Genomic DNA, 57,671 nt, shown 5'->3' on the forward strand with positions numbered 1-57,671 from the left:
CGCTCCAGATCCTCCAGCATCGCCGTTTCGGTAATTTCAATAATAAGTGATTCACCAAACCCCTGCTGTTGCTCGCAGAGTTTTTGCAATTCCAATAAAAAAGAGGGGTGTAAAAAATGACGCGGGGAAATATTGATGTGGATATCGGGGGTGAGGGAATTTTTATTCCACAACTGCATCTGTCGCGCCGCCTCGCGCAAAACCCAATTGCCCAAACGGAATTCCAGATCGCCGCGCGCAGATTCAAATGCCTGAATGATGGGGCCTGCGCTGATCACCTCGCCGTCTGGTTTGCACCAGCGCAACAGCGCTTCAAAGCCGACGACAGATAAATCGCCCAGTTCGCAAATCGGTTGATACCACAGTTGTAATTCATTGCGCTCCAGCGCGCCTTCCACATCGACAATTGAAATGGTTGTCTGCGGCAACTCGGCGTTGACGGACGCGCGCTGAACGCGGTCGCCGCCCTGACTTTTGGCAACATACATCGCGGCATCGGCTTTGCGCAGCAAATTAATTTCGTCTACGCCGTCTTGTGGTGCCAACACCACGCCAATGCTGCCACTTAACCGGCCGCGTTTGCGCCCGCGCCCATAGGGTACGCGCAATGCCTGCAAAAAACGTTTCGCAAGCGTGTCGATATGCGAATCATTGCATTCAGCGATAATTAAAAATTCATCGCCACCTAAACGGCCAATCTGGTCACCTTTGCGCATGACATCGGCCAGGCGCTGTGCAACATCGCGCAATAAAAGATCGCCGGTTTCGTGCCCCCAGTGATCGTTGGCCGATTTCAAACCATCTACATCAATAAAAAATAATGCAAAGCTGCGGTTGTAGCGATGCAGTTTTTCCAGACTGTTATCAAGGCAGTCCAGAATGCCGCGCCGGTTTAATAATTTGGTGAGTGGATCAATCGTGACCAGTGCGCGCAATTGCGCTTCTAATTGTTCGCGATGGCACGCGACTGCAATTTGGCTTGCAATGCGCTCGGCCAATGTCAGTAATTGTGGGGAAATATCCGCAACCGATTCCGTATGGGTAAACCAGGACGATGCCAGCACGCCCAATACTTTATCGGATGAAATCAACGGAATCACCAGATTGGATTGCAAGCCCGCATCGACCAACTGTGGCATGGCATCGGGAGCGGTAGGGTAATTGCGTGTAAAAATACTGGTTTTGCTGGTCAGTGCGCGGCCGGAGATTCCTGTCGCCGCAGAAAAACGGAAACCTTTAAACGCATTCAGCAAATGTTGCTGCTCGCCTTCAAATAATTTGTATTCAAAGGTGTGGGTTTCTTCATCTAATAAAATCAGCGCTGTACCATCGGCACCCAATAACTGGCGCACAGCCGCCGCTGCTTTTTTAAAAAAAACCTGAAAATCCGGCTCCAGTGTCAATGCATCCATGGCGGCCAATAACGATGGCACCGCAGTATGTAGCAATAAAGAATGGTTCATGGATAGCTGCTCACAAGTACATCAATAGCCCTGAATAAAACCAAGGCTTGTGTGAATTGCAATTAGCTTGCCAGTGGGATTTCCCTAATCATTTTTTTACATAGATATCGCAAAATGCAGAGTGTCTCGCGTAAACCGCATGTCTGGCTTCCCGATAAAGGAAAGTTTTTTTTGGGCTTACACCAAAACAAAGCAGAAATAATCTGTGCTGTATTTATTTGGTGCACATTTCATAAGTCCATCAGGTAAAAATGCATTGACTTGGCTTTTTGGATTCAAGGAACATGCACGGCAATGACCATCATCTTGTCCGGATTAAAATGCCCATGCAGATTGATATTGAAACTATTGTTATCGCCGTATTGCTGCTGCTGGCGGCATTGTTGTACTCATCGGTTGGTCATGGTGGTGCATCCGGTTATATCGCGGCCATGGGGCTGTTGGGGGTTTCCCCTGCGGTAATGAAACCGACGGCGCTCGCATTAAATTTGGTGGTAGCCTCGGTTGCGATCTTCAAGTTCTATCGCGTAGGTGCATTTTCCTGGCAATTATTTATTCCGCTGGCAATCACCGCCATACCCATGGCGTATCTTGGCGGTAGCATCACTCTCCCTGTGCATTGGTATAAGCCCCTTGTAGGTTTGGTGCTGGTGTATGCCGCGTGGCGATCTTTTTATACGGCGCAAAAGGCATCCGTCTATGAAGTGCAGGCTGTGTCGCCTTGGCTTCTGGCATTGGCAGGGGCGATATTGGGTTTGTTATCCGGATTAACCGGTGTTGGCGGAGGGATTTTTTTAAGCCCATTATTATTGTTTTTTCGCTGGGCACCGGTAAAAGTCATTTCCGGTGTGGCCGCGGCATTTATTCTGGTGAATTCGGCAGCGGGAATATTAGGTGTTATGTCCACAGGAACCCAATTCCATCCCGGTTTGCCCTTGTGGGCTCTGGTGGTGTTGGTGGGCGGATTAATTGGTGCTGAGTATGGCAGCCGCCGCTTGGCGAATCCGGTTATCCAGCGGCTGCTTGCATTAGTGCTCTTGGTTGCCGGAGTAAAAATGCTCCTGACGTTTTAACGGCTTGGTTTTTTAATTGATTCGTTTTTTAATGAATGAGTTTTAAATAGATTTTTTTTAATAAATCAGTTTTTTTCGATACGCAATTGCGCCACAAAATTGCAGGGTTTATTGCGTGCATCCAACTGGTCTTTGATAATTTTTTCCCAGGCGGTGTTGCAGGCACCGGTGGAACCAGGCAGGCAAAAAATCAGGGTGCGATTGGCCATGCCTGCCGTTGCGCGCGATTGTATGGTTGAGGTGCCGATTTCCTCGTAAGACACCTGCCGGAATAATTCACCAAAACCGACCACGGTTTTATCAAACAGCGGCGTCATGGCTTCAACGGTTGAATCGCGCCCGGCAAAACCGGTGCCGCCGGTAATTAATACCACTTGCGCTTGTGGATCGACAATCCAATTGGAGACTACCGCGCGGATTTGATAAATATCATCGGTCACTAATGCGCGGTCATGTAATTGGTGGCCATCGGCGATTAATAAATCCTGCAGTTTTTGGCCTGATGTATCGGTTTCAAGATTGCGCGTATCCGATACCGTAAGTACGCAAATATTGAGTGGTTCGAATTCTTTTGTTGCAGTCATAAATCCCCTCTCGGTCGGAGGCTACCCTCCGGTCATATTCATAAACCGCACAATTTGCGGTTCATTGTGTAAATCAAAATAATGTCTTTCCGGCTTGTGTTGCATGGCATTGATAATGCGCTCACGCAGTGCCGTTTCTGAATAGTGTTCACTGCGCAATTGTTCGCGCAAATCTACGCTGTGTTCGTTACCAAGGCAGAGCAGCAAGCGACCGGTGGCGGTTACGCGCACGCGGTTGCAGCTGCCGCAAAAATTGTGTGAATGGGGCGAAATAAAACCGATGCGCGTATTACATCCATCCACTTGCCAGTAGCGCGATGGGCCTGCATCGGCATGGGAATTTTCTTGCGCGAGCAAGCGGTAGTCGCGGCTGAGTTGGCTGCGCAATTCATCGCTGCTGACATATTCAGCTGCGCGCCCGTGCTCGCTAATTTTGCCGAGCGGCATTTCCTCGATAAAGCTGATGTCCAGGCCTTCATCCAACGCAAATTGCACCAGCTGCGGTACTTCATCGGCGTTGTAATGTTTGAGTGCAACGCAGTTGAGTTTGATTTTCAGCCCCGCCTGTTGCGCGGCTTTGATGCCCGCGAATACCTGATCCAGATCGCCAAAGCGGGTGAGCTGGCGGAAGCGTTCCGGGTTGAGGCTATCCAGACTGATATTGATGCGTTTGACTCCGGCATCGCGGATGGCGTTGGCGTATTGCGGCAGGTGGGTGCCATTGGTGGTCAGGCAGAGTTCTTTCAGCGCAGATAATTGCCCGAGGTTTTGCAGCAGCTCGATAGTGCCGCGCCTGACCAGCGGCTCGCCGCCGGTGATGCGCAGCTTGGTTACACCCAGATCGACAAAGGCGCGGCCAAGGCTGGTGAACTCCTCGATACTTAATACCTCATTGCGCGGCAGAAACGTCATCTCCTCCGCCATGCAGTAAACACAGCGCAGGTCGCAGCGGTCAGTGACTGACAGGCGTACATAATTGACGGTGCGGCCGAAGCTATCGATCAGTTGCATAAAAAGATACGGGTTCCTGTGTGTCTGCACTCTAACCCCGCCTCGGGGTTGGCTCAAGGTGTTTCCCTCTATGGCTTGCTGTGAAAGCGGGCAATCTAAAGTCAGCAGCTCAGCAGTGGCAAGTCAGGTTAGCAAAGTGGCTGCCAAGTTGGCTTGATGAATATCAATAAGCCGCGCAAGGCCTGTTCCAAAATGGTGATTATTTGGATTTTAGCCCTTTGTCAGGCATCTGTGCTCCGGTTTTTGAGTAAGGATTTGTTGTTGGGCATGTGGCTCTGTGCAGTGTTTTGGCCTTAAAACAGCAAAATGTTTTTTTATGGTGCGCAGTGCACCATCACTGTGTTTTTTAATGGTGCATTTTTGTGAAATTAAAAAATCTATTTTTGCAATCAATTGGTGCGCTCTTGCACCAACAAAAAACACAAAATGAATTATTGATACGCGTTATTGATTGCTCAAGGGATCGATTTATGTCTGATGGATTTTTATAAGTGCCTGATCTGCATTAAGAAAAATTTATTTTTTGATGAAATATTGGTTATGGCATTTGCCTTGCAATTACCCCTGTGTAATCAAAATGCAGGTGTTGCCATGAACAATTTCCTTAAAGCGAATGTAGAAATCCTTCCTTCTGCGATGTTGAAAGCGCGCACAGGTGGCGACGGGCAAGCTAAAAAAGGCGATGACTACAACAAAAAAAATCGCACCGGAAAAGTGTGGTTAGTCGGTGCAGGCCCGGGCGATGCCGAACTGCTCACGGTGAAAGCATTGCGTGCAATCAACACGGCGGATGTGATTTTTTATGACTATCTGGTGAGCGCCGATATTCGCTCACTCTTCCCTAAAAACATTCCTGCTTTTTATGTTGGCAAAGCCAAAAACAAACACAGTATTGCGCAGAACGATTTAAACCAACTGTTGGTAAATCAGGCGAAGCTGGGTTTAACCGTGTGCCGTATTAAAGGCGGAGATCCTTTTGTATTTGGTCGCGGCGGCGAAGAATTATTGGAGCTGCGCAGCGCCGGTATTGAAGCAGAGGTTATTCCTGGCATCACCTCTGCCTCTGGCTGCAGTACCTATGCCGATATTCCTTTGACCCACCGCGGTTTGTCCCAAGGCTGTACCTTTGTTACCGGTCACGCCGAAAAAAGCTTGGATGTGAATTGGCATGCGCTCGCACAGTTAAAACACACGCTGGTGTTTTATATGGGGCTGACGCGCGCGGATGAAATATCAGCAAATTTATTAGCAGGTGGTCTTGCTGCAGATACACCGGTGGCAATTATCGAGAACGGCTGCCGCAAAGACCAGCGCAATATTATTTCTACACTCAGTGAATTTCCGGCGGATGTGCTGCGTGAAAACGTGCAGTCACCTGCGTTAATTATCGTGGGTGAAGTGGTGCGCTTGCGTGAAGAATTACAGAGCACTGTGATGGCACATGCCGCTGAACCGCAATACCTGTTGGCTTAATCAATTGAATGAGTGAAAACAAAAAATTTTACGACCGTGAGGCAGATATGAAGAAGCGCATTATTGTTGTTGGCAACGGAATGGTAGGGCATAAATTTATCGATAATCTGGTGAATCATGCAGATGCTGATCAATATCAGGTGATCACTTTTTCGGAAGAGCCGCGCCTTGCGTATGACCGCGTGCAGCTCTCCAAATATTTTTCCGGTTCGACTGCCGAAGACCTGATGCTGACCAGCACTGATTATTACGACGCAAAAGGTGTGCAATATATCCTGAGCGATAAAGTGATTGATCTGGATTTTGACAACAAAGAAGTGATCACCACATCTGGCCGCCGCGAAGCCTATGACAAATTAATTCTCGCCACGGGTTCTTATCCCTTTGTGCCGCCGATTCCCGGCAACAATGGCGAGCACTGTTTGGTGTATCGCACCATCGAAGATCTGGAGCGTATTACGGCATCTGCACAGCAAAGCAAAATTGGTGTGGTAGTCGGTGGTGGTTTGCTCGGGCTTGAAGCAGCCGCAGCGTTAAAAGCGGCGGGCCTTGAAACCCACGTAGTGGAATTTGCACCGCGCTTAATGGCAGTGCAGCTCGATGAAGGTGGCGGTAAATTATTGCGCCGCAAAATTGAATCCATTGGTGTAAAAGTTCACACGCAAAAAGCCACCAATGAAATTGTTGCGGGTACTGAAGCGCGCTATCGCATGAATTTTGCGGATGGCAGCCATCTGGAAACCGATATGATTTTATTTTCTGCCGGTATTCGCCCGCAGGATGAGCTCGCGCGCAAATGCGGTATTGGTTTAGGTGAGCGCGGCGGTATTGTGGTGGACAACAATTGCCAAACTACCATCAGCGATGTTTACGCCATTGGTGAATGTGCGCTGTGGAATAACCGCATTTATGGTTTGGTTGCGCCCGGTTACCAAATGGCGAAAGTGGCAGTGTCGCATATCACCGGTGGCAGTGACCAATTTATGGGTGCCGACATGAGCACCAAATTAAAATTGCTCGGTGTGGATGTAGCCTCGGTTGGTGATGCACATGGCACTACGCCCGGTTCACTCAGCTACACCTACAGCAACGATGTAGAAGAAGTTTACAAGCGCATTATTGTGTCGGCAGACAACAAAAAATTATTGGGCGCAGTATTGGTGGGCGATGTGGAAGCCTACGGCACTTTGCAATCCATGTGCGTCAACGGTATGGATTTGCCGCAAGATCCAAACTGTTTGATTCTGCCTAATGTTGAAGGTGGCGGAGCCGCCATTGGTGTTGATGCGTTGCCGGAATCCGCCTGTGTGTGCTCTTGTTACGATGTCAGCAAAGGTGCTATTTGCTGCGCTGTGCAAGACGGTGCGCGCACCATGGGTGATATTAAAGCAATTACCAAAGCCTCCACCGGTTGCGGTGGTTGTTCGGCGCTGGCCAAACAAGTGATGGATTCTGAATTGCTCAAATTGGGTGTGGAAGTCAGCAACCATATTTGCGAACACTTTCCACATTCGCGTCAGGAATTGGCTGACATTGTGCGCATTAAACAAATCAAAACCTTTGATGAATTGTTGGATCAACATGGTCATGGTTTGGGCTGCGATATTTGTAAGCCTGCGGTGGGCTCTATTCTCGCCGGTTTCTGGAATGAATTTGTGTTGGATAAAAAACACATCGGCCTGCAAGACACTAACGATATTTTCCTCGGCAATATGCAAAAAGATGGAACCTATTCCATTGTTCCGCGTGTAGCAGGTGGCGAGATCACGCCGGAAAAATTAATTGTGTTGGGTGAAGTGGCAAAAGAGTACAAGCTCTACACCAAAATCACCGGCGGCCAGCGTATCGATTTATTCGGTGCACAACTGCATCAATTACCTGCGATCTGGAAAAAATTGGTCGATGCCGGTTTTGAAACGGGTCACGCCTACGGTAAATCATTGCGCACGGTGAAATCCTGTGTGGGTTCAACCTGGTGTCGCTACGGTGTATTGGATTCAGTCGGCATGGCGATTGAATTGGAAAATCGCTACAAAGGTGTGCGCTCGCCACACAAAATGAAATTCGGCGTGTCTGGCTGTACGCGTGAATGTGCCGAGGCGCAGTCAAAAGATTTTGGCATTATCGCCACCGAAACCGGTTGGAGTTTGTATGTGTGCGGCAACGGCGGTATGCGCCCGCGTCACGCCGATTTATTTGCAACAGGTTTGGATGATGTCACGCTGATTAAATATATCGACCGCGTCATGATGTTCTACATCCGCACCGCAGATCGCCTGCAGCGCACGTCGGTGTGGCTGGAAAATATGGAAGGTGGTTTGGATTATCTGAAGAAAGTGGTGATTGATGATGTATTGGGTTTGTGCGACGAACTTGAAGCACAAATGAATTACAACATCAGCCAATACCAGTGCGAGTGGAAAACCACCGTTGAGAATGAAGAGTTGCAAAAACGCTTCAAACATTTCATCAACAGCAACGCAACCGATGACAATCTGGCCTATGTGGTAGAGCGCGAACAAATTCGCCCTGCAACCGCAGAAGAGCGCAACAGCAGTAGCATTCAGTTTGTGGAATTGGTGGATTAATCCCTCCCGGCCTCCCTTTTAAAAAGGGAGGTGTTGGTTCCCCCTTTGAAAAAGGGGGTTAGGGGGATTGTGTTTTTAAATTCTTCCGAGCCTCCCGTTTGCAAAGGAAGGGGGTTATAGAATTACAAATTTATATTTTCAGTGAGAAACATCATGAGCGAAAAACTCTGGATTAGTGTGTGTGAAATTGATGATCTTCTGCCCGACACCGGTGTCTGTGCGTTAGTCAATAATCAACAGGTGGCAATTTTCCGCTCGCGTCGCCTGAATGAAATTTTCGCAGTCTCTAATTACGATCCGGTCGGTGAAGCCAATGTGTTGTCGCGCGGCATTATTGGTTCGATCGGCGATGAAGTGGTTGTGGCATCGCCACTGTATAAAGAACATTACAATCTGCGCACGGGTGAGTGTTTGGAAAAACCGGAATACAACGTCAGTGTATTTCCTGTGCGTGTGGATGATGGTTTGGTTCAGGTGTTGGCCTGATGGTTTTAGTGTGAGCTTCCCTTCTTCTTCGGCTGCTTCATGAGTCGGCTTAATGGGCAACCCTTTGGGTTGCCCTTTTTTATGAAAGATATTTGTATGAAAAAATATTTTTTTGAATGGATATTGTTGATGCGAACGGATTAGCGCGCTGAAAGGCTGACCGGTTTTTGATGTTTTTGGTGATACATACGCTGGTCGGCAATTTGTGTTAGCTCATGCGCATCCTGACTGTCTTGCGGATAAAACGCAGTGCCAATACAGCAGCCAATCTGGATTTTTTTATCTTCAATCACAAACAGTTCGTTGAGTACTGACTGGATTTTTTCGCTGACGATTTTCGCTTGGGCGATGTCATCAATCTGGTGCAGGAGAATAACAAATTCATCGCCGCCGATACGCGCCACAGTGTCGGAGTGGCGCACGGTGGTGAGTAAGCGCCGCGCCACTTGTTTTAATAGTTCATCGCCCAGCGCGTGGCCGTATTGGTCGTTGACCGGTTTGAATTTATCGAGGTCGAGCAACATAACGGCCAGCGCCCGCTGGTGGCGTTTACTGTAGCTCAGTGCCTGTTGGAGCCGGTCGGAAAAGAGTGCGCGGTTGGGCAGCCCGGTCAGGCTGTCGTGTTGCGCCATAATGCGGTGCCGCTCTTCACTTTCGCGCAGGGCTTCAATGGCCTGTTTGCGGCCGATTGCAATCTCGGCCAGATACGCCGACTCCTCAATCAGTTTGATGTCTTCTGCGCTGGGTTCTGCAACCTGCGCCTGATAAATTGCAAAGGTACCCAACACTTCGCCACGGTGATTGATGATGGGCTCTGACCAGCAAGAGGCCAGTCCCGCCTTGGCGGCCAGTTCACGGGCGCTGGCCCAGGCAGGATCATTCTGGATGTCTTTGGTAATTACCCGCTGGCCGGTAATGACGGCTGTGCCGCATGAGCCAATCGCGCGCGCGATGTGCAGGCCATCGACCGCTTCATTATAAAAATCGGGCAAGTGCGGGGCGGCGGCCAGCCTGAGTGTATTGGTGGCGCGTTCAACCAGCAGGATGCTGCAGAGCATGTCCGGTTTGATGTGCTCAACACCGACGATAATCCCAAGCAGTATGTCCTCCAGCGGGTCATCAGCCACTATTTGCGCCAGCACATGGTTGTGGCCGCGCTGCCAGACATCGGCGCTGCGCATCAGGCGCACCATATTGCGCAATTTCTGGTTGACGCGGTTGATGTGCGCGGCGACCAGAAAAACGACAAACGCGCCTATCAACGAAGCGGCAGTAATGTACAGCCAGCTGCGATCCACCGAAACCTCGCTGCGGTACAGAAATCCATTCAGTGCCAGGTTTTTGGGGAGTAAACCCAAACTTGCATAGGTATCGGCAATATGCCGCCAGCGGCCGGGGTTGCTGTAACCCAGCTCTATCAGCTCGGGGTGGATAAGTTCACGCGTGTGCGCCATCTGCTTGCGCAGCAGTTCATCGCTCTGTTGTTGGTTGTATTGCTGGTGTTGGTTGTATTGCGTGCGGATCAGCTCAACGACGGCATCCGGATGATCCATCGCGTACTGCCAGCCCTTGAGGCTCGCTTTGCGGAATGCTTCTACAACATCGGGATTGCGCTTGAGCAGGCGGCTAGAGGTAAACAGGTTGTCGCCATAGAAATCAATGCCAACAGCGCGTGGGCTATACACCTGCACCGGGTATTGCATCGCCTCAAAATAGGGTAGTGCGATGCTGGAGTAAGTAGAAAGTGCATCGGTCTTGCCGGTAATCAGATCGTTGAGATCGGCGCTGTGGGGCACCAGTGAATACTGATCGGCACTGAGTCCTTCCTGCTGCAGATAGGCGACCAGCTCATCCGGGGTTTTGGTCAACATCAGGCGCTTGCCCGCCAGATCGTGGATATTCTGGGTTGGGCTCCACTGCCGGGCGACAAGCACCAAGGCAGAGTGTTGAAAGATATTAGCCAGCACGACGACCGGTTTACCGCGATAGTGCTCCAGCAGCAGGTTGCTGGAGCCCACCCCAAAATCCGCTGCACCACTGGTGACCGCAGTGACCACATCGGTCTCCGGTGTTGCCTCCATCAGGCTCACGTCCAGACCAGCCTCTTTGTAATATCCCTGCTCAAGCGCGGCGTAGTAACCGGCAAATTGAGGGCTATGATGCCATTTTAATTGCAGCGTCACCTGCTCGGCGGCCAGTGCACCAGCGCACACCAGCACATTTGTCAGGGCGGCAATGCACCGCCAAATACACCTGTTATTCACCGGTATCCTCATTCCATAAGTAGGGCGATGGGTGGAAAAGTGGTTGCACGGCATGTGCTTCAACCGTAACCAGTAGTGTGCTGATCTGGATGAAACCTGCGTGCGTTTCTGCGGTTGGGGCCTGTCTATGTAGATCCGTAAGCATGACGAAAGCTCCTGTACAACAGTATTCCTGAGTGTAGTGTCAGTTTATTGCCCGGGGTTGTTTTTTTCAGAAAATGCGCACCCGGTATTACTGCCAATACCTATGTAGTGAAAATATTGGCAATAACTGTGCCTTGGAGGGATTTTGCGAACCGACGTTCAATAAAACGTGGATCTGGGTAGCATTATTGATGCGCCAAATTTTAAAAATTGTAAAAAAGCTCGACTGGTTCGAGTGAGGAAATCGCACAAAAATGGATTTTTGGAATAAGTCGCCAGTTATTTCATGTCAGTTGGCCTGAATCAGGGAGGGCGATGTATTGCGGAGCCGCACCAAATCGCGCACCGGTGGCAAGCCAAACAGACGTTGGTATTCGCGATTGAACTGTGAAGGGCTTTCATAACCAACGCGATGGCTGGCGGTGGCGGCATCCAGATTTTCGCTAAACAACAAGCGTCGGGCTTCTTGCAGCCGCAGTTGTTTCAAGTACTGCAGCGGCGTCATGTTGGTGATGCTTTTGAAGTGCGCATGCAGGGCCGAATTGCTCATGCACGCCATCTGCGCCAGCTCTTCAATCCGCCAATTTCTATGGAAATCGCGCTTTAGTGTTTTGATAACCCGCGCAATCTGCTGCGCATGGCTATCGGTCTGCGCGGTTTGCTGCAGGATAACGGCCTGCTCATCCAGCAATAACCGGTACAGGATTTCCCGCTCGACCAGTGGTGCCAACACCGCAAGGTCATCTGGAGTATCAAGCAAGCGCATCAGGCGCAAGACTGCATCCAGTAATTGATAATTCGCCTGGCTCACAAACAACCCGCGATGCGGCATTTTTACCGGCCGCAACAACTGGCGGTTCTCCAGCAGCATTTCACTGATCTTATGTGGTTTCAGCCTCAGGCGGATACACAAATACGGCTGTTCAGGCGTTGCCTCTATCACTTGGCCGCGCACCGGTAAATCTACCGCCGCCACCAAATACGTGGATGGATTGTAGCTATACAGCTCTTCGCCCAGTCGCGCCTGCTTTTGACCCTGCGCAATGATGCATACGGAGGGCTCATAAAGTGCGTGGGTGATTTCTGTGGGCTGGTTGCTGCGAAACAACTGCATGCATTCCAGCGCCGTGCTGGTCATGCCTTCTTCGGTCGCCAGCCGTTTGGCACGCAGCGCCAATTCAGGCAAAAGGCTGTTGATATCGCCGCTCATATATCCCTCTCGTTCGATGTGGAAATGGCTTATCGGATGTTGTGCTGCTTGTCAGATGTTGTGTTGATGAGTGTAGCGACTTGCCCGCTGCGATTGAACCGGCTGGCCGCGAGTCTGGAGTTTTAGGCAATCATCAACGAGGAATTGGCTACCGGCGAAAACGGGCTGGTTTTTATAGTGGCTCCATCGGGACGGAATTCTTCTGCCCCTCTTATCAGGAGCTGAACCTATGTCTACATCACACACAAACCCTCAAACCAAAGTGGTTGTTATTACCGGTGCCAGTAGCGGCATTGGCGAAACCGCTGCCCTGGCCTTGGCGCAGGCCGGCCATATTGTGGTACTGGGCGCGCGCCGTCAGGAGCGGTTGGCTGCGTTGGCCGACAAAATCCGCGCGGCAGGCGGAACTGCGGCCTATCTGGAGACCGACGTTACCAGCAAAGCGCAGGTTGATGCGCTGGTGGGGTTGGCGCGCGAGCAGTTCGGGCGCGTTGATGTCATCGTCAATAACGCCGGGGTAATGCCGCTCTCGGCCATGCAGGAATTGAAGCTGGATGAATGGGAGCGCATGGTGGATGTCAATATCAAAGGGGTGCTTTACGGGATTGCCGCTGGCTTGCCGATCATGAAAGCCCAGGGAAGCGGCCATTTTATTAACGTATCGTCTATTGGTGGTCATGCGGTTTATCCCACCGCAGCGGTTTATTGCGCGACCAAATATGCCGTGCGCGCAATCTCTGAAGGCCTGCGTCAGGAGCAACTGGATGGCGACATCCGCGTCACGATTATTTCCCCCGGAGTGGTGGAATCCGAGCTTGCGGAGTCTATTTCTGACCCGGCGGCGCGTGCGGCCATGCGCGAGTTCCGCCAGATTGCGCTCAAGCCTGATGCCATCGCGCGGGCCCTTGTGTATGCGATTGAGCAACCGGCAGATGTGGATGTCAGTGAAATTATTATTCGCCCGACCCAAAGCCCGTATTGATCGATACCCGTATTAATCGATAGCAGAATCAGTAATCTGGATGGCAACTAAGCAGTAACCTGAACAGCGCGCTAATCCAATCGCGCTGGATACAAACTGTCACAGTTTGCCGCCAGCTTACTGACATAATTTGCCGGTGCTTGACCTTACCATAATGGAAGGTTACAGACTGCAGCCTGTTTTACCGAACTCGCTATGCACTTATACGATCTTCGCAAGAGGAAAATCCCCACAAGGGAAGGAGTCAGTATGCATCACCACCAACATCTGGCCGCACAGGTCAGCCAATTTTTGAATAGCGCCTTGTCGGCATCGCATTCATCCACGGGAAATTTTCTTGCCGGGCAGGTTCGCTGCTGGGGTTTTCCCGAGTTTGATCCGTCCAGTCCGTCAGAGTATCAAGGCTTTTTTAACTACCTGATCGATGTATTCGCAGAACGTGAATGGTCAATTGAGCAGTTGTTGGCAAGCGATTCACAAGTATTGGTGCGTTTCCGAATGAATGGAGTTCACCATGAGGAATTCATGGGGCTGCCAGCGACAGGCGCGTTTTTGGAATTCAGTGCCAACCTCCTGTTCCGTTTGCGCGATGGTTTGATTGAAGAGTCCTGGATGTACAAAAAATCCCTGCGGATGACGAGTAAAAAAGGCAGCGTGTTTGAGTTATTGCCAGCCCCCGCACAAGCTGCTTACCCGGCCAGCGCAAAGATCTACACCGCCTGCTCTTAAGTGATACTGTGGTTTGGATGTTGTAGCTGTTCCTTTCAGCGGGTGATCGAGTAAAATTGCCCGCTTGATTCGGGTCATTTCCTGCTGGCGTTCTGTTAGCGAGGAGGTGGCCTTTGGCCGCTATGAGATCCCCCCATGAGACAACTCCTGCTTTTTTGTGCACTGGTCTGTACCAGCCTCGGCGCCCGCGCTGATATTTTTGCGGTTTTCCGGGAGGAGGATGGCAGTACCAAGTGGCAGTACGTAGCCAATACCACGGCCAGTGTATTGATCCTCACGCTGGTGATTGTGTTGGCATTTTTGATCCGCGCTCACTGGCGCGCGGTTCGCTCCAATCGCGCGCTCACCGAAATCAAAGCCACACTGGAAGATCGCGTGGCGCGCCGCACTGCGGTATTGCAAGAGCGCGAGGCTTACATCGCCAGCATCGTTAACTCCATGCCGGTGATGCTCATAGGCCTTAACCAGGAACTGCAGATTACCCAGTGGAACCAAAAAGCCGAAGAAATTACCGGCCGCCCTTTTAAAGATGTGGTTGGGCAAAACCTGTGGGCGGCTTATGCGCAAATTACCCTGACGCAGGAACAGGTCAAAACTGTGTTGGCCACGGGCGAAACTCTCAATCTCAAGCACACCCAGCGCGGTCAATATACTTTTGATATCACGCTCTACCCGCTGAACAACCAGCAGGAAACGGGCATAGTGATTTTGATTTCAGATGTCACCAAACAAGTGAATGCAGAAAATAAATTGGCCGAGCGCGATAAGGTATCGGCGATGGGCGAGTTGGCATCAGCAATGGCGTATGACATCAGCTTGCCGATCAATACCATTTTTGCGCGCGTCTCCAGTGCGCGTCAGGAAATTGAAACGGCAGAGTTGGGTGACGTAAAAGAATTTTTATTGCAGGAAGTGGAAACTGTCCGCCAGAGTGCGCATCAGGCAACGGCGATTGCGCAAAATTTATTGCAACTGGCGAGCAGTCATCGCGACAGCAAACAATTGGCCGATGTGCCACCGATTATGGATCACAGTATTGAATTGGCGAGCGGTTTATTTTTTGATGCCAATGGCCTCACCTTCAAACACATTAATATCCGCCGTAATTACGCGGATAATTTGCCGCAAATCCCCTGCTATCCTGCAGAGCTCGCGCAGGTATTTGTTCGCTTGATGCGCAATGCGTTTTACGCACTCAATGCCAAATCCTGGAATGACAACAACAAGCCGTGGATCAATATCGAGATCGGTGAATTTTATGATTCGCTGTGGATTAAAGTAGAACACAACGGCAAATGTTTGAGTCCTGCTGAGCAATTGGAAATCTTCCAGCCTTTCTTCTCTATCGAGAGTCAGACAAGTACCTGTCCGGTTGAGCAGCGTCTGTCGTATTCTTATTTTATTATTACCGACCATCACCGTGGGCAAATGGCGGTTACATCCGATGAACAGAATGGCACTTGCTTTAATATCCAATTAGCCTTGAGCTGATCATGGTGTGCAATTGATACCATCAAAATAGTATTGAGTTAAACAAAAATGCCGGCGTTAATGCCGGCATTTTTTATCGATTATTTCAGTTTACCCGCTTCCAGTGTTCTTCAATTAACACACCGTCTTCCATACCTTTATGAATCCAGATGCCGTCTTTAAAGGTGCAGTTGAATTCATAGGTTTTTCCCATGAGCCGCGCTTCAGATGTGGCATCAACGGTTTCGTTGTAATTTTCGCCTTTCAAAGTGTAAGTGCCGGAGCCAGCCACAATAAACTTTCCGCTTTTATCCCAAGTGATAAAGGTAAAGTGATTGTCAGACAACACTTTGCGCGAGAGTGTGGCTTTGTCTTTAATTTCACCGACGACTTCGCCTTTTTCATTTTTGTATACGGCGTATTCCAATTCCCATGCGCCGGTTAATTCACTTGCCGAAACCCATTGGCTGAATACAACTAGCAGGGCGGCCAAACCTATGATCATTTTTTTCATTGTTATCTCTCTATTTTATATAGGTGTTATATAAGTGTTGTGTTTGAGTTGATAATGGAAACGAATCGCGAACATAGAATTCTTGCTGCGCGCGAATCTCAGCCCGATTATGCAACAGGAAAATAGCGCAACCAAACGATTAAACAAAAATTAATAATAATTAAGAACGATCAGAGCAGGGCAAGTGCGGAATTCAGTTTTTGTTCCAGCTCTGCTTTTAATTGCAGGTAGTGGCCTAATTGTAAACCGGTCTGTTGGGCGAGAGTGTCCTGGCAGAGTGATAAATCCAGATCGGTAATGTAGCAAGGATAGCGCTCACCTTGTTTTCTTCTGCGCACAATATAACTGGCGACCGCTTTAAATAAATCGTCGCCATACACCAGCGATGAAAATTCCTGCTCATTACAGAAAATAGTAAAGCGCAACACTTGTGCGCTATCCATTTCCGCAATTGCTTTGATATTGATGTAGTGCAATTGGTTAAGGTTATTGTGCAACTCCCTGCGTTCAGCAATACCTTGATGTTGTTTGATGTTGCCGGTTAGCTCGTAAATCTGGATATCCTGCGGGTTGGTGGCATTGTTAAAGTCGATACTGTGCGATTGGCGTTGCAGTGCCGCGCGAATAAAATTCACCAGTGGGCGCAGTAGGGTTTGCTGGTTGTGGTATTCCGTGGTGGTGGTAAACAGTGAGCCTTTTTCATCGATGATGGTAATCTGTGCTTGCTGTTGATCCAGCTGGTAAAAAAGATAAATGCCGCACTGCCTAGCAATATCGCCAATAATGCGCAGTGGTTTATCGCGCAGTGCATAGCGGTCTATCACCATGGGGCTAAAGTCTGATTGTGCTTGCGCTAGTTTGTTCAACAATTTTTCGTAGGATTTGAATCGTTGTATTTGCGGTTGCTGTTGGAAAAATTGCAAGAGCAAATACTCGTCTCCCATCTCCAAAATATAACGGCTGCTGCGCGGCCGTGTGCCGGAATAAAAACAGCTAATCAGGTCGCGCCATAAATCGGTAAGCCGCTGCGCAATATTATTGCCTTGGCCGGTACTAAAACAGCGAATACTCAATTCGGGCAAGCTGAAATGTTTTCCCGGTGGAAACAGACGGCAATAGTGTTGCAAACAATTGATTAGCGCGTCGCTCGGGTAATGCCGGCAGACTAACTCACCCCACGAATTGACCTGGATGATATCGGCATTGATCATTAGATTTTCACGCAAACCGCTATAGCCAAGCGCATCTTTTTGGTTGCTGAGCATTTGCATACCTTTTTTGTGCAAATCGGCTTGGGGCTCAACACCGGTATTGACCAAAATTAGCATGCGTTCAACCGCAGCAGGGCGCATAAATTGTTGGTGGTCGCGCAGCATTGGCAGTGGCAACCACTGTTGCAATGTTTGGATCAATAATTGTTTTTGGTTGGCACTGATGGAAAAAGTCGGTGCGATAATATCGACTTTGGTATGACTGGCCAGAATCTCATTGGCATGGCACCACAACAGCAACTCGACCAGACTGCGCGCATGTTTAATTGGTTCGACGTTGATATTGCGCAGCGCTAAATCGTTTTGGCTGCCGCGAATCACCTGCCAGTTTTCTTGTTGCTCTTGTTGTTTATGGACAAAGCAGAGCGCATCTTCACTTAGATCGCGCGAAATGCCGGGGTTGATCCATTCAATTTTTCCCGCTTTGCGTTCAAACGCAGCGTGTAACTTGCGCCCGAGTATCGCCAGCTCATCACTGCTGATCGCGATATCCTGATACTGATGTTTGCTTAACTCACTGAGCAGGCGATAACTTTGATTGAGCTCATTCACCAACAAGGTGCGCTCGCTAATCACATGAGGCGCTTTCCAATAAGCGCGGTTATCCAGCATATGTAACTGATGCGAAGACCAGTTCCATTCTTTTACCAATCCTTCCAACAATGTTCGCTGCCAGGATTTTTGTGCATGCCTGCTGGTGCGTGACAATGCTTTGTTGACTTTAAAATAAAAACAGCGCCGCACTAATTCCAATCGCTGCAACTGTCCATGTTCTAATAAATACTGTTCAATACGGCGATACACCATCACATAAGGGTCAAGGGCATCTGCATCGGGAGTGTCGGCGTAAATGGCGCGTTTTAAACTCAGCGCCAGGGGTTCTGCCGCAATACTTTCCGCGCTCTCTTCTTCGGCAGTAGGCGTGTGGATGTGTGGTTCAGAAAAGTCATTTTCAGAAATGTCATTATCAGAAAGACTATTTTCAGAAAAATCATTCAGGTCATCGGCTCCACTCATTGCTGGCATATCATCAATAATATGGGCACTGGCATAAACCTCCAGCAGCAATAATTTCAAAACCGATTTATAGGGGGACTCAATCGCTTTGTAGAGTTGCCAAATGCCCGCACCAATAAATTCATTTGGGGGGATGTAAGGCAAGCTGCCAAAGTCCACCAGGTCTTCTTCTTTTAAAAAGCGTTTGCCCAGCAAGGTATCACGATAGGCAATGTAATTTTTCTCTTGCGATGCAGGTACAAACCACCATAGCGGGAATTTTCCGGCAAGCCACAAGGCGGTGCGATAAAACTCATCAAGCAATAAAAAGTGCTGCGCAGAGCCACTGGCTTCGCTACTTAAATGTTGTGTGCGGCTATGGGTGAATTCATCGCTACGCATTAAAAAGAAATGCACTTCAAGGCGAACTTGTACGGCAGCCCACTGGCTGATCAGCGTGCATTTGCGCTCCAGTTCTTGTAGCAGCGGGTTGTCCTCATGCAGGCTGTGACACACCCATAAATCCAGATCGCTGGAGTCGCTTTGCGCAATGGTGCCGACACTGCCCATAATAAAAAGCGCATCTATCGCACATTTTTTCTCAATCAGATCGCGGTTGTACTGAAAGCTGCGGGCAATAATTTTGGCAATGCGTAAATCATCGTTGGACGGTGTGTATTGATAAACGCCCGCTGGTGTTCCGTGAGAAATATAGCCAGGCAACATCGGGTGGTTGACGTGAAACAACAATGGCAACACTTGCACAAATTGTTGTTGTCGTTCAGTCAGTGCGGCACACGTTCGCTCATGGCGCTGTGCATTTAAATCGAGGAAGCGTTGTTTAAGCAGGCTGAGTTGTTTGCGGTCAACACCGTCATCTATGTTGTGAATGTCGATCGGTCGTGAGTACATAAATGTCAGTGCTGGGCATTCCCGTTGGATATTTTTTTCTTACGCAAGATATCGGCGAGCGTGGTATAGAGCAATTCAGGATTGACGGGTTTGGATAAATAGCCGTTCATTCCTGCCGCAAGGCAGCGTTCGCGGTCGCCACGCATGGCTTGTGCCGTTACGGCAATAATGGGAATGTCTTGCAGTTGCTGTATGTGCCCGGCGCGAATACATTGGGTTGCTTCAATGCCATCCATTTCAGGCATTTCCAAATCCATCAAAATTGCGTCGAATGTTTCGCTGCTGCTTTCAAGTATTTTTAGCGCCTCTATACCGTTGGCGGCTATAACGCTGCTGATTTTTTTCTTTTTCAAAATGCCGCGGATCACTTGCTGATTTACGACATTGTCTTCCGCGATCAGTAGATGACAATTTTCCAGTAATGCCAGTGCCTCATCGGTAACAACAATTTCCGGGCTGATGTCTTGCAATAATTGTTCACGGCCTATGGTTTGGCTGATGGCATCAAACAGGCGCGATTCGCTTACTGGTTTACTTAAAAACTCATCGACCAGAATCGCGTTAGGGTCAGAGCTAGAAATTTCATCGCGATGATAAGCTGAAATTAAAAATACATGCGGTTTGCTTTTGAGTGTGCGGTCAGTTTTGATGAGCCCGGTGAGTTGTAGCCCATTCATGTTGGGCATGCGGTAATCCAGCAGTACAAAATGATAGGGCTGCCCCAAATTATCTGCCTGACGGATTCGCTCTATGGCACTGACCGGGTTATCGATTTCGTCTACTTGCAAATGGATACTACGCGCGGTGCTGGCAATAATAGTGCGCGCAATGGAATTGTCATCCACAATCAATACGCGGATATTGTTTAAGTCGCGCGGGTGATTGACCAGGGTTTTTTCACCAAAGTGACTGCGTTCAAACGATGCACTGAACGTAATTTTACAGCCGTGGTTGAGGCTGGATTCAATGGCAAAATCGCCTTGCATTAAATGCACAAGGTGGCTGCAAATGCCCAAGCCATAGGAATTTTTTTCATGATCTTGTGCGTTGTGGTTGAACACCAGGCGCTCTTTGATATGCGCCAGTTTTTCTTCCGTCATTCCCAGCCCGCTATCTTCAACGGTAAATTCCAGCATCACTTGCTTGGCGCTTTGCGCGCGGCGGCACACGCGCACCACAACCTGACTGGTGTTGGAGTACTGGAAAGCATTGCTAATCAAATGGCTGAGAATTTGGCTCAGGCGCGAGGCATCGCCGCGCAAAAATCGCGGCACATCAGGTTTGATGTCGTAAATAATGTTGACTGAACGATGCAGTGCGCTGATTTCAAATAAACGCGATATTTTTTCAAACAATTGGTCAAGGTCAAAATGCGCGTATTCCAGAATAACGCGGCCCGCTTCGATTTTGGAAAAATCGAGCAATTGATTGATGATTTGCAAGAGTGAATCGGCTGCGGAGTTAATGCTGGAAAGATAGCTTTGTTGCTGCTCATCCAGTTGCGTATCGTTAAGTAAATAACCAATGCCGATGATCGCGTTCATGGGCGTGCGGATTTCATGGCTGATGCGCGCCAGAAATTCGCTTTTGGTTCTGCTCGCCAAATCGGCTTGCGCTTTGGCGTTGATCAGTTCCTCGCGCGATGACATAAAATCGGTGATGTCGGTATTCACACCAACGCAGCGTGTGGCTTTACCGTTGTGGTCTGGCTCGAATAATTTGGCTTTGGAATTAACCCAGAGCTCATGGCCGTCGCGGTGCAACATGCGGAATTGTAATTGCAGGGATTCGCGCTGGTTTTCAATCGCGGTCTGGTATTCCGCGAGCATGTTGTCTACGTCGTCAGGGTGGACAAAATAATCGCGCAAGGTGTCCAGATTGCCGGGTAGGTCTTCGTAATCGTAGCCGAGCATGCGCAAATAACTGCGGCTGAAATAAATCCGGTTGGTGAGTAAGTTCCAGTCCCACAGGCCGTCGTTGGTCGCTTCCATCGCATATTGGTGGCGTGTGTCCCTGTCTACCATTATCCGCAGCTGTTCATGCTGCTGCATAAAGCGGAACAACCAGGCAAGCAAGCTGCCCAGCGCTTTGCTGTCGTGCGGATGCCAGGTGCGCGGATTATCGCGATGCAACGCCATCAGCCCGCGCACTTGCCCCTGTTCACACAGCGGGATCAGCAGGCTGTTATAAATGCCTTGGGTGCGCAGGTTGAGGGTCAGGTCTGCCATATCGTGGTCGGTGGCGCGCACCGCCAGTGGCATCCCTTCTTGTAATTGGCGCAGGCTGGCAGAGTCAGGTTGCAGCAATGGCTGTAGCCAATCCGGGTTTTGCAAAAGCATGCGTGTGCTCGCGGGCAAATCGGCGGCACACCATTCATGCTGCAATTGGTGGGTGTTGGAATGGTTATCCCGGCTCCAGAGCGCTATTGCACGTAGTGCCAGCAACTCACCTACTTTAGCCAGAATCTGTTGGATACTGTTGGGGCGCTGCTGTTTGACCAAGAACTTGAGGGTTTCCAGCACCCAGCTTTCATCAAAAATGGCACCTTCCTGAGCGAGGCTGGCAGGTGTTGGCACTTCATCAAAGGCTTTGTGATCCCAATGGGATGAGTCTTGCAGTTGCCTGACGGCGCGTTTGGCATGCAGAGTCTGTTTTAATGAGGCGAGTTCATCCTCCAGCAGCCGGATTTTGGCTGCCAGATCTTCTTCAGAGTCTCCTGAATGCACTGATTTTTTACCCATATTCCTTATTTTCGCCTCAGTCGATCTGGACAAAAAATAAACTTTTAGACTTTAAGACTAGCCCAAGTTGGTGCAAATACCAGTAAAAGCAGCAATTTAAAGATGATTTGGATGACAGGTGCAGGCGGGGCAGTGATGGGTTTCGCAAATTAAGATCAATCGATTGATCTTAGTGGTGTTTGTAGTGATAAGTCATTGATACATAAAAACAAAAAAGCCGCGTGTTACATCCAGCACGCGGCTTCTTGAGGCAGGGCGTTTACCCGTATTCTTGATGTCCCGCTCGTTTATTAACGACCTGCAAGGCTCGCTTTAGCTCGCTCAACCGCCGCTTTTACCTGCGCAGGCGCAGTGCCACCGATGTGGTTGCGCGCGGCCACCGAGCCTTCCAGTGTCAGCACGTCAAATACATTGGCTTCGATCACGCTGGAAAACTGTTGCAGTTCTTGCAGAGTCATCTCAGACAAATCTTTGTTGGTCTGCACGCCGTAGGCCACTGACTTACCGACGATTTCATGGGCATCGCGGAAAGGCACGCCTTTGCGCACCAAATAATCCGCGAGATCGGTGGCGGTGGAGAAGCCGCGTTTGGCGGCTTCGTACATTTCCGCTTTGCGCGGTTGAATCGCGGGTACCATATCGGCGAAGGCGCGCAGGCAGTCTTTGACGGTATCAATCGCGTCGAATACCGGCTCTTTGTCTTCCTGATTGTCTTTGTTGTAGGCCAAGGGCTGGGATTTCATCAGCGTCAACAGCGCAATCAAATGGCCGTTCACACGCCCGGTTTTACCGCGCACCAGTTCAGGCACGTCGGGGTTTTTCTTCTGCGGCATGATGGAGGAGCCGGTGCAGAAGCGGTCGGGCAGGTCGATGAATTTGAATTGCGAGGAAGTCCAGAGCACCAGCTCCTCGCTCATGCGCGACATATGGGTGAGCAAGATGCTGGCAAAGGCGCAAAATTCGATGGCAAAGTCGCGGTCGCTTACGGAATCCAGCGAGTTCTCGGTGGGCGCTTCAAAGCCGAGCAGTTGCGCGGTGTAGGCGCGGTCAATCGGGTAGGTAGTACCGGCCAGTGCAGCAGCGCCGAGTGGCAAATAATTCATGCGCTTGCGGCAATCCAGCAGGCGGCCGTAGTCGCGCTGCAGCATTTCAAACCAGGCGAGTATGTGATGGCCAAAGGTCACCGGCTGCGCGGTTTGCAAATGGGTAAAACCGGGCATGATGGTATCGGTATTGGCTTCCGCCAACTGCAGCATGCCCTGTTGCAGGCGAGTGAGTTCTTTGGCGATAGCGTCGATTTCGTCGCGCATATATAGGCGTATGTCGGTGGCGACTTGATCGTTGCGCGAGCGGCCGGTATGAAGCTTTTTACCGGTGATGCCAATGCGCTGGGTGAGCAGCGCTTCGATGTTCATGTGCACATCTTCCAGGCTCACTGACCAGGTAAATTTACCGGCGACGATTTCCGCACGAATCTCTTCCAAGCCCGCGATGATTTGATCGCGCTCGGCCTCGGTCAGCACACCCACTTTGGCGAGCATGGTGGCGTGGGCGATGGAGCCGTTGATGTCGTGGTGGTAGAGGCGGTAATCAAAACCGATGGAGGCGGTGAAGCGCTCGACAAAGGCATCGGTCGCTTCGCTGAAGCGGCCGCCCCAGGGTTTGATGGGCTGATCGTTTTGGCTCATGAGGATGTGTCCACAAACTAGAAATAATGAAAGAGATGGCGGCTGCTGTTGGGCTAGAATCCAAGGCGATGCTTGCGCAAATGTCGCTGGATAATCACGCCCCGTGCCGCAGGCCGCGCATTATAGCCCAACAGCGTTTTAAAAAGACCGATTAATCAAGGCAGCAGACAGGTATCTGGACTGCTCGTTATGGAAACCGTATCGACAATGACTGCACCGGAAACCGATAAAAAACAGCCCGCATCATTGGCTGAACCTGCCAATCCATTTTTACCGGAGTTGTGCACTAGCCAATCGGTATTTTTGCTGGTGCTGGTGGCGGAGTTACTGGCGCTGTTGCTGACCATCAGTGCATCGTCCGGGTTGCAGCATTTTGACTGGGACAAGCTCGCGCTGATCTCGGTGCAAGTGCAATGGGTGGTGGTATTCAGTGCGATTGCGCTGTGCCGTTTGCGTTTCTGGCTCGCGCGGCAAAGCCATGTACGTGCTGGTTGTACCAGTTATGCCTTGGTGTTGTTTATTACACTGGTGCTGAGTGTGTTGGGGCAGTGGATAATCTATGGCGTTAGCGGCATGGCATTTATTGAATATCAAGATTTTGAATTTGATGGCTGGCAATTGCTTAACAATATGGCCATCGCTGCAATTCTGTCGGGTATTTTGCTGCGCTATTTATATTTGCAGCAACAGCTGCGCAATCAACAACAGGCTGAAATGCAGGCGCGCATACAAGCATTGCAATCGCGCATTCGTCCGCACTTTTTATTTAACAGCATGAATTCCATCGCCAGTTTGATTGCTACAGATCCGGATACCGCAGAGCGGGTGGTGGAAGATTTATCGGAATTGTTCCGCGCCAGTTTGGCGGAGCCGAGTTTGATTCCGCTTGAGCGTGAATTGGAGTTGTGCAAACACTATCTGGATATAGAGCAGCTGCGCCTTGGTCGGCGTTTGCAGTTGGACTGGCAAATTGGCAATTACAACAAAGAGATAAAAATCCCCAGTTTGATGATGCAGCCTTTAGTCGAGAATGCCATTTTTCACGGTGTAGAACCTTTGCCCAAGGGCGGAAAAATCACGGTCAAGGTTTCGCAGAACGATAAGCAGCTCAGTATCGTCATCAGCAACCCTTACTTGCTGGTGAAAAAAAATAATCACCAGGGCAGTGGCTCGCAGCGCCATAGTGAGCAAAAGCATAATCGTATGGCGCTTGATAATATTCGCCGCAGGCTCACCGCGCACTTCGGGTCGGCAGCGCGGTTATCCAGCAGTGCAGAGAATGGCATTTTTACGACTTATATTTTTTGTCCTTTGACGGTTTGATGTTTGCTTTTTTTCATATCGATTAAAACGGAAAACAATAACAACCAGAGACATAACAATGGATATTTTAATTGTTGATGATGAGCCTCTTGCGCGGCAGCGGTTGCTGCGCATGGTGGAAAAAATTGAAGGTTTTTCTGTGGTGTCCGAGGCGGATAATGCAGAAGATGCGCTGATTGCCATTATCGCGCATGACCCGGATATTGTCTTGCTGGACATTCGTATGCCCGGGCGCGATGGCTTGAGCCTTGCGCAGGATATTGCCGAATTGGAGGATGCGCCTGCCGTTATTTTTTGTACCGCATTTGACCAATACGCACTCGATGCGTTTGGCACCAATGCCGTCGGGTATTTGCTCAAGCCGGTCAAAGCCGAACAGTTATTGCAGGTATTAGAGAAGGCCAAAAAGCTCAATAAAATCCAACGTGTCGCTGCACAAAAAAATCCTGCGACGGCACTAGAAACCCAGCGTACCCATATCACCGCCAAAACACGTCGTGGCGTGGAGCTTATTCCGCTGGAGGATGTTCGCTATTTTCTTGCTGATCACAAATATGTCACTGTCTATCATCGCAACGGCGAACATTTGCTGGATGAAACCTTAAAGGAATTGGAAGAGGAATTCAGTGGGCGTTTTGTGCGCATCCATCGCAATTCATTGGTGTCGATCAAACACATCGAGGCGCTGGAGCGCAATGCGCAGGGGCAATATCATGTGCGTTTGGCCGATATCGAGTTGCGCCCGATTATCAGCCGCCGTCATGTGAGTGATGTAAAAGAACTGTTAAAAATAATATGAGTTATTCAATAAAGCTAAAAAAACTGTTTACTGTCAATCGTCCTTGCTTGGGGTTTTCACTTAACCCCAATTGTGCGCTGATATCTCCGGAGTGCAGTTGGTTGCTGCGGTATATCACCGCACGGTTAAATGCGACAGGTACCTGCGCGATCCGCTCGAATAAATGTGTATCGCCATTGATGTAATTAAATCGGGTTTGTTGTTCCTCCATCACTTCCTGCTTGAGAATTTTAAAATAATTGGTTAATCGCTCTTGTGTGATACTTTCATGGCCGGTGCTGCGGTGGCGATAAAAAGAGGTGCCACCGTAAGAATTAGGGCACAGATAGTGCACCATTGCAAAATGTGATGGATCATGAGTGTCGATATGTGGCACCGACTGTATGGGGCGCAATTTTTCTGGTGGTGTGGTAGTGAGTGAAAAAGCGCACAGACTCTGCTGCACTGCGCGCGATGCATCAATTGAAAATACTTCGCGCACCAGTGAGGTGATTGCATTCAAACTCTGTGCAGGATAATTCCCATCAACCTGTTTGCGTAGGCCAGGATAAAAATCACTGGCTTGTGCGATGAATGGTTCGCCTGAGCAAGCTTGGTCAGTTAATGCATTTGGTGTGTTACAAAAATTATCGATGATCAAGAGTGGGTTTTTTTCATGTCCGATCAGTTGGACATCTATTTTCCATTTTTCTTGCGAGTAAAGTGTCATCAGTTTGTACCATGCCCCAATCGTATATTCTTTTTTTGGATCAACGAATAAATCTGCCCGAGTGATGCCAGCTGGGTATAGATGGGTTGTAAATATCCCTCACGCTGAAGCTCACTTAATTGCGTTGGGTCAAGTTGTGTGAGTCGCTGTTCATTAATGGTATATAAACCTTGTACGCGCTGTTGCTGGTTATTGCCAAAACGGATGTCCAGCGCCATAGGCTCAAGTAAATTCAGTGCCAGTAAATGTTGAATAAATGCATGGGTTTGCGTTTCACCATCAAGCAATTGTGCAAGGCGTGCTTTAATTGTGTTGAGATAGTTAGTCTCTTTTCCGAACGCATCAAAAATTGCTTCACCCTGACCTGAGTGCAAGGTGGCGCTGTCTGTATCGATACAAATAAGTGTTTGGCCGTTTTCCTGTCCGATAAAAAACGGCTGGCGGGTAATGTTCAGTGGTGTATAAATTCCCTGCCATTGATTGTCTTGCCAAAATAAATTTTCACCTTGTTCAAATCCCAAAAGTGCAACACACACAAAGTTGCCATTCTCGCTGTTTTTGGTAAACACAATAGGGTACTGAACGACCAGGCGCAGGAATTCACTGAGTACCACCGGTACCATATTGTTAGCTGCACCGAGCGACTCAACCAGTGTGGTATCTACGCGCAGTTGTTGGTGAAGTTGATTATGCAGTGCAACAAAGTGAGTCATGGGGTTTTCCGTACTGAATAATGATTAGATGGTTTGCAAGCCGTGCAAATGAATTTTATTAAGCAGCTCGCGGTTACTGGGCAAGCTGCGTAATACCTGCTCGATATTCTTTTGGTTTTTATCAAACTGCTCACGCGCTACTGCATGGTCGCGTAGCAAATGCTGGCTGCATGAGTAGTCAGTTTCAAAGCCCATACCATAGAGCACATATTGGTAACTTGCCGCAGGAAATACCTCGTTGTTGCTGGTGAAGTCCTGATCGCCTGGTGGGTGATAACGCCACAGTTTTATGAGTTCCTGCAAGCTGTCGGGAATAGTGGATGGATCGCGGTTATCAACCCAGAAAGCATTGTCTGTGCGTTTGCTTAAAATATAATGTAATTTTAAAAAATCGATAATACGCGCCCAGCGATAGGTAAATGTGTCGTTGAATCGCTTGGCAACAATGTCCATGACATCGCGACAGGCGGGCAATTGTTCCGCAATCATACTGGCTGATAATTCCACCAATACAATGGCCGATGCTTCCAGCGGTTCCAGAAAACCTGCCGATAAGCCTACCGCGACGCAGTTGTTTTTCCAGAAGAGTTTGCGGTGACCGCAGTGGATTGGAATTTTGCGCACGGATAAATTATTAAAGGTATGGCCAACATAGGATTGCAAACGCTCCATCGCTTGCTCTTCTGTTGTGTGGCGACTGGAATACACATGGCCTACACCACGGCGATGTACCAAGCCTATATCCCAAATCCAACCCGCATCCTGGGCGGTTGAAATCGTGTGTGATGCAATAGGGGCATCTTCTGTTTCATAGGGCACTTGAACGGCGAGCGCACTGTCAATAAATAATACGTCTTTGTAATCGACAAACGGTACCTGCAAATGTTGGCCTAGCAACAGCGATTGGAAACCGCTGCAATCGATAAATAAATCGCCGCTGATCACGCCAGCTTGTTCAGTAGTGACGGAAAGTATGTCGTCATTGTCGGCCAGGTTAACGCCCGTAACATCGGCGAGTACATGCTGCACACCTAATTTTTCACTACAGTGTTTTTGCAAAAATACAGAAAATTTTCCAGCGTTTAAATGATAAGCATAATTGGCTACGGCGTTGAATTCCGGTGTCGTAATCATTTTTGGGGCAAGCCCTGATTCACAAAGACTTTCCTGAAAACACGTTGCAGCAGAAAAAGATTGTTGGAGTTTTTGTTGGTTGCGCAGCTCTTGCCAGTGTGCAGCCATATTGGTTTTGCCAAACCCCTGCGGCAGCATTAATGGATGATAATAAAAATCATCCGGCGTGCCTGTTACCCAGCGAGCGAATTTTGCGCCTTGTTTAAAGGATGCATCGCATTCGCGGATAAAATCGGTTTCAGAAATACCCAATTTCATCAGGGTGCTGCGCATCGTGGGCCAGGTGCCTTCACCTACACCAATGATGGGAATATTCGGTGATTCAATGAGAGTAATTTTGAGGTTGTTGCCCGTGGCGGTGCGATGGTGTGCAGCAATACGGCCTGCAGTAATCCAACCGGCAGTACCGCCTCCAACAATCACAACAGAGGTAATTTTATTATTCATGATCCACTCTTGGATACGGCTAATAAACAGATGGTATTAGTGAAACTATTTTTACTAAAGCGGTATTAATGTTAAATATTAAATAAAAAGAGCCGCTGCATTGCAGCGGCTGAAAATCATAGCGGATAGTGGCTATGAGTGAACATCATGAATATTAAAAACTCGCTCTCACACCCAGTGCCCAACGGCGACCACTGTCTTCAACCAATAATAAATGGTTTTCATAGCGGCCACGTTTATGCACATATTCCTCAGTGAGATTAATACCTTCAACGAACACGGTTATTTCATCGGTGATGTCATAACTTGCACTCAAATCCCATTGTTCGTAATCCTCTACGAGTGTTGGGCCGTTGCCGTTGCTTTGAGTCAGTGATTGCACAAATTCGCCGCGTTGGTTATACGCCAAACGAATTTGCACCGGGCCTTGTTCATAAAAACCAACCAGGTTTGCGGAGTCGCTCAATCCGGTGAGAGCAAATACCTGGGTGACATCAGCGGGGTCGAGCTCCGCATCACTATCAACCAATGTGGTGTTAAACATTACACCAAAACCGGTTTCACCAAAGGTGTGTTGTATGCCGAGTTCCCAACCGTCCACGGTGGCATCTTCACCATTATTAGGAAGGGTATTTTTAAATACCGCGACTGCATCGTTGGCATCTGCAGCGCCAGTGTCACTGCCGGTGGATGGATCGGTTAACAAACTGCCGTTAGGCAATGCGAAAGTTTTATCGGCAATCGAGTTAACGATAAAGTTCGCCACATCTTTTTTGAAATAACCAGCCGACACATAACTCGCTTCGTCGTAATACCATTCCCAACTCAAATCAAAGTTATCTGATTCGAACGGTTTCAGTGCAGCGTTACCACTGGTTGATGTGAGGTTACCTCCTTGACGTGTTGTGGTAATTACGGTGACGGGTGCCATGCTGGTGAGTGTCGGACGGGTCAAGCTTTTTGATGCAGCCGCGCGTATAACCATGTCATCAGTAATATCGAGTTTGATGCTCATATTTGGCAGGATTGCATCGTAACTGTTATCGACATTGATCGCCTGTGCTGAACCAAATTCGGCGAGCATTTCGGTTTCATCTAAAATGCGCAAGCCAGTTACCGGCGCTTCGGTTCCTGTCACAGTGACATCGGTAGATTCAACGCGCACGCCGCCAATTGCACTGACCGGCATACCACTTAAATCACCTGCGAATTCCGATTCCAAATAAAACGACAAGGTCTCCTCTTCAACCACAAAAGAATTGTCGCGTTTAACGGCATCAAAATTTTTGCCGCTGGTGCTTTCGAGATAAGCAAATTGTTCTTCGCCATCGTGCGCTAACCATTTGGTTGGCATGCGGCCGCTGCCACTTACGTCGCCAAGGAAATCACTGCCTGCATCAAAAATATATTGCATGTCGGCAGGAATAACCGGTGAGTCAGGGTAGCCGCAATAAGTACAGTGAATGCCGACGCCTTCGTTATCCCAGCGATCCAATGCTTTTTCTTCACTTGAGAACATGCCGCCGAATTTTACTTTTACCAAGCCTGAGTCGCTGCCTTCATCCCAAGTACCGTCCATTTTAAATTGGTCAACCTGGTCATCTACCGCCCAACCGCGACGCAACATTACGTGTGCGCGGCTGTTGTTTTTATCGAGAAGGTCACCGACACCTGCTGGTGCAACATAATTTGGCGCACTTGGATCGCGATAGGCGGTGCCATCCAATTCTTGCTGGCCAGAGAAAATGTTTGGATTTGCCGTTTCAAATTCACTGGCATAAGGAAGGATGTTGTCATCCACCTGGAAGCGCACGCGGTTGGCATATCCAATCAGCGATAACTGATCGCCGCCGCCATTGTTTGCAGCGCGTTCGGCGCTGGATGTGGTCGCATCAAAATTCAAATTTAATTTGTCGTTCACTTGCCAGTCGGCATTGATGGCAAATAGCGATGTTTTGGTGAGACGATCAAATTTTTTAGCGTGCATGTCAGTGGCCAAACCCACTTCCTGACGCAGGTCAATCACGGTGCCATTTTCATCGGTTACGGCATCGGTGATGTTAGGCGCAGTGAACCAGTGGCCGTAAGACAGAGCATTGGTTTCAATATCAAAATCGGAATAGATTGCATCGGTAGTGATTGTCAAATCATCAGTCGCTGCGAATTGCAATACCAGTGACGCGTTTGTGCGGGTGCGTTCTTCAAACGTGACTTTATGGTCGTAGTTGCGCGGCGAAAAAATAGTAGTGCCTGCAGGAACGCCTGCGCCGCCATTTAATTCACTGGTGGGAATACCTACGTTTTCCAGCCAGCCATCCATTTGCGCCTGATTCAAGCGTGTGTCCCGCTCTTGATGTGAAACGGCGAGCAGTGCGCCAAATTTTCCATCGTTAAATACATTGCTTACCAAGCCTGATACTTGCGGTGTTGTTTTTTCACTGTTTTCTTCCAGTGCTGCTTTAATACTACCGGCTACTTTGAAATCGCCAATATCAAAAGGGCGCGCGGTTTTTACGTTGACGGTTGAACCAACACCACCGGATTGCATAGTGGCCGTTGAAGTTTTGTGAACCTCTAAACCACTTACTAATTCAGACGCAACAGTATCAAAACTGAATGCGCGCGATAAATTTTCGGTTGCCATTTGGCGGCCATTGATTAATACCGTATTAAATTCCGGGCCGAAACCGCGCACGGTAATTAATTGGCCTTCACCGCCTGAGCGGTCAATCGATACGCCAGTAATACGCTGTAGAGATTCTGCGAGGTTGGTGTCGGGAAACTTACCTATATCTTCCGATGAAATGGCATCAACAACACCGCCCGCGGCACGTTTAACATCCATCGACCGCTGCAAACTGCCGCGAATACCGGTCACCATTAATTCTTCAACTTGTTCAGTTGCACCACTGGGTGTAGCTGGGGATTGTGCAATAGCCTGTGCTCCGGCCATGGAGGTAATAATGCCGATGACGGCACTGAGTTTATTTTTATTGTGCATTGAATCCAACTCCTCAAGAGACTGATGGGTCGTGATGGTCAGCAGACCTTTCTCGTCAATCTTTACACTGAGGTTGGTATTCGCAACGAGGCGCATGGCAGCCTCTTTGATGGAATAACGTCCGGCTAATCTATTCGTGGTAATTTCCATTGCATCATCAAATGGAAATATCAGCGTTATATCAGCTTGTTCGGCAAACTCAGTGAGCGAAAGATCTGCCCGTTGCTGAGGTATGTTGAACTGGATAATTTTATCGAGATTATTTTTTTCTGCCCATGCAGACAGCGGTGTGCCTACCGCGAGGGCAAAAATTAATAAACGAAAAATCGCCTGCTCGTTTACATCAGCCGCAAGCATCTTGCTTGCGTGCTTAATAGACGAGGCGCGATTTTTTTTCCGCCATGCCATGATTTTTTTTTGCACAATGAACACTTTATTGTAGTTATACGAAGTTATGCCCATGCCAGTCTGGCGCAAAAAGTAACTTCGTTTTGTTGTTTGTTTAGCTGTTAGTAGTGCTGAGAGCTTAATAGCTTGTCTTGTCTTCAACAAGTATTGGCGCGCGAACTCTCATCTAGCTTAGCCCAGTTGGGTTATTTTGTATTGTGTCGGACTGCTAAAATAGCTTCTGGTCAATTGCTGACTAAGGGTGAATTTGTATAGTGAAGAAAGTCCGTGCTGGGAGGGGTAGGTGAAAGTGTGGCCATTTACAGGAGGCAGATGATTCTGTCTCCTGCAGGTTGGTGCGAATGGTTTATTTGGCGCGCAGGCGGATTTTATTATTACCTACACGCTCATTGTGAATATTGAAATTCTGTTCCAACGCCGCGAGCAAACCATCAACATCACCCGCTTTAAATAAACCGGCAATGCGCTCTTGTTTGATACTGTCATCAGTCACTTCAAATTGAACGGCTGTGTAGCGGTTAATTTCTACCAGTGCATCTTCAAGTGTTTCCCCGCGAAAAACCAGATTGCCCTGACGCCAACTTAATTGCGCGGCTATGTCATTGTCATCGGCTTTGGCGATAGTTTCCTGCGCTGAGCCAAGCACTACTTTTTCGCCTTTTGCAACAGCCATTGCATTGGTGGGCAAGCGTTTTGCGACAATTTTTTCAATTGCCGGTTGCGTCTCCTGTTTGGCCACCAATACTTTTCCATCAGTCACTAGCAGTGCAACTTCGTTGTCGTTGCGGATGCGTACATTAAATGCGGTGCCCACTGCTTGCACAACCTTATTGCCCGCAACAACACTTAGCGGACGATTTTTGTCGTGCGCGACCTCAATATTTAATTCGCCGCGCTCCAATAAAAACAAACGATGCTCATCGGTGTATTTTACTGTCACGCGGCTGTTGGTGTTGAGTACCAATTGTGAGCCGTCGGGCAGGTTGACACTGGAATGCTCGCCGACAGCGGTTTCATAAACGCCATCAATAGATTGTTGTTGAAATGGAGAGATGCTCAACAATTGGCTGTGAAGTTGTGGATTCAGGTTCCAGCCAATCACCATTGCAACCAACACAAAAGATGCTGCGACAGCGCCGTAAAAACGCGGTTTGTACGAAGGTTGCTGTGTCGGCGCTTGAAATAAATCGGCAAGGCGCGCGAGGCTGTCCATTTTGTCCCACAGCTCGGCCATTTCAAATAATACGGCGCGATGTTGCTCGTTTGCAGCGAGCCATTGGGCTAATTCCTGCTGTTCCGTTGCTGTTAATTCGCGGTCGATACGTGCAATCCATAGGCTCGCTTGATCATAAATCTGTTCGCGGTTGGGGAACTCAATAATATTACTCATGATTTGCTCCTCTCGTGCGGAGCCGGATGTTGTTGCATGGACTGCTTGTCGCCATTGTGTTTTTGGCTACTGTGTTGCTGTTTGTTGTGCTGCAAAGCAGCCATAAACTGCGTGCAGCGTTTGATGCCTGTTGCTATGTGTTTTTCTACCGTGTTTTCACTGATATCGAGTTGCAGTGCGATTTCTTTTTGCGAATAGCCATAGACTTTTTTCAATACAAACGCTTTGCGGCACTGCAGTGGCAGCTGCCTGACAGCCTCACAAAAAAAACCAAACTCCTGGTTAGCGGCAACGCGGTCAAAGGTTTCATCGGCACGTGTGATATAACCTGCCGCTTCCAATGTTTGCTCCGGATCATCGTCCATACTCACGCTTAGCCGTGTTTCGGCGCGCTTTAAATGATCCAGCGCCAAATTGTGCGCAGTGCGCAGCATAAATGAGCGTGGAAACTGGATCTGGTCCGGTTTCTCTACCTGACAGACCCGCACATAGGTCTCCTGCACTATGTCTTCTACTTCTTTCGGCGGTACCAGCCGCGACACAGCGCGCGCAAGTGAGCCGCGCAGGGCGATAAATAGAGTGGCGATGCTGTCGTTGCGCATGGGTTGATTCGTTATTTTTGGATTATTCGACATGGACTCTTGCCATTACTGTAATTTCCTTACAAGCCATGACGATGCTGGATGAATATTCCGCCATTCCCCGGTACAAATAAAGTAAAAAAATCCGCTTTTCGATTAGCCCAAGTGCGATACATGGCCTCCTTTCCGGTGGGTTGGAAAACACATGGTAGGTAAATGTTATAAGCGGATTAATGTCTATATCTGAATGTGCAAATAGACTTCATCATAAGCACTAGCGATTAAATAAACGCTGCCAGAGCGATTTGCGCTGTGTGGGTTGGGTGGGTTCCGGTGCGCTGTGTTGTTCACTGTATCGTTCCTGTGCAACTGTCTGAGAGGCTTGTCCCGTAGAAGGTGCTGATGTGCCCGGTTCTGCAGCCGCTTTGGATTGTTGAAAAAAGATGAGCAGCCGTCCGACCATCTCGCGATCATAATCAAATGGGGAAAACTCGGTTAACCCGTGTTGTGCGAGAAAATCGCGCAGATTTTTTTCGGTCGGCAAATATTTCATGCTCCACTCTTCAAACAAGCGGCGCTTGGCAAACCCTTTTAATAAGACTGTGGCGTTTTTGTGGCGCGGGTCGGTACAAATGCGCTGGTAAGTCTCGATCACAGCATCGCGCGAACCTTCAAGGCATTGAAAAAAATACCCGTTACCATAATAAAGAACACCGCCTACCTGCGCTCGCGCATTGTTGCGGCGCGATTGCGCCAAAATGCGGCCCACTTCGGGCTCTATGCCTTGCTCGGCATGACTGCTATTGAATGTTGCTTCGCTGGCGTACACCAGCCTGACCAAATCACTCACGTTTTCTTCTCCTGATGCGAACAGATGCCCCTACGACATGAGTCACATCACGGCGGCACCACCTATGCCTTAGCAACCGGTGGTGCCATACCTTGAGCGTGGTGTCGTGAAAGCTTATTTCTTGCGGAACAACAGGGTTATACGATTGGATTCGCCAATTAGACGATTCCTGGCTTTTTGCTCTTCGCTGCCACTCAGGCTTGGTGGCAAGCGCCAGACATTATCATCGGCCTGCGGATCGTCTTTGGGGTTTTTATTGATATCGCTCTCGGCCACAAATTCAAAGCCTGCCTGCGTCATTACCTGAATCACCGCCGAACGTTTCAGATAGCCGCGCTCGCCGGTTGCCCATGCATCGGGTTTATCTTCTGTCATGGCGTGCTGGACGATACCCACTACACCGCCGGGTTTAAGTACGCGATGGGTTTCTGCCATCGCTTGTTGCAGGTATTGGCCTTTGGCATCAAAGCGCGCGAGGTTGTGCAGGGCGCGGATGAACAACACGGCATCCACTTTCCCGGTCAATTCTGCGGGCATGGTGGCAAAGGTATAGGCCTCGGCCGCTGCACCATCGGCACCGCCCCAGGTTTTGGCATCAACCGCCCATTGTGCTGGCCAGGCTTTACGCTCTGCCAAAAATTTCGGGTCTTTACCCCATGCACCAAATTCCGGCCACATCGCGTAGTTGTAATCCACCCCGATCAACTTGCCTTCTTTACCCAAATACGGGAACAGGATTTTGGAATACCAGCCTTCACCGGGGAGCGCTTCAATCACGGTATCGCCCGGCTTGATGCCAAAAAACGACAGTGTTTCCACCGGGTGACGCGCGGCATAACGGGCCTGATGTTCGGCAGGCAGGCCTTGGGTGACTTCAACCAGGCGCGCTTTATCCTGCTCGCTCAACGCGGGTTGGCCAAGTTCAGCGGTGGCGGTATTGAGTGGCGATGTACAAGCCTGCAGCAAGAAAGCCGCGGCCAAAAATGCGATTTTTTTCATTTCATGATTCCTTTGTGGGTAAACGAAACCGCCTGAGTGTGCCAGCCAACGATGTGAGCCAATAGTGCTGAAGGATCATTTTTTGTTAAGGGCTGATATTGCAGCCAATAAAAAACCCGCCGAAGCGGGTTTTCAATTGCATCCAAGGCAGGCTTAAAAGCCATACAACCTGAAGCTGGCGACAGGTGCTGTTGAGTCAAATGGAGCACAAGAAGACTCGATCGCAGTCAGGCTATAGCCACCGAAAAGTTTGCTACTGGTGGTGACATAACCCAGGGTTGCGCCGTTGCGGACAATAATCGGTGGCAAGGTTGCCGCTGGATTATTGATGCTGTAATTGCCGGTAGCGGAGCCATACACAGAGCTTTTATTTTTCATGCTTTGTGCCGATGTTGTATTGCCGTAATTGCCGGTGGATCTGGTAATGGAATTGGTCGCTGATGAGGTGCCAAAAAAGCCGAGGAAAACCGGCACTGCTTCCTGTGAGTACACGGATGCACCGTCTAATTGGTCACAGGTCAGTTGGGTTTTTTGCGGTGTGCCATGCTCCGCGGCAACGTCGGAGGTGTTGGATACATAACCGCCAGGCAGCTCCATAAAACTCATCGCAGTAGATTCTTCGGTCGATATGACAGACAGCCGCCATTTGCCGGTGCCCTTACCCAATGAACCTGTCAGGCCTTTCGCCACGTTGCCATTTTCCAGATCCTGAGAGCTGAAAGTGGCGGCTTCGTCAGCGCCCAGCGTGACACTGACTGAACCGTTGGGGGCATCATTACCATTGTCATCAATGCCGCTGATTAAAAAATCATTGCTGTAATTGGTGTTGTTGATAATCCGCAAACGGCTTTGTTGGTTGGCGTTTGAGCCCGGGTTAAACATAGGAATCGAGTGGTATATACCGCCCAAGTACGCCTGTGAGCTGGCGTGCATAGGGCTCAGGAATCCACTTGGGCTGCGGATATAGCCCATGACCATAATGATGTTTGATGATGAAACGGTCAGTCGCCAGCTGCCAACCCCTGGGCCAATCCCAAAGGAAACGCCTTTGCTTGAGTTTCCATTTTCAATATCGCTAATAGTCAGTTGTTTGCTTTCGCCCGCGTTCATGCGGACATAGGTGAAATCAGAGCGGCCAGAATCATCAATTGCATCGATATACACGATCCCGCTGGTTGAGCTGTCATTCACGATACGGATAAAACCCTGTTGGTCGGCATTGGTGCTGACGGGTACATAGTTAAGCCGATAGTCTTGGGCAAAGGTTTGGAAGGCATTGAAAGTAAAAAGGGTTCCAAGGCACAGGGACAACAATAAACGCATACGCATAAATGCTCCTTGATTATGCGAAAGAGGGGGGAGGGAGTTAAAACGGTGCGCATATTAACGTGAGTTGAAATTTGCGCCAAATAAATAATCGGGAAAATTGTTGTCCGAAATGAGCACTAAAAATATAAGTAGTTATAACAACAGGTTGCGATTCTGCCGGTAACACAAAAAAACCCGCCGAAGCGGGTTTTTTGTTTTGAGTATTTTGGTTTTGACCGAATACTTTTTGAATCAGTAAGCCTGAATCAATACACCAAGGTTTGCATCGCGTGCGCAGGAATATTCACGGTGGTTTCCTGGGTGCCGATGTACAAGCGGTAGGTTACAGCGGCATCGCTGTTGTTCATCACGATGGTGGCGAGTTTGTTGTCCGCGTTCATCCAGGATGTGGTTTGCAATACGCTGCGGCTGGGTACTGCGCTTACGCGTTTGGCATCGGGGCGGATAAATTTGGAGAAGTGACCGATGTAGTAGTAGCTCGGGGTATAAATCAGTTCGCCATTGTTTTCATGGATAGGTGCGAAACAGAAATTACCGACGTGGTTTGGGCCACCTTTGTTGTCGAGCAAAATATTCCAGTCAGTCCAGGCTACTGCGCCTGAGTTGAAATCGTTAATGATGGAATCGCCATAGCGCTCTGCGTTTGGCCAATAGTGGTAGCGCTCTGCATTGAATTTTTCCACAGTCGCTTCAGTCACCAACAAATTCAGCTCGGGATAGGCGCGGTTTACTTCAGCTACATTGCCGTACATTGGTTTGCCGCCCGCCCAGGTTTCATACCAGTGGAAGCCAACGCCCCACACATATTTTGCTGCTTCCGGGTCGGCCATGATGGTGTTGACGCGATGCACAATCAAATCGCGGTTGTGATCCCAGACGATAATTTTTTTATCGCCCAAGCCTTCTTTTTTCATCACCGGGCCGAGATGGTTTTTGAGGAAATCGCGCTCTTCTTCAGCGGTGTAAATCATTGATTCCCAGGTTTGTTTTGCCATGGGTTCGTTTTGTACGGTAATGCCCCAGATTGGAATGCCTTCTTTTTCGTAGGCTTTAATAAATTTGGTGTAGTACATCGCCCAGGCGTTGTTGTATTCAGGCAACAATTTTCCGCCTTGCAACATATTGTTGGTGTCTTTCATAAACGCGGGCGCACTCCAGGGGCTCGCATAGGTAGTGATTTTTCCACCTGCTGCTTTGATGGCCGCTTTAAGCATGGGAATGCGATATTTCTGGTCGTGTTTGATGTTGAAGGTTTTTAATTCTTTATCGCCTTCTTCAATGTAAGTGTGGCTGCCGCTGGCAAAATCCGAACTGTGGATAGTGGTGCGCAACAGGCTGTAGCCGATACCGTCTTTTTTGTCGTAGTAGGCTTTTAAAAATTCCGCTTGTTTCTTTTTATTTAATTTAGCGAAGGTTTCCGCGCTCGCATCGGTAATTGCGCCGCCAAAACCCAAAAAGGTTTGGAACGTTTTATCGGGATTTACGTAAACCGCAATTTCACCTTCAGTGTTTTGTGTTGCCGGTTTAAGGCTGAGCGTATCGGTGAGGCTCAATTTGTGCTCAGTATCTTTTGCCGTGGTGTAAACGCTCAGGGTTTTATCCCCGGCGGCAAATGCACCCAATGCAGGGCTCGCAAGTGCCAGTGCGATCACCAGTTTTTTTACATGTTTATTCATAGCGTGCGTTCTCTTGTGGTGGTGAAAATTAACATCAACATCGGTGGCCCTTTCACTGCAGCGATTGACTTGGCATCAATCGGTATAGCATCGATCGGCATAACAGCCATTGGCACTGGATTTTCAGTCGTAGCGCGCGCGGAAGGCAGCGCAGCAAAGTCATGCTTCGGCTTTGCTTTTGCTTTATTTGCGATCCGCGCGCGACTCATTACGGGTTACTATTGTTTTTTGATTTCAAACCAATTCAGGTTCCATTCCTTGCCAATTGAGCGGAAGCGCAGGGTGTGGTTGCCCGCTGTCATTGCAAAGGATTTACCGGTTTTGGTGATGTAGGTTTGCCAGCCGCCAGTGGCTTCCAAATCCATGGTGTCTACCACCACATCATCAATCAGCACTTCAAAGCCGGTGCTGCCGGTTTGGCTCGCAAGGCGATAATCAATGGTGTAGTTGCCATCGCTTTCTGCTTTGATTTTGAACTCAATGTAATCGCCCGCTTCAAAGTGACCTACGTTAGTACCGCCACCGATATCGCCCGATGCCTCAGTCTGTATGCCGTTCATCGCAGTGAATTTCTCCGCTTCGATTTTGGCTGGTACAGGTACGTACAGCAGTGGGGTATTCGCTTGTGCACTGGTATAGCCTTCGGCGATGCTGTTTTTCGCTGCAATGGAGTAGTAATAGGTCTCGTCCGGGTTCAAACCGGAATCATTGAAGCTGGTAGCCGTCAGGCCTTCAGCGACCAATGTGCCTTTGGCGCCCGCCGATGTTGCGCGGTAGACGTTGTAGGTAATGCCGTTACCGGCTACCGGGTTCCAGGTCAGTGCTGCATTAGTGCCGGTAAGGGTTAGGCTAAGGTTGGTTGGGCGCTCGGGGTAATCGAACACATCGTTGTGTTCATCGGTCACCAGCCACTTGGCCAGACCGGCGTTCACGTCATAACCCACTTCACCATAGCTCTTGAACAGGGCTTCAATCGCTTCCACGGGCGCGGTGGTGAAATCCACTTTACCGGCGTTATCGACCACGTCTTTACCTGCTACAGGTGCATCTTCAATCAAGTAGATTTCAGCCCAGGTGTTCACACTGGTGTTGCCTTTGAAGGTGCCGCTGAAGGTATAGCTTTGGCCAGCTTGCAAGGTGATTTGCTGATACACCGCGCCGTTGATTTCACCGCTCACACCGTCCGGACGGGTGATGTGCAGGAAGGAGCCCTCACTGCCGGTGGGTGCTTTGGTTGCATCGGCTGCGCTGTAGTTGTAGTTGAGCGATCCGCTGATGCTCAACTCGGTCCAGCCGCTGCCACTGCCAAAGCCGCCATTCACCAATACTTCTTCATTGGTGGCGGTGTTTTTCAGGCTGATGCTGTCGTAGGTCACGTCTGGATTAGCACCGCCGTTCGCGCCGGTTTTCACCACCAGATAATAGGTCTTGCTGCCGGTGCCATTGACCTTGATGGTCGGTGCTTTTTTGGCGCATGCCTCGGCAAAGGTGGAGTTCCAGTTGTTGCAATCCCAAGTGCTGGCTTTGGTGATCAAGCCAACACCGGTGTCCAGGCTGGTATTGATCTCATTGGTTACCATCCCCCAGGTGCCTCTACCCTGACCACCCGCCACCGAGACAAGCTTGTAAGCCCAACTGGTTGATGCCCAGCCATAGGATGCATAAATGTCATATGTGATGCCCCCCATTTTGCCGCCCAGGTCATTTTCACCGGCACCTGCGCCTTGCCAGGGTTGGAATTCACCCATCAGCATCGGGGTTTTCAGTGCATCCAGTTTGGTTCCCCAGAAGCACACGCCGCCTTTGCCGTCGTTGCCGCATTTGAGCCAATCGCGGTGGATATCAAAATGGCTGTCGTTCGGGCGATCGCCAAACAGGCCGGGGTAGGGGTGAAGTTCAAAGGCGACATTGGTCATGCCTTTTTCAGCCGGGTTGCCGTAGCCTTCAATGCTGCCGTAGTGGCTTGGGAGCATTACTATGTGTTTGTCGTCGATGGCGCGGATGACTTGATACAGTTCGGTAACGCGCGTCACCATATCGGCTTCGGTTGAGCCCCAAGGCTCGTTGAGTGGGTCAAAAGCAGCGACTGCTGGCTCGTCTTTATAGCGGGTGGCAATTTGCTCCCACAGCCATTTGGTGCGCTCTTGATATTCCGGGGTGCTCCAGTATTTATTTTGGCCGGAACAGCCGGTGTGGTCGTTAGGCGTTTGGCCGCCCAGCGCGCCGTGCAGGTCGAGGATCACATAAATGCCGCGCTTCTTCGCTTCGGCAATGGTCCAGTCGATGTAGTGCCATGCATCCGGACGCAGGGTTTTGGGGTTTTTCTCGTCTTCAATCACGCTCCACAAGATCGGCAGGCGGATCACGTTAAAGCCGAACGCTTGCAACTGATCAAAATCGCGTTCCTTGATCCAGTTGTCGCGGAATAATTTGATCAGGCGCTCTTTTTCCTCGTAGCCGAAGCGCTCGGTGAGTTTGGCTTCAAGGGTGCATTGGTCGTGTACGCCATTGCCGCCCTGGCCCATCATCCAGAATTCCTGCACCAGCCAGTTGCCCAGGTTAGTCCCCTTGAGGCAAACCTGATTACCACTGGCTTTGACCCACTTGGTGCCATCGGTTTTCAGCATGGTCATGCCTTCACCATCAGACTCTGTACAGGCTGCAACGGGTGCAACTGATGAAGACGAAGAAGATGACGATGCAACGGATGATGTAGAGCTTGATAAATTGGTTGAAGCGCGAACGCCGTGATCGCTGCCACCACCGCAGGAGATAAGCCCGACAATACAGGCACCAAGCAGCGAGGTTTTGAATAGGGGTTGTAGAATATTGTGATTAGTCATATCGGGTTCTCTTATCGTTTTTAAGCTTATTGTTAGCGCTGCTCCAGAAAACAAAACCTCTGGACAGCTATTGCCGTATGCATCCTGACCTAATCAACAAGGGCTCGCGCCCGACTAAATTTACTCGAACCGGCCCAGCTTGGGTTCTAGCTAAACTGGGAGCTGATTTGCTCGAACCTACGCGGGAAAAACCGTCGTCCGCGCAAGAATTGGATCACGTCACTGCCGTGAGTGGGTTCGGATAATTTATCCGAACCTGTTTTTGACGAAGGTGGGATTCATTTCGTCGAATAAAAAAGCCCCGTGCGGGCACGGGGCGCAAGAGGTTTCAGGAAAAATCACCACCACAGGTTTGCCCGGATTGGGATAAGGCAAACCGCGATAGCAACTGACTGATTTCCTGGAACCCAGGGAGAGCCATCCGAGGAAGGCTTTGGTACTTGAAAGTAAAAGTTACCTGACTAAAAACTTATGGATACCCGCTGCGCGGGTATGACGGAGTTTGTCTATCGATACCCGCTTGTGCGGGTATGACAGGGTTAGACGTTGCCTCCGTTAAAAGTTGTAATTAGCGCGAATACCGTAGAAGCGCGGCATTGACACTGGCCCTTTAATCAAACCATCGCCGCCGCTTGCCCAGTAGAAATCCACTTCGTCGGTTGCGTTGTTCACAAAGGCTTCAAGGTTCCACAAGTCATCCGGTGCGACGTACTTGATACCGAGGTTCACGTAAGTCACCGCCGGGCGGGTATCGCTAAAGGCTTCGGGGGTATCGGTCACGAACTTTTCGGTGTGTTTATCCACGTTGAAGTAGCTGTAGTAGCTGTCATCGCGCCAGTTCACGCCTAACCACGGCTGGATCATCGCCCCGTAACTCAGGTTAAAGTCATGGCTGTAGTTCAGGTTGATCGAGAACTTGGGTGATGAGGGCAGCTCGTTACCTTTGAGGTTGGCGCGGATCAGGGTGTTGGTCGGGTCAACCGATGCTGCCTGGTCGATCTTGTACAAATCGGTCGCGGCAAACGCCCATTGCTGGACAAAGTCGCTGACGATTTCGGTATCCAGGTAAGTGAGGTGGCCGCGCAACCGGTCGGTTTCCGTCATCGCCCAATCGAACTCCACTTCCAGACCTTTGATCTCGGCCTTGCCGATATTGTCGGTCACGGTGGAGTAGGCCGCATTGGTGGTGATCTTGCCGGTCTCAACGCCGGTTTGCGGGTCTTTCTCTTTAGCGTAGGTGACGAACAGCGGTTTGACGTTGCTCACCTGCATATCGGTGTATTCGCTGTAGAACGCGGTCGCCATCAAACGCAGGGAGTTGTCGAACAGGTCGGTTTTAACACCGGTTTCCCAGGTCACCACTTCCTCTTCGTCGTAGGTCAGCTGCCAGCGTTTTTCGATCACCGCATTGCCGTTTTCATCCAGCACATAGTCAGCAGTTAACGGATCTTGTTTGGTCTGCACGATCACATCGCCAATGCCACCGCCTTTGTTGCCGTTGGCCACATAGGCAAACACCATGGTGTCTTCGCTGATGTCGTAATCCAGCCCGAGGCGATAGTTGTTGTAGCTCCACTCACCGTAGTTGTCGTTATCGGAGTTGATGCGGTAAATATCCGCATTCATAAAGTAGTCTTTCGGCAGCGAGTTAAAGGTGCCGTGGTCCCAAGCCGGGAAACAGCGGCCGCCGTTAGCGCTCGCATCGTCCTGATTGGGGTGCCAGTCCCAACATTGGGCACCATGCCCACCCACGTCTTGCTTGGTGTCTTCGGTGTAGCGATAACCCACTGTCAGCGCCAGGTCGTCCGTCAGGTCATAGGTGCCCTGTGCAAATGCCGCTTGGGATTCCAGCGTGCGGTCGGATTGGTTCCAATACTCGCCAAACATCATTGAGTGGGTCATGCCGCCTTGCATGTTGTTGTTTTCTTCAAAGTAAAAGAGGCCGGTGATCCACTGCAATTTGCTGTCGCCGGTGGACTGGATTTGCAGCTCGTGGGATTGGGATTTGAAAGTCGCATCATTAAAGAACATGGACATATCCCAATCAGTAATGCCGCGGTCGAGGTCGGACATCTGCGATTGGGTTTGCTTGGCAACGCCCGCGTTGTAAACAAACGCCATGCTGTCGCTGAAATCCCAACGGATGTTGGAGCGAATGTTTTCGATGGTCTGGTCAACCATACCGGGCATATTCACCAGCAGGGTGTATTCATCCGCGCCCTTGCCGTACACGTTTTCACAGCCTTGCAACGGAGCCGGAGTAGCGCCGTTCATGATGGTGGTCTTTTTCGCTTTGCTGCAGTCGATGCTATCGCTTGAGCCCGCGCCATCATTCTGGAAGCGCTCATAGGCCAGCTGCCAACTGAAGCTTTCTGTTGGCGTCCAATAACCGGCGATGCGGAAGGCGTATTGATCGGAGTTGTTATAAAAAGTACTTGGGTCAGCTTTAACGACTTCCTGCGCGCCACCCCACCAGCGCTTGCTTTGCACGCGGGTGCGATCATCGGCAGCGCCGCTATAAGCCGGTGCATTTTTTACATCGTCCGGCAGATAACGTTGATCCCATTGGTTGGGGTCGTAGTAGCCATCCAAATAAGAGTCACGCTTTTCCGTCATAAAAGACGCACGCAGCGCGAAGGTTTCTGCAACGGGGATATTCACCATCCCGCGTACTTGCTGGTGGTTCCAGCGGCCAGCTTCTACGCCGAGGCTTGCATCAAATTCTTTAGCGTCTGGGCGTTTGCTGATGATGTTGATGTTACCCACTGTGGAGTTGCGGCCAAACAAAGTCCCCTGTGGGCCGCGTTGCGCCTCGATGCGTTCAACGTCAAACATCAGCGCCATTGCACCTTGTGGCCGTGGGGAATAGATACCATCCAAATGCAGGCCAACCGCTGGGTCGCCCAATTCAGTGTTGTTAGTGGAGCGCACACCGCGCATGGAAATCACCGGTGCCGAGCGGGACGATTCAAGGGTGATGTCCATATTGGGCACCATCTTCGACAAGTCTTTCACATTGGCAATGCCTTCGCGGTCAAGGTCGGCCTGGCTGAATACGGTAATGGCGATGGGGGTGTCCATCAGATTGGTTTCGCGCTTGGTGGCCGTAACAATCACTTCCTCCAATTGGCCTGCGCCGGATTCTTTGGTGTCTTTATCGGTTTGCGCAAACGCGCCTGCCGCAAAACCGCTGTTGATTACCGCAATCGTAAGGGCAAGGGGGCTGATGCCTTTCCGGATCAATGAGCTACTCATGGTCTACCTCGTTGTTTTTATAGTGAGTTGTTTTGTTATGGGTATTAATGCTCTGCAGGAGCAGTGGCACCGCATTCCCTGTAAGCCAATAACAGCGGCCCAAGGTGGGCGATGCGAGAGTGATTAAAACGCGATGAACCATGCGCCGCGTCCGGCCACATGCAAGCGAACCAAAAAGTCTACAAAAGGACGGGTTTTGTTGGTGGGGGTGAAACGAACGGGGATAAATATCAATAAATACAACGCGCTAGCACTCGCCTTGCGAGCAGGTTACGGGGCGAGGTGGTGAGCAGAAATGTAAAAACTGACCGGTTTTTTTTAGCGGGTTTGGTTGGTGGTGATCTGAATTCTCATCATTCGAACGAAGTGTAGTGGGCGCAAAAGCTGAGATGGGGTAGTTGTAAATGGGTAATACATATTTATTGTCGAGCGTGCGTGGTAAGTCTTGTTCAATTCTGTCGGGCTGCCTATAGTGAACTCGTTTAGCGGATATTGGAGCTTTTATGAATGCACAACAATTAATTGCCGAGGCTAATGAGCTGCCACTGGAAGATCGCGCCATGGTGGTTGACTCCTTGTTGCTTAGCCTTAATGCCTCTTCTGCTGATCTTGATCGTCAATGGCTTAAGGCAGCGCATTACCGTTTGGATGAGTTGAAATCTGGCAAGGCAACTGCCGTTCCTGCACAGGAAGTTTTTGCCAAAATCTGGAATCGTTTTGACAAATGATTGCTGAGTTTCATCCGGAAGCAGAAGCAGAGCTTGTTGCTGCTATCGATTATTACGAAGCGTGTGAGTCAGGGTTAGGTTTTGAATTTGCGTTAGAAGCGAACCTGGCTCTAGAGCGCGCCATCAAATACCCCACGGCATGGGCTCCATTAAATACTACTTTCCGGTGCACGTGATTGCGCCGCTTTCCCTTCGGCCTTATTTACACAATTGATGATAATCGGTTGCTAGTAGTGGCTGTTATGAATCTTCATCGCAAGCCAGGTTATTGGCAGGATCGTATCGAATAACCGCGCGCATGAACTTTATTAAAGCGCATCATCCGGCACAAATATTCCAATCAATGCCAAGGTCAAAATAATCGAGCCAAAGAAAATCCACACGCAATTAGCAAAGGTGAAATTGCTGTTGGAGCTTCCTGTTGGGTCGTTACAACTGATGTTAATTGCTCGCTGGGCTTTAAATAGTGCGAAGCCGTAAATGGCCATTAATACGAGGGAGACAAAATCGATCACTCCCACAGCCGGGTTGGTTTCTGCAAAATGATCGATGATAGGTGAAATAAATACTGAGATCACAGCTATTGTTGCCCATGTTGATGGATCCCAATTGAAGTTCGTTTTCAATTGTTTAAGTCGCATGTCTATAGCAAAAAACAACGCGTGAGTGAAAAAAATAGAGAATATTGCTCTCATAATCGGCATGGGTTCGTGATCATCGTAAGCAATTTTGTACTGTTTCCAATTCTTAAAGTGCCAATACAGCCCATACAAACTAAATGTAAAAAAGAATAAGGTTAAAAACTTGGCTGTTGATACCACATAAAAAGCTTGCTCCACTGAATCTGCTTCAGTGTTTGTTAAAGTGGCTTCCGGTGCGGCGTAAATGTTTTCTTCCATACAAATCCCCTTGAGTTGGTTACTTGTGTTCTGCATAGGCTTTTGAAGAGCCGCAGGGCTTTCAAAATTCTATTTATAGATTTCCGTTTAACATTACCGATCAGACTCGCATAGCCACAAAAGCGTGCGCCGTTCTTGGTCATTAGTGGCGATGGTGTAGGGCGTTTGCTGCATCGCCCAAGTGAAATGCATCATTTGGTCTGAATGCCACATGTCACCATTAAGGTCGCAATTTCTCTGCAGGTTTTCTTTCTGTTGCGCGGCCGCGTGTCCGGCATAAATCCATGCATTTTGGCATTGTGAAATCGCGATCTGCCTAACGTTATTTTCAAATTCGGCAGTAGCTTTTCCTATTCTCGTTGCAAAACGTTGATGCTCATCAACGTCACTGTGCCATCGCTTGTCGCTATAGTCACAGCGAAGCTCAATATTTTGTTTCTGGTAAGTAACTGCTTGAAGGGCATATTCAGTAGCCCATTCAGGGTAAGTGCCTGCACATGCAGCACTCGCGGCAAGTAAAGTGGAAATAAATACAATTGTCTTTTTCATTTGGCGTTCCTTTCGGTTTGATCCGGCTTTTATTCTGGTCTGAAATTCTTTTAAGCTTTATGTTTTTTGCGGGTTAATTCTTTTGCAATTTTTGCCACAAATAAATACCGCCTACCACTGTCCCCACGGGTACATTTAAAAGAAGGAATATAGATACTGGCAGCGCGATTTTATGCACGTATTCTTTCCCCATTAATAATCCTGCACCACAAAATACGGTGAGGATGTTGATGGCTACGCCGAATACAAAAAAGGCGTGGAAAAGCCCAATGTGAGGAAAGGAATCATCAAATTTCGATAGCATAAGAAGCGCTAATATTGAAGTTATCGAAAACAATATCCCATAAGCGATAAATGACCATCCTGAAATTTCAAATTTTTTATTCATATTTTGCATCCTTGGAGTTGTTAAAAATTTTTCAAAGTTAACCAAACGTGACTCCTATTTTCATAGGGTTATTAATTTGATGGACAGACTTAGCAAATTATCACGCTGAAATTTCATCTGTTGGGGTTCGCAAGCTCACCACCAACCTACATTGGTTTTCAATTTGATAATGGAATTTGACGCGAATTATTTGTCGCGCAAGCACAGCTGAAAATTAAAGAGAGAATTTGGATGAGAGAGGGAGCGCTTAATATCCATAATTCCATAGCAGCCGAGCTTGTATCCAAAATCCGTAACGCCATTCCTTTGGGGCTATAACTGCTGTGGTCATTCCTGTGACGGCAACCGCATAGCGCTTAGGCTATGCGATTTGAAGTGCCAGATCATATTACAGTTTATTTCAATGGGAAATAGATGTCGGTCAGCAGGTCGCACTCATCGACTTCGTGGATGAAGTTGATGTAGTGGAAAAAGCAGGGGAAGTCACGGACTTCTTCGCCGCTGTTTGGCAGCCACTCGCGATAAAACGCGTAAATGGTGGTATCGACATTATCGAGACTACCTTGGTGGCGGATCACCGCACATTTACCGCCGGGAATGCTGCCAGTTTTTACACCGAATTCATTCGCTGGTACATCGCCATCGATGCTGCCGCAAACATCCCAGCGAAATTCATCGGGCGGTGTGGTTTTGGGATCGCTGTAAGGAATGCCAAAGGTTTTGCTGGTTTTTACTGGTGATAGGCCAGTGGCCTTGCGCCATGCAATAAATTTTCCTGCAGTTTCCAACACATTTTCCGGTGCGCCCAGATGTTCCAGCAGCGCAACTTTGGTGGTTTCAAATTGAATGATGCTAACGTTCATAGGAATGGCTCCAAAAAGCTTTGGCTGAAATTGAAACCGCAAATGCCATGCAGGCCAATTGGGTTCGCCCCTGAACGCAGATGGCGATTGGTCAAACGTGCGCTTAAATGCGCGCGCAAACGCTTCGGGGCTTTCAAAGCCCGCTTCCAATGCAATATCAATAACCCGTTTTGTATTTTCAAAAGCCAAACGGTATGAGGCGCGTTTCAGTCTGGCGAGCTGAACATAGCGCGTCACACTCATGCCGGTATGCGCCAAAAATACCCGATGAAAATGGTATTTTGAAAATGCGGCCACATCGCTCAATGCCTCAAGCGTTAATTCCTGATTGAGGTGTTGATCTATGTGTTCACACACGCGGGCGATGCGCACGTCGTAGCTGTTAATCGTATTGCTCATTCAATTGTCACGTTTATTGTCGCTTTGGTTCAGGTGCTGCGCATTGTGAAAGTTTTGCGCGCGTGCATCCTGATCCAGATTGCTACGTTGCTCTGTGGATTTTCAGTGTGATTGCTTTTGTATTTATGAAAACAAAAAAGCCGATACATTTCTGTATCGGCTTTTGATCGCGTGAGAGGTCATTGATCAAAACGTTTCAGCGTACAACTTTCCATTTGCCACCCTTTTTTGATCCTTCGTAAATCAGGCGGTTTTCAGTTTTCATTTTCGATACAGCGCGTTCAACCGCGCGTAGTGATTTCCCAATCGTAGCGGCTACATCGGACAGGCTCAGCTCCGGGTGCGAATGGAGTAAATCCAGAATTCGGGATTCGGTTGTGGCACGGATTTCTACCGGCGTTTCTACCGGCGTTTCTACCGGCGTTTTGGCTGATGCCTTGAAGTTTTGCAGGGCGACTGCCTCATGCAGTGCTTCCTGGATGGATTGCAGTAAAAACTCGATGAATGCAGAACAGTCGGCCTGTTTGTCGGCTTCTCCTAGCAGTCGGTAGTAATCTTGTTGGCGGTTTTTAATCACGGTTTCTACTGGCAAGTAAGCCAGCAGCGGTTGCCAGCTGCTTAAAATCAAGGTTTGCCAGAGTCGTCCCATGCGCCCGTTACCGTCGGAGAATGGGTGGATAAATTCAAACTCGTAATGAAATGCGGTAGAAGCAATCAATGGATGCGCTTCGGTAGTACTAAGCCAGTGAAACAGGTTCTCCATGAGCCGTGGCACTTGGCTGGGTGGCGGTGCCATATGAACAAGTTGTTGTCCTTGATAAATGCCCGAGCCACCTGAGCGAAAACGCCCCGCGTCATCCACTAGTCCATGCATCAATGAACTGTGAGCGCTTAATAAGTCATCTAATCGCTGTGGCTGCCACTGCTCCAGCTTTTCGTAAGTCGCGAACGCATTGCGTACCTCCTGAATTTCACGCGGCAAACCCAAAACAGTTTTCCCTTCCAATACGGCAGTTACCTGCGCCACGCTCAAAGTATTTTGCTCAACCGCCAATGAGGCTTGAATAGTTTTAATCCGATTCCCGCGCCGCAACTCCGGCACTAACGCACCTTGATTCACCGCCTTCCATGCGCCGATCAATTCAGAAATTTCCGCCACACGTTTGGTCATAGTGTGGGTTAGGTGGAAGGGTGGGTGGTAGGTCATCGGAGGCTCTGTTCGGTGTTATTGCGTATCAGTTTGTTAGCTATTCGGCAATTGCGCAACAGTCTAGTGCCGCAGCACTACCCACGAGAAACAAAAAAGCCGATGCATTTCTGCATCGGCGAAGGGATCATGATTAACCAGGGTGGAAAATCATGAAGCTATGGAGAGGGCTACAAAATTTCAAACACGAGATAAAACAACTTTCAAAAAAGACCGGCACATTGCTGTGCCGGTTAAAGCTTCGTAGACACTAACGGGCTGAACTATTGTTTGGTGAGTTGCCACCAGTTGATATTCCAGCCACCTTTTCTCACGAAGATCGACAGGTCTTGTTGACCTGCTTGTAGGTTGACGGTGATGCTCACTGTCTGCCAGTTTTGCCAGCCGCCAGTGTTAGGTACAGTCACTACCCCCAGATCACTTCCGTTTCTGCTCAGCACCAATGTGCCGCCGCTGTAGGGCGATGCCACGCGCACTTGCAGTGTGTAGTTGCCTGCGGTTGGGATGTTGATCGGGTAGCTCATCCAATCGTTGTCATCGGTGCTGCCCGCATTGAATCCGCCGCCGGCATCGGTAGTGGTTTCCATACGAATACCGTTGTGGTCTTTAAACATTTCGGCTTCGATACGTTGGCCCACTTCGGCTTTCCAGTTCATCCAGTAGGCGATGCTTTCGTTGCGTACCAGTGGTTGGGTGCTGAATTGCTTGAACCAGTTTTCGATCTGCGCGGCGCTGGCGTTGCTCACGTTAATGCCGCTCATGCCGCCACCGTTGGATGAGTTGGTCACCATGCCCCAGTTCCAGCTGCTGGTGTCGCCATTGGAGCCGCCTGCAGATGTGGTTTTCCATGCCCAGTTGGTGGCTGCCCAGCCGTAGCTGTTGTAGATGTCATAGGTTTTGCGCGTCATCTGGCCGCCATAGCTACCCAGTAGCGTCCAAGGTTGGAACTCACCCACTAAGAAAGGAGTTTGCAGGCCGATGATTTTGTTGCGCCAATCGCAGCTTTCACCGGTGCCGTTTTGGTTACAGTGCAACCAGTTGGCGTGCATGTTGGCTTGGCCTGCACCGTAGGTGGCGGTGTCGTTCCAGCCCCACAAGCCGGGGTAGAAGTGCATCCAGGTGGAGACGTTGGTCAGGCCGCGGCTGTTGGGGTTGCCGTAGGCATCGATACCGGAGTTGTGGCCGGGCAGGAGGATGATGGTATCCGGGTCTTTGGCGCGCACCACGTTGAACAGTTCGTAAGAACGGTTGGCGAGGGTGGTGGCATCGGTTCCCCATGGCTCGTTGAGCAGGTCATAGGCGACCACGGCGCTGCGGCCACGGTATTTCTGCGCGATCATGTCCCACAGCCATTTGGTGCGATCCCAATAGTTGGCGTTGGTCCAGAGTTGCGCGGCACCCACGCAGCCATCGTGCTGCTCGGCAGTACCGGCTTGCCCGCCCACGGCACCATGCAGGTCGATGATGGTGTACATGCCGCGTTTTTCCGCTTCATCGATCGCCCAATCCAGATACTGCCATGCATCGGCGCGCAGGTTGTAAGGGTTGTATTCGTCTTCGATCAAGCTGTACAAGAACGGAATACGCACCACATTCATACCCATGGCTTTCATCATGTCGAAGTCGCGTGTGGTGATGAAGTTGCTGCGGAACACTTTCATCAAACGCTCTTTTTCCGCATTGCCAAAGCGTTGAGACAAGGTGGCTTCCAGCGTGCATTGGTCGCCAATGCTGCCGTTGTTGGTGGACATAATGCCGCCCATCATCCAGAACTCCTGGATCAACCAGTTGCCGAGGTTGGTGCCGCGCAGGTCAACACGCTGGTTGTTGTTGGCGTTTACCCACAGATGACCGCTTTGCTTAACGCGCGGTAGCGGTGTCCAGCCTTGGGTTTGGACTGGCACCACACGGAACCAGTTAAGGTTAAAACCGCCTGCAGGAATGGCGATACCAAAGCGGCGGGTGCCTGCTGCCAGATTTACGCGCTGCTTGATGGTCGTCCAGGTCTGCCAGCCGCCGGTGCTGGGTACGGCGATGGTGCCGTAGTTAACTGATCCGCCCGCTTCTTCCAGGCGAATCGTGCCGCCACCGCCTTGACTGGCCACACGGTATTCAATGTCATAAGCACCAGCGGTGCTGATGGTGACAGGGTTGTTGCTATAGGCCATCCAGTCATTGGCATCGATCCAGCCGACGTTTTGCCCGCCACCGGTGTCCGATGTGGTTTCCAGTTGCACACCATTCATATGGCTGTAGGCTTCGGCCTGTATGGTGGTGGGCACTTGTGCATTGCTTAATTGGCTGAGGAAGGCACCAGTAAGGCCGAGTGCCAGAGCCGGCCATTTGCGCAGCAAAAGGCCTGTTTTGTGGTTGGTTGTCATTTCAAAGTACCTGTAAAAGTTATTGTTATTGCTCACAGAGTACGAAAGCCGGGTCCGCTGTTACGACATTCCTTTATTGTTGTTATCGGGGTTTCGCAAGGCTAGGTTAGGGGCGGTGTTGGTGGGTGTCGTTCGACAGCAGGGGCTGGGGTGAAAAAAATCCCGATGCGAACGGGTTCGACTGTCGAAAAAAAGCTAGTACGCCATTGGCAGAAGGCCTCCCGCGCCATTTTTTCTGGCTCGATGGCATCATCTTCTATAGTATCCGGCTACAAACTGCCGCCAACAAAAAACAGGATCGGCAAAAAACAACAACTATAAGTACGAGAGGAGAGCGTCATGCAACTTAACCAGGTCGTCTTTAACTTTCACGATGTCATCCTGTTGATGACCGCGATGCTGTGCTGCTTTTTTGCATTGCTGCTGATTGCGACCAACCCCCCAAAAAACATCAGCAACTATTTTCTGGCGGCCTTTCTGGTTGCCCACGCCTTTATTCCCTTGCATGAGCTGATCCTATGGGGAGCGGAGTTCAAGTTGCATGTGCGCAACCATTTGCCGCAGGTCTACTTCATTGGCTCCTTTGCTTATTATCTGGATGCGGTGTTGCTGTACTTTTATGTGAAGTCATTGGTGTTCCGTGATTTCCACCTCCGCCGCAAGGACTATTTGCACCTGATCCCGTTTGCGCTGTTCGCCGTGTTTATGGTGGTCGCGTTTTATCGCTTTCCGTCGGATGTGCGTCAGGAGTGGATCAACACTGAGGCGTTTGTGTACAGCCCGGGTTATATCGGTATGGATTTGATGGTGAAAGTCATGCGCGTGGCTTACTGTATCGCGGCGTTCCTGCTCATCTTCAAATACAAGGACATCCTCAAAAATACCCACTCCAATATCGAGAAGGTGGATATTCTCTGGCTTAAGATTCTGGTTGTCGGGTTCACACTGGTCACCTGTATGGAGGCCTTCCTTGCGTTGTCCAAACTGGTTGGCCTGCTTGCGCATTACGATTTCCAGCATCCAGACCCGGATGGCAATGTGATCGAATATATCGGCCTGAGTGGTTATTACGCGCTCTTTTTCCTGGTATGCACCTTGGTGTTTACCAGCATGCGCTACTTCAGCAACTTTGAAGCGGTCAAACAAAAAGAGAACAAAGAGCCGGCCAAAAAGACAACGCAAGAAAAGCTGCTTAACCCCGAATACGCCGCCAAGATCGACAGCGTGATGCGCTCGCAAAAAACCTATCTCAATCCGGAGCTCACACTGGATATGCTGGCCGATACCCTGGGTATTCCCGCCAAAGATTTATCCATGATTATCAATCGCCATTTCAATTTGAACTTCTATGAATTTGTAAATGGCTATCGCATTGAAGAGGCGCAAAAGCGTTTGCTAGATCCGGCGAATAAAGAGAAAACCATCACCGATATTTATCTGGAGGTGGGTTTTAACAGCAAGTCGGTTTTTAATACGTTTTTCAAAAAATTGGTCGGGAAGACCCCATCAGAGTATCGCCAACAGCCAGTGGATGCGGCAGTTGCACCTTAATTTATTATTCATTACAACAAGAGCACTCACTCATGACTTACACATCTAGCTTGGGAAGAACTTATCTGCGTAATCCATTGTTTATTACGTGCACCCTTTTACCAATGATTAGCGCTCCATTGGCTTTAGCCGACACAACTGCATCCGTAGAAGAGGTTGTGGTGACCGCGTCCAAGCGCAACCAAAGCCTGCAGGATTTTTCCGGATCGGTCAGTGTAGTGAATGATTTTTCCGGGATTAAAAATCTGGGCGATATTGCCGCACAGGTGCCGGGTTTTTCGCTGGTAGATGTAGGCCCGCGCAACCCCGCCGTATTAATTATGCGCGGTTTGCGCTTGGATGAAATTGGCTCCAATGATTTGGGCGGCGATGGCTCTGCCATTGCGAGCTACGTGGATAACATTCCGCTGCAAGGCTACTTCGTGCCGCCCGCATTCAGTTTAAAAGATTTGCAGCAAGTCGAAGTGTTGCGCGGGCCGCAAGGCACACTCTACGGCAATGCATCGATTGGCGGTTTGATTCGTTATGTGACAGCAAAACCGGATGTAGAAAAATATTCTGTGCGCGTGAGTGGCGAATTATCGCAAACTGATCACAGTGATGACCTGAATTACGATTCTGATCTGGTGGTGAATACGCCCTTAATTGAAGACACTCTTGCACTGCGCCTGATGTTGGGCAAAACCGAAAATGCCGGATTTATCGATAACCCCTATTTATTATCCGGCGCACAAGACGATATTAATGACGATGAAACCAAGCAGGCGCGCATCAGTTTGCTGTGGCAAGCAAGTGACAATTTCTCGCTCAACAGCAGTTATCACTATCAAAAAATCAATGTAGGCGACCGCCAGGCTACGAACGAAAGTTTTACTGGTGATGAGTACGCCGCATCCAGCCGTTATTTGCAGCCGATGCAAGGCGAATTGCAATTGGCGAGTATCGATGCCAATTATGAAATGCCTTGGGCAACGCTCACCGCCAGCCTGAATCACTACGACTATGCACACCATGAGCGTGCAGACCAAACCGATTTGTACATTGGTCTTGACCCGACTGTGGAGTACTACAACCTTTACGAGAATCTCTCTGCGTATAACGCGAGTGATATTGATATTGTAAAAGACAGTGCGGAATTGCGTTTGGTATCACCTGATAACCAACGTTTGCGCTGGTTGGTCGGTGCGTTTTATAGCCGCGATGATCTGGATGCCTACATGGGTGATTACACCCCCGGTCTGGGCGAGTTTTTTGAAATGGATTTACCCGGTGATCTGGAATATCTCGCCACCCAAACCGAAACGCTGGATGAGTACTCTACCTACGCTGAAGTCACTTACGATCTCACCGAAAAATGGGAGGCAACTGTCGGTGCGCGCCATTTCCGGTATGACGATGATCTTGATGTATGCATCAGCTATTTTCCTGGTCCCATTGAGGATTGCAGCAATGGCGATGACGTTAGCAAAGACACGCTCGGAAAATTCAGTACCAGCTATAAATTCAGCGACGATAAAAAAATCTATTTTCTCGCTGCAGAAGGGTATCGCCGCGGCGGTGCCAATACGGCTCCAGCAGAGGTACTCAACAATCGCTTCTATCGCCCGGATGTTGCTACCAATTACGAACTCGGTTTCCACTCCCTATGGTTGGCGCAGCGCCTGGAATTAAATGCAGCACTGTTCAATATCGAGTGGGATGATTTGCAAGTTCAGTTGGAAACAGTCGATGGCCGCACGGCGTGGGATAACGCCGGTAAAGCGCGCACCAAGGGCATTGAATTTGATGTATCGGCACAATTGAGCGATGCCTTTGCCCTGCACGCGGGCTATGCCTATACCGATGCAGAAATTACCGAATCGGTTGCGGAGATAGGCGTGTATAACGGCAACCAATTGCCCGGCTCACCGCGCACGCAGTGGAGTCTCTCGCTGGATTTCAATCAGGAATTCAATGGCACATTGTGGGATGCCAGTATTGGCGTGAACCGCATTGGTGATGTTGCTACAGCGCTTAATCCTGAGTTTTCCAACTATCAAAAGCTGGACTCCTACAGTATCGCCAGTGCACGCGTTGGTGTAACACGGGGTAATTGGCGATTGGGTGCCTTCGTGAATAATATCGACAATACGCGCGCCATCACGAGTGGCCGTGCAGATGATTTTTTTGGCGAGCAAGGCCAGTTTGAATACATCACCCGCCCACGCACGATTGGTTTGTCGGTGAGCTATCAGTATTAATGTGCTCGTGATGCGTGTTGGCAACTCATATGGCAGTTGCCTGCGCATGTGCATTTTATGATCTATGCTTGCCTTGCGATATTTGTGATCGTCCTATTTACGGCTGCTTTCTGGGAAGAAGGCGGCACACAATCAAAAAGCCGTTATTTTTGATGTGATGATCATTTAGGGAATTCACACACTTAATTAACAGGAATATTCAATATGGCAGCAGAAAAGAAAAAAACAGAAAAGAAAGCAGCAGAGAAAAAGACTGCGAAAAAAGTTGTTGCGACAGTCGCGAAGGCAGCAAAAACGCCAGTGAAAAAAGGTAAGAAAAAAACCGAAAGCGATTACAGTGTTGAAATTAATGTCCCAAGAGGCGGTCAGGTTATCCAGAATTTTAACTTGGTACCTGCATTCCCAACCGCGACTGGGGCAGGGGATTGGATTTTTTCAGAGCCCGGCAGCACAACAGACATTACAGGTTTAACTGTACGCTTTCAGTTAAATCCATCTGCGCTGGAGCGCACCTTCGAACGTGCAATTTTAGTGGTCAGCATGCAGCAAAATCCGGCCACTAATGGAACCTGGCGTTTTGCATTAGATGGCGTTGCTACCGCCGATGGTGATTGTGATCCAGACAACGACATTGTTGTAGAGGTCATTGATAACGGGTTTACTCTGCTGATTTACGTGCAAGTACTGGAAAACTCAGAGGAAATGATCCCGTTCCAGTTTGTAGCGTCGTTTACAGATGCAGTGACTGGCGCTGTATCTATATATCAGTCGCAAGATCCAACAATTTACCCCAAGAGACCTTAACGTAAAGATTCGGGGCATCTATTTGATGCCCCTGTGCTGTTTATCAGGTGAATGAAGCTTTCTTTTTTGCAAAGAGAATCGAACCAAGAAAAGCTGAACCAAGCAGGGTGCATTCCATTTTTTAATGAAATTGAGATATTCAAAATTGCCGATGAATCATTATTGGCGAGCGTGTGAACTAGAGCTGCGGTATAAGCGGTTTCTATATTCTGTGGATCTAATTTTTCCAATTCTCTGAGAGAGAGCAATGCTTTTTCGATTTGCCCTATATGGGCATATGCCTGTGCGAGCCTTAGATGGTGCTCGCTTAAATATGCATTTTTTTCTAATGTAGATATTATGCTGCTATAAATCACCTGTGATTCGGCAATCTCACCTTTCAGATTATAGGCGTCCGCTTTATTTAATTTGTGAGCCGTATTTTGAGGGTCAAGTTTTTCAGCTTGAGAAAACTCTTCAATCGCTTTGTCAAAATTTTGTGACAGTAAATAACATAGGCCAAGATTTCCACGGTTATAAATGTCATTCGGATTTTCATTAACGGCTACTTCAAACGCTTTTTTTGCACTTTCAATGTTCCCTTCAAGTAACTCTATTAATCCGTAC

43 protein-coding genes (2 of these 43 running past the window's edge) are annotated in these 57,671 nt (G+C 49.3%); 14 read left to right on the forward strand and 29 right to left on the reverse strand.

Annotated elements, in window-relative coordinates; genetic code table 11:
• A protein-coding gene (locus VC28_RS16520; protein ID WP_049631617.1) for a putative bifunctional diguanylate cyclase/phosphodiesterase crosses the window boundary here: on the reverse strand, positions 1 to 1,463 show its 5' portion. The gene continues 526 nt to the left of window position 1, outside the view; 1,463 of the gene's 1,989 nt are visible here — the first part of the coding sequence; the start codon lies at positions 1,461 to 1,463; the stop codon falls past the left edge of the window.
• 320 nt (positions 1,464 to 1,783) lie between these two features.
• Between VC28_RS16520 and VC28_RS16525 the strand changes: the two genes are divergently transcribed.
• Positions 1,784 to 2,536, forward strand: coding sequence for a sulfite exporter TauE/SafE family protein (locus VC28_RS16525; RefSeq protein ID WP_197085553.1), 753 nt, complete (start codon positions 1,784 to 1,786; stop codon positions 2,534 to 2,536).
• Positions 2,537 to 2,601: 65 nt separating this feature from the next.
• Here the strand turns inward: VC28_RS16525 and moaB are convergent, their stop codons facing one another.
• Positions 2,602 to 3,120, reverse strand: a complete 519-nt coding sequence (gene moaB, locus VC28_RS16530; protein ID WP_049631618.1) for a molybdenum cofactor biosynthesis protein B — start codon at positions 3,118 to 3,120, stop codon at positions 2,602 to 2,604.
• A 21-nt stretch (positions 3,121 to 3,141) separates the two neighbouring features.
• Positions 3,142 to 4,131: a GTP 3',8-cyclase MoaA gene (gene moaA, locus VC28_RS16535; protein ID WP_049631619.1), complete on the reverse strand. Its 990-nt coding sequence runs from the start codon at positions 4,129 to 4,131 to the stop codon at positions 3,142 to 3,144.
• Between the two features lie 636 nt (positions 4,132 to 4,767).
• On the opposite strand from moaA, the gene cobA reads away from it, so the two are divergent.
• From cobA to nirD, 3 genes are all read left to right on the forward strand, one after another.
• On the forward strand, positions 4,768 to 5,604 hold the full coding sequence (gene cobA / locus VC28_RS16540) for a uroporphyrinogen-III C-methyltransferase (protein ID WP_369799060.1): 837 nt from the start codon (positions 4,768 to 4,770) through the stop codon (positions 5,602 to 5,604).
• A gap of 47 nt (positions 5,605 to 5,651) precedes the next feature.
• Entirely contained in the window at positions 5,652 to 8,192 is a 2,541-nt protein-coding gene (nirB, locus tag VC28_RS16545) for a nitrite reductase large subunit NirB (protein ID WP_049632475.1), read from the forward strand.
• A 153-nt stretch (positions 8,193 to 8,345) separates the two neighbouring features.
• On the forward strand, positions 8,346 to 8,678 hold the full coding sequence (gene nirD / locus VC28_RS16550) for a nitrite reductase small subunit NirD (protein ID WP_049631620.1): 333 nt from the start codon (positions 8,346 to 8,348) through the stop codon (positions 8,676 to 8,678).
• A gap of 140 nt (positions 8,679 to 8,818) precedes the next feature.
• Here the strand turns inward: nirD and VC28_RS19345 are convergent, their stop codons facing one another.
• The 3 genes from VC28_RS19345 to VC28_RS16560 form a co-directional block, all read right to left on the reverse strand.
• Positions 8,819 to 10,942: an ABC transporter substrate-binding protein gene (locus tag VC28_RS19345; RefSeq protein WP_053094222.1), complete on the reverse strand. Its 2,124-nt coding sequence runs from the start codon at positions 10,940 to 10,942 to the stop codon at positions 8,819 to 8,821.
• On the reverse strand, positions 10,935 to 11,087 hold the full coding sequence (locus VC28_RS19890; protein ID WP_197085554.1) for a hypothetical protein: 153 nt from the start codon (positions 11,085 to 11,087) through the stop codon (positions 10,935 to 10,937). Before VC28_RS19890 ends, VC28_RS19345 begins: the two co-directional genes overlap by 8 nt.
• A 288-nt stretch (positions 11,088 to 11,375) precedes the next feature.
• Positions 11,376 to 12,296 (reverse strand): AraC family transcriptional regulator, encoded by a 921-nt coding sequence (locus VC28_RS16560; RefSeq protein ID WP_049631621.1) that lies wholly within the window; start codon positions 12,294 to 12,296, stop codon positions 11,376 to 11,378.
• Positions 12,297 to 12,525: 229 nt separating this feature from the next.
• Between VC28_RS16560 and VC28_RS16565 the strand changes: the two genes are divergently transcribed.
• The 3 genes from VC28_RS16565 to VC28_RS16575 all read left to right on the forward strand — a co-directional run bounded on the left by VC28_RS16565 (position 12,526) and on the right by VC28_RS16575 (position 15,498).
• Positions 12,526 to 13,278, forward strand: coding sequence for an SDR family oxidoreductase (locus VC28_RS16565; RefSeq protein ID WP_049631622.1), 753 nt, complete (start codon positions 12,526 to 12,528; stop codon positions 13,276 to 13,278).
• A gap of 249 nt (positions 13,279 to 13,527) precedes the next feature.
• Positions 13,528 to 14,007, forward strand: a complete 480-nt coding sequence (locus VC28_RS16570) for an ester cyclase (protein ID WP_049631623.1) — start codon at positions 13,528 to 13,530, stop codon at positions 14,005 to 14,007.
• A gap of 135 nt (positions 14,008 to 14,142) precedes the next feature.
• Positions 14,143 to 15,498 carry a PAS domain S-box protein gene (locus tag VC28_RS16575; RefSeq protein ID WP_049631624.1) on the forward strand — a complete coding sequence of 452 codons (1,356 nt, stop codon included), beginning with the start codon at positions 14,143 to 14,145 and terminating at the stop codon, positions 15,496 to 15,498.
• Positions 15,499 to 15,583: 85 nt separating this feature from the next.
• Here VC28_RS16575 and VC28_RS16580 read toward each other — a convergent pair whose 3' ends face one another.
• The 4 genes from VC28_RS16580 to argH form a co-directional block, all read right to left on the reverse strand.
• Positions 15,584 to 15,991 carry a DUF4488 domain-containing protein gene (locus tag VC28_RS16580; RefSeq protein ID WP_049631625.1) on the reverse strand — a complete coding sequence of 136 codons (408 nt, stop codon included), beginning with the start codon at positions 15,989 to 15,991 and terminating at the stop codon, positions 15,584 to 15,586.
• A 170-nt stretch (positions 15,992 to 16,161) separates the two neighbouring features.
• Positions 16,162 to 19,170: a class I adenylate cyclase gene (locus VC28_RS16585; RefSeq protein ID WP_049631626.1), complete on the reverse strand. Its 3,009-nt coding sequence runs from the start codon at positions 19,168 to 19,170 to the stop codon at positions 16,162 to 16,164.
• 5 nt (positions 19,171 to 19,175) lie between these two features.
• Entirely contained in the window at positions 19,176 to 21,911 is a 2,736-nt protein-coding gene (locus VC28_RS16590) for a hybrid sensor histidine kinase/response regulator (protein ID WP_231591805.1), read from the reverse strand.
• Between the two features lie 290 nt (positions 21,912 to 22,201).
• Positions 22,202 to 23,599, reverse strand: a complete 1,398-nt coding sequence (gene argH, locus VC28_RS16595) for an argininosuccinate lyase (RefSeq protein WP_049631627.1) — start codon at positions 23,597 to 23,599, stop codon at positions 22,202 to 22,204.
• Positions 23,600 to 23,788: 189 nt separating this feature from the next.
• Between argH and VC28_RS16600 the strand changes: the two genes are divergently transcribed.
• Together VC28_RS16600 and VC28_RS16605 are read left to right on the forward strand one after the other, a co-directional pair.
• The gene (locus VC28_RS16600) at positions 23,789 to 24,922 is read left to right on the forward strand and encodes a sensor histidine kinase (protein ID WP_231591808.1); all 1,134 of its coding nucleotides are present in this window, start codon (positions 23,789 to 23,791) and stop codon (positions 24,920 to 24,922) included.
• Between the two features lie 58 nt (positions 24,923 to 24,980).
• Positions 24,981 to 25,721 (forward strand): LytR/AlgR family response regulator transcription factor, encoded by a 741-nt coding sequence (locus tag VC28_RS16605; protein WP_049631628.1) that lies wholly within the window; start codon positions 24,981 to 24,983, stop codon positions 25,719 to 25,721.
• Position 25,722: 1 nt separating this feature from the next.
• On the opposite strand, the gene VC28_RS16610 is transcribed toward VC28_RS16605, so the two are convergent.
• The 12 genes from VC28_RS16610 to VC28_RS16670 form a co-directional block, all read right to left on the reverse strand.
• Positions 25,723 to 26,430 (reverse strand): DUF6445 family protein, encoded by a 708-nt coding sequence (locus VC28_RS16610; RefSeq protein WP_049631629.1) that lies wholly within the window; start codon positions 26,428 to 26,430, stop codon positions 25,723 to 25,725.
• On the reverse strand, positions 26,430 to 27,143 hold the full coding sequence (locus VC28_RS16615; protein WP_049631630.1) for a SapC family protein: 714 nt from the start codon (positions 27,141 to 27,143) through the stop codon (positions 26,430 to 26,432). Before VC28_RS16615 ends, VC28_RS16610 begins: the two co-directional genes overlap by 1 nt.
• Positions 27,144 to 27,167: 24 nt before the next feature.
• Entirely contained in the window at positions 27,168 to 28,724 is a 1,557-nt protein-coding gene (locus tag VC28_RS16620; RefSeq protein ID WP_049631631.1) for a tryptophan halogenase family protein, read from the reverse strand.
• 154 nt (positions 28,725 to 28,878) lie between these two features.
• The gene (locus VC28_RS16625; protein ID WP_231591812.1) at positions 28,879 to 32,148 is read right to left on the reverse strand and encodes a TonB-dependent receptor; all 3,270 of its coding nucleotides are present in this window, start codon (positions 32,146 to 32,148) and stop codon (positions 28,879 to 28,881) included.
• A 331-nt stretch (positions 32,149 to 32,479) separates the two neighbouring features.
• Positions 32,480 to 33,523, reverse strand: a complete 1,044-nt coding sequence (locus tag VC28_RS16630) for a FecR family protein (RefSeq protein WP_049631632.1) — start codon at positions 33,521 to 33,523, stop codon at positions 32,480 to 32,482.
• The gene (locus VC28_RS16635) at positions 33,520 to 34,158 is read right to left on the reverse strand and encodes an RNA polymerase sigma factor (protein ID WP_053094223.1); all 639 of its coding nucleotides are present in this window, start codon (positions 34,156 to 34,158) and stop codon (positions 33,520 to 33,522) included. The genes VC28_RS16630 and VC28_RS16635 overlap by 4 nt, the downstream gene beginning before the upstream one ends.
• A gap of 220 nt (positions 34,159 to 34,378) precedes the next feature.
• A complete protein-coding gene (locus tag VC28_RS16640; protein WP_049631634.1) occupies positions 34,379 to 34,954 on the reverse strand; it encodes a BLUF domain-containing protein in 576 nt (191 codons plus the stop codon).
• A gap of 114 nt (positions 34,955 to 35,068) precedes the next feature.
• Positions 35,069 to 35,953: a class I SAM-dependent methyltransferase gene (locus tag VC28_RS16645; protein WP_049631635.1), complete on the reverse strand. Its 885-nt coding sequence runs from the start codon at positions 35,951 to 35,953 to the stop codon at positions 35,069 to 35,071.
• A gap of 153 nt (positions 35,954 to 36,106) precedes the next feature.
• Complete coding sequence (locus VC28_RS16650) at positions 36,107 to 37,282, reverse strand: hypothetical protein (protein WP_049631636.1); 1,176 nt, start codon at positions 37,280 to 37,282, stop codon at positions 36,107 to 36,109.
• A gap of 245 nt (positions 37,283 to 37,527) precedes the next feature.
• The gene (locus VC28_RS16655) at positions 37,528 to 38,958 is read right to left on the reverse strand and encodes a glycoside hydrolase family 30 protein (protein ID WP_082191591.1); all 1,431 of its coding nucleotides are present in this window, start codon (positions 38,956 to 38,958) and stop codon (positions 37,528 to 37,530) included.
• Positions 38,959 to 39,176: 218 nt separating this feature from the next.
• The gene (locus VC28_RS16665) at positions 39,177 to 41,801 is read right to left on the reverse strand and encodes a cellulase family glycosylhydrolase (RefSeq protein WP_231591815.1); all 2,625 of its coding nucleotides are present in this window, start codon (positions 41,799 to 41,801) and stop codon (positions 39,177 to 39,179) included.
• 555 nt (positions 41,802 to 42,356) lie between these two features.
• Positions 42,357 to 45,056: a TonB-dependent receptor gene (locus tag VC28_RS16670; RefSeq protein ID WP_049631639.1), complete on the reverse strand. Its 2,700-nt coding sequence runs from the start codon at positions 45,054 to 45,056 to the stop codon at positions 42,357 to 42,359.
• A 503-nt stretch (positions 45,057 to 45,559) separates the two neighbouring features.
• Between VC28_RS16670 and VC28_RS16675 the strand changes: the two genes are divergently transcribed.
• Both VC28_RS16675 and VC28_RS19895 read left to right on the forward strand, forming a co-directional pair.
• Entirely contained in the window at positions 45,560 to 45,784 is a 225-nt protein-coding gene (locus VC28_RS16675) for an addiction module protein (protein WP_049631640.1), read from the forward strand.
• The gene (locus VC28_RS19895; protein WP_049631641.1) at positions 45,781 to 45,960 is read left to right on the forward strand and encodes a hypothetical protein; all 180 of its coding nucleotides are present in this window, start codon (positions 45,781 to 45,783) and stop codon (positions 45,958 to 45,960) included. The genes VC28_RS16675 and VC28_RS19895 overlap by 4 nt, the downstream gene beginning before the upstream one ends.
• 132 nt (positions 45,961 to 46,092) lie before the next feature.
• On the opposite strand, the gene VC28_RS16685 is transcribed toward VC28_RS19895, so the two are convergent.
• From VC28_RS16685 to VC28_RS16710, 6 genes are all read right to left on the reverse strand, one after another.
• Positions 46,093 to 46,683 (reverse strand): hypothetical protein, encoded by a 591-nt coding sequence (locus tag VC28_RS16685; protein WP_049631642.1) that lies wholly within the window; start codon positions 46,681 to 46,683, stop codon positions 46,093 to 46,095.
• 93 nt (positions 46,684 to 46,776) lie between these two features.
• A complete protein-coding gene (locus VC28_RS16690) occupies positions 46,777 to 47,232 on the reverse strand; it encodes a hypothetical protein (protein ID WP_049631643.1) in 456 nt (151 codons plus the stop codon).
• 73 nt (positions 47,233 to 47,305) lie between these two features.
• Positions 47,306 to 47,620, reverse strand: a complete 315-nt coding sequence (locus tag VC28_RS16695; RefSeq protein WP_049631644.1) for a hypothetical protein — start codon at positions 47,618 to 47,620, stop codon at positions 47,306 to 47,308.
• A 395-nt stretch (positions 47,621 to 48,015) separates the two neighbouring features.
• The gene (locus tag VC28_RS16700) at positions 48,016 to 48,882 is read right to left on the reverse strand and encodes an AraC family transcriptional regulator (RefSeq protein WP_049631645.1); all 867 of its coding nucleotides are present in this window, start codon (positions 48,880 to 48,882) and stop codon (positions 48,016 to 48,018) included.
• A gap of 196 nt (positions 48,883 to 49,078) precedes the next feature.
• Positions 49,079 to 50,089 (reverse strand): Fic family protein, encoded by a 1,011-nt coding sequence (locus VC28_RS16705; RefSeq protein WP_049631646.1) that lies wholly within the window; start codon positions 50,087 to 50,089, stop codon positions 49,079 to 49,081.
• A gap of 263 nt (positions 50,090 to 50,352) precedes the next feature.
• The gene (locus VC28_RS16710) at positions 50,353 to 52,470 is read right to left on the reverse strand and encodes a carbohydrate-binding protein (protein WP_049631647.1); all 2,118 of its coding nucleotides are present in this window, start codon (positions 52,468 to 52,470) and stop codon (positions 50,353 to 50,355) included.
• A 339-nt stretch (positions 52,471 to 52,809) separates the two neighbouring features.
• Here VC28_RS16710 and VC28_RS16720 point away from each other — a divergent pair, with 339 nt between their 5' ends.
• The 3 genes from VC28_RS16720 to VC28_RS16730 all read left to right on the forward strand — a co-directional run bounded on the left by VC28_RS16720 (position 52,810) and on the right by VC28_RS16730 (position 57,065).
• Positions 52,810 to 54,021, forward strand: coding sequence for a helix-turn-helix domain-containing protein (locus VC28_RS16720; RefSeq protein WP_049631649.1), 1,212 nt, complete (start codon positions 52,810 to 52,812; stop codon positions 54,019 to 54,021).
• A 32-nt stretch (positions 54,022 to 54,053) separates the two neighbouring features.
• Positions 54,054 to 56,261 (forward strand): TonB-dependent receptor, encoded by a 2,208-nt coding sequence (locus tag VC28_RS16725; RefSeq protein WP_049631650.1) that lies wholly within the window; start codon positions 54,054 to 54,056, stop codon positions 56,259 to 56,261.
• A gap of 204 nt (positions 56,262 to 56,465) precedes the next feature.
• A complete protein-coding gene (locus VC28_RS16730) occupies positions 56,466 to 57,065 on the forward strand; it encodes a DP-EP family protein (protein WP_082191592.1) in 600 nt (199 codons plus the stop codon).
• Here the strand turns inward: VC28_RS16730 and VC28_RS16735 are convergent.
• A protein-coding gene (locus VC28_RS16735; RefSeq protein WP_049631651.1) for a serine/threonine-protein kinase crosses the window boundary here: on the reverse strand, positions 57,062 to 57,671 show its 3' portion. 2,072 nt of this gene lie beyond the right edge of the window; the window shows 610 of its 2,682 coding nt (coding positions 2,073-2,682); its start codon lies beyond the right edge, outside the window; the stop codon is at positions 57,062 to 57,064. The genes VC28_RS16730 and VC28_RS16735 overlap by 4 nt on opposite strands.

Origin of the sequence: Cellvibrio sp. pealriver (genome assembly GCF_001183545.1) — a bacterium.
GTDB lineage: Bacteria > Pseudomonadota > Gammaproteobacteria > Pseudomonadales > Cellvibrionaceae > Cellvibrio.

Bases quoted from the DNA above. Each gene is read 5' to 3' on its own strand.
- VC28_RS16635 (WP_053094223.1), bottom strand. From the start codon at position 34,158: ATGTCGAATAATCCAAAAATAACGAATCAACCCATGCGCAACGACAGC.
- nirB (WP_049632475.1), top strand. From the start codon at position 5,652: ATGAAGAAGCGCATTATTGTTGTTGGCAACGGAATGGTAGGGCATAAA.
- moaA (WP_049631619.1), bottom strand. From the start codon at position 4,131: ATGCAACTGATCGATAGCTTCGGCCGCACCGTCAATTATGTACGCCTG.
- VC28_RS16655 (WP_082191591.1), bottom strand. From the start codon at position 38,958: ATGAATAAACATGTAAAAAAACTGGTGATCGCACTGGCACTTGCGAGC.
- argH (WP_049631627.1), bottom strand. From the start codon at position 23,599: ATGAGCCAAAACGATCAGCCCATCAAACCCTGGGGCGGCCGCTTCAGC.
- VC28_RS16605 (WP_049631628.1), top strand. From the start codon at position 24,981: ATGGATATTTTAATTGTTGATGATGAGCCTCTTGCGCGGCAGCGGTTG.
- VC28_RS16670 (WP_049631639.1), bottom strand. From the start codon at position 45,056: ATGAGTAGCTCATTGATCCGGAAAGGCATCAGCCCCCTTGCCCTTACG.
- cobA (WP_369799060.1), top strand. From the start codon at position 4,768: ATGTTGAAAGCGCGCACAGGTGGCGACGGGCAAGCTAAAAAAGGCGAT.
- VC28_RS16690 (WP_049631643.1), bottom strand. From the start codon at position 47,232: ATGAAAAAGACAATTGTATTTATTTCCACTTTACTTGCCGCGAGTGCT.
- VC28_RS16575 (WP_049631624.1), top strand. From the start codon at position 14,143: ATGAGACAACTCCTGCTTTTTTGTGCACTGGTCTGTACCAGCCTCGGC.
- VC28_RS16560 (WP_049631621.1), bottom strand. From the start codon at position 12,296: ATGAGCGGCGATATCAACAGCCTTTTGCCTGAATTGGCGCTGCGTGCC.
- VC28_RS16570 (WP_049631623.1), top strand. From the start codon at position 13,528: ATGCATCACCACCAACATCTGGCCGCACAGGTCAGCCAATTTTTGAAT.
- VC28_RS19895 (WP_049631641.1), top strand. From the start codon at position 45,781: ATGATTGCTGAGTTTCATCCGGAAGCAGAAGCAGAGCTTGTTGCTGCT.
- VC28_RS16650 (WP_049631636.1), bottom strand. From the start codon at position 37,282: ATGCGTATGCGTTTATTGTTGTCCCTGTGCCTTGGAACCCTTTTTACT.
- VC28_RS16705 (WP_049631646.1), bottom strand. From the start codon at position 50,089: ATGACCTACCACCCACCCTTCCACCTAACCCACACTATGACCAAACGT.
- VC28_RS16665 (WP_231591815.1), bottom strand. From the start codon at position 41,801: ATGACTAATCACAATATTCTACAACCCCTATTCAAAACCTCGCTGCTT.
- VC28_RS16585 (WP_049631626.1), bottom strand. From the start codon at position 19,170: ATGTACTCACGACCGATCGACATTCACAACATAGATGACGGTGTTGAC.
- VC28_RS16695 (WP_049631644.1), bottom strand. From the start codon at position 47,620: ATGAATAAAAAATTTGAAATTTCAGGATGGTCATTTATCGCTTATGGG.
- VC28_RS16620 (WP_049631631.1), bottom strand. From the start codon at position 28,724: ATGAATAATAAAATTACCTCTGTTGTGATTGTTGGAGGCGGTACTGCC.
- VC28_RS16600 (WP_231591808.1), top strand. From the start codon at position 23,789: ATGGAAACCGTATCGACAATGACTGCACCGGAAACCGATAAAAAACAG.
- VC28_RS16590 (WP_231591805.1), bottom strand. From the start codon at position 21,911: ATGGGTAAAAAATCAGTGCATTCAGGAGACTCTGAAGAAGATCTGGCA.
- VC28_RS16615 (WP_049631630.1), bottom strand. From the start codon at position 27,143: ATGACTCACTTTGTTGCACTGCATAATCAACTTCACCAACAACTGCGC.
- VC28_RS16675 (WP_049631640.1), top strand. From the start codon at position 45,560: ATGAATGCACAACAATTAATTGCCGAGGCTAATGAGCTGCCACTGGAA.
- VC28_RS19890 (WP_197085554.1), bottom strand. From the start codon at position 11,087: ATGCTTACGGATCTACATAGACAGGCCCCAACCGCAGAAACGCACGCA.
- VC28_RS16700 (WP_049631645.1), bottom strand. From the start codon at position 48,882: ATGAGCAATACGATTAACAGCTACGACGTGCGCATCGCCCGCGTGTGT.
- VC28_RS16725 (WP_049631650.1), top strand. From the start codon at position 54,054: ATGACTTACACATCTAGCTTGGGAAGAACTTATCTGCGTAATCCATTG.
- VC28_RS16580 (WP_049631625.1), bottom strand. From the start codon at position 15,991: ATGAAAAAAATGATCATAGGTTTGGCCGCCCTGCTAGTTGTATTCAGC.
- VC28_RS16630 (WP_049631632.1), bottom strand. From the start codon at position 33,523: ATGAGTAATATTATTGAGTTCCCCAACCGCGAACAGATTTATGATCAA.
- VC28_RS16645 (WP_049631635.1), bottom strand. From the start codon at position 35,953: ATGAAAAAAATCGCATTTTTGGCCGCGGCTTTCTTGCTGCAGGCTTGT.
- VC28_RS16565 (WP_049631622.1), top strand. From the start codon at position 12,526: ATGTCTACATCACACACAAACCCTCAAACCAAAGTGGTTGTTATTACC.
- VC28_RS16710 (WP_049631647.1), bottom strand. From the start codon at position 52,470: ATGACAACCAACCACAAAACAGGCCTTTTGCTGCGCAAATGGCCGGCT.
- VC28_RS16685 (WP_049631642.1), bottom strand. From the start codon at position 46,683: ATGGAAGAAAACATTTACGCCGCACCGGAAGCCACTTTAACAAACACT.
- VC28_RS16730 (WP_082191592.1), top strand. From the start codon at position 56,466: ATGGCAGCAGAAAAGAAAAAAACAGAAAAGAAAGCAGCAGAGAAAAAG.
- nirD (WP_049631620.1), top strand. From the start codon at position 8,346: ATGAGCGAAAAACTCTGGATTAGTGTGTGTGAAATTGATGATCTTCTG.
- VC28_RS16720 (WP_049631649.1), top strand. From the start codon at position 52,810: ATGCAACTTAACCAGGTCGTCTTTAACTTTCACGATGTCATCCTGTTG.
- VC28_RS16610 (WP_049631629.1), bottom strand. From the start codon at position 26,430: ATGACACTTTACTCGCAAGAAAAATGGAAAATAGATGTCCAACTGATC.
- VC28_RS16525 (WP_197085553.1), top strand. From the start codon at position 1,784: ATGCCCATGCAGATTGATATTGAAACTATTGTTATCGCCGTATTGCTG.
- moaB (WP_049631618.1), bottom strand. From the start codon at position 3,120: ATGACTGCAACAAAAGAATTCGAACCACTCAATATTTGCGTACTTACG.